This window comes from Mycobacterium sp. (genome assembly GCF_047975165.1).
GTDB lineage: Bacteria > Actinomycetota > Actinomycetes > Mycobacteriales > Mycobacteriaceae > Mycobacterium.
Map to the genome: position 1 here is coordinate 1 of NZ_JBKECZ010000032.1, position 57,671 is coordinate 57,671.

Here is a 57,671-nt window from a genome sequence, read left to right on the forward strand (position 1 = left end):
CCCGGCGGCGACGGCGGCGCCGGGTGTGGTGCCGCCGACGGCGGCACCACCACCACGGGGGGCGCCGGAGGCTCCGGTGGGGCTGGCGCCCGGAGCCGCTCTACCGTCGGCCCCGGCGGCTCCGGCGGCGCCGGCGGCCCCGGCGGCACCCGTGGTGCTCCCGATGCCACCGGCCCCACCGAGGGCGGCGCGGGCGGCAACGGCAACAACGGCGGTAACGCCGGGCCAGGCGGTAAAGCCGGCAACGGCGGCAACGGCGGCAACGGCGGCAATGCCGCCAACGGCGGCATAACGAACACCGGCGGCGCCGGAGGTCGCGGCGGCGCCGGCCGCGGGATCCAGGGATCTACAACGGTAGGCGACGGCGGTAACGGCGGCGACGGCGGCGACGGTGGCAACAGCGGGGTCGCCGCGGGCGCCGGCACCAGCACCGGCGGCCCCGGCGGCAGCGGCGGCAACGGCGGTCCAGGCAAGACCAATGGCTTGAGCGGCGACGGCGGTGACGGCGGCGGTGGCGGTAGCAGCGGAGGCGGCGGTACGGCCAACGGCGGCAACGGCGGCAAAGGCGGCAACGGCGGGGCCGGCGGCACCGGTGGCGACGGCGGCACCGGTGGCGGCGGTGGAGGAGCCGGCAGCGGCAGTACCGCCGGGAGCGCCAGCGTTACACCCGGTGAGGGTGGAAACGGCGGCAACGGCGGCAGTACCGCTGGCACCGGCGGCGACGGCGGCAAAGGCGGCAACGGCGGCAACCGCTCCGGCAGCCACCCCAGCGGCGACGGGGGCGCCGGGGGCGGTGGCGGCGGCGGCGGACTCTCCAGTGCGGGCGGCGCCGGAGGCATAGGCGGCAACGGCGGCACGGCCGGGCCGGCTGGCGCCGGTGGCGACGGCGGTGGCGGCGGAGGCGGCGGCGGTACCAGCACCGCTGGCAGCGGTGGTACCGGGGGGACGCCCACCGGCGGTGGTATTGGCGGCACGGCCGGTACCGGCGGCACGGGTGCCACCTCCGGCGGCAACGGCGGTACGCACACTGGCACGGGTGGCGGTGCCAGCGGCACCGCCGGCATGGCCGGGGCCTGATATTGCAGTGCGTCCTTGGGGCGAAGGGCGCCCCAGCGCAGGGAGCACCGGAATGCCGGTGAACAAAACGCCTCGGTGCGCAAACATTTACCGCACCGCGCTGTGAAAGTGACACTGGTTGAGCACAGTTGTCCCGATGACGGCGCGGAGGCTGACCCTGAGGTGTGCGGCCATGGTGGCCGGAGTGTTCGGCATGTCGTCCACGCTGGTGTCGCCACCCGCCCACGCCGACATGATGGGCAACGCTTTCCTCAACGCCCTCAACGACGTCGGTATCCAATTCGGGCAGCCCGAAACGACGATGGCAACCGGCCGGTCGATCTGCCCCGAGGTGCTCTCACCGGGCGGCACCCTCGATGCCGTCGTCGCCGAGGTTGCCGAACTCAATGGTTTCTCCACCGACATGGCAGCCGCCTTCGCCATCGTCGCGATCTCGACGTACTGTCCGTCGCTGTTGTCGCCGCTGTTTCCCAGACGATTGCAGGCGTAGTTCCCACCCACCGCACCTGGCAACCCCGCCGCGGGTGCCCGTAACCTCTACCGAGTGGTCGACGACAGCAGGGGGCGCAGCACCCGTGGGCACAGTCGGCGCCGGACGCCCAGCGGCGACCGCGGGCGCGCACCTGACGACGGTCCCCGGATTCCCGACGATATCGACGCCCGGCAACTGGCCCCGGAGGTCCGCCGCGAATTGAGCACCCTGGACCGGGCCAGCGCGGACAGGGTGGCGCGCCACCTGGTAGCGGCGGGCGGCCTGCTCGACGACGATCCCGAAGCCGCGCTGAGTCACGCACGGGCGGCTCGCGCCCGGGCCAGCCGGATTGCCGCCGTTCGCGAGGCCGTCGGAATCGCCGCCTACCACTGCGGCGACTGGGCTCAGGCGCTGGCCGAATTGCGGGCCGCGCGCAGAATGGGCAGCAAATCCGCTCTGCTGGCATTGATCGCCGATTGTGAACGCGGCCTGGGGCGCCCGCAGAAGGCGATCGACCTGGCCCGCGGCCCGGAGGCGGCCCAGCTCACCGGTGACGACGCCGACGAGTTGCGGATCGTGGCCGCCGGCGCTCGCGCCGACCTGAGCCAGTTCGAGCAGGCCCTGACTGTGCTGTCCAACCCGCCGCTGGACCCGAAGCGCACCGGCACCACGGCCGCGCGGCTGTTCTACGCCTACGCCGAGACGCTGCTGGCGCTGGAACGCACCGACGAGGCGTTGCAGTGGTTCCTGCGTTCGGCGGCGGCCGATATCGACGGCGCGACCGATGCCGAAGAACGGGTCGGCGAACTTGGCTGAGTTCAGATCGCTTGCGCAGCAATACGACTGCCTGCTGCTGGATTTGGATGGAACCGTGTTCCGCGGCCACTCGGCCACCGAGGGAGCCGTCGAGTCGCTGGCCAGGGTCGAGGCCCGCACCTTGTTCGTCACCAACAACGCCTCGCGCAGCGCCTCCGAAGTCGCCACGCATCTGGGCGATCTCGGCTTCACCGCCGGCCCCGACGACGTCGTCACCAGTGCCCAATCCGCAGCCCGCCTGTTGGCCGGCCAGCTCCCCGCCGGGACGAAAGTGCTGGTCATCGGCACCGATGCGCTGGCGGGCGAAATCACCTCAGCCGGCTTGGTGCCGGTCCGGCGATTCGAGGACCGACCCGGGGCCGTCGTGCAGGGCCTGTCGATGGTGGTCGGCTGGCCCGAGCTCGCCGAGGCGGCGCTGGCCATCCGGGCCGGCGCGGTGTGGGTGGCCACCAACATCGATGCGACGCTGCCCACCGAGCGGGGCCTGTTGCCGGGCAACGGCGCCCTGGTCGCGCTGCTGTGCACCGCGACCGGCGCGGCGCCCCAGGTGGCGGGCAAGCCCGGGCCGCAGCTGCTCAACGATGCCGTGGCGCGGGGCAGGTCGCGCTCCCCGCTGGTGGTCGGGGATCGGCTGGACACCGACATCGAGGGGGCCAGCGCCGCCGGCCTGCCCAGCCTGATGGTGCTCACCGGGGTGAACTCCGCGCGCGACGCCGTGTACGCCGAACCCGCCCGCCGGCCCACCTTCATCGGCCACGACCTGCGTTCGCTGCATCGGGACCCGGCCGGCCTAGCCGTGGGCCCGCAGCCGGGCTGGCGGGTCGAGGTCGCAGGGCAACGGGCAATGGTCTGGGCAACCGGCGACGAACAGGGGGACGATCTGGCGGTCGTTCGCGCCGTCGCCGCCGCCGTCTGGAGCCTGGACGCCCCGGTAGCCATCGAAGCCGGCGACCAGCGTGCCCGCGACGCCCTGGCTCGCTGGTCACTGCTGCAGGCCGGCTGATCATCACCGAGCAGGTGGGCGCCGTGTCCGCCGAGCGGTTCCGGCGGTACGCGCCCGAACTCGCCCTTTCCCGCGAGGGACTCGGCGAAGTGCGGCGGGTCCTGGCCCACATGCTGAGCATGTAGGCATTCACACACAAGGATTCGATGTGCCCGCACATCGACCGACCGCTCAGCGCGCCGGCGCCGAACCCCACCCGCAGCCTCTCGGCCGGCGACAACCGACCAGCGACTAGCGTGAGAACGCAATGACTATCGACCCCGACCAGATTCGCGCAGATATCGAAGCCCTGGTAGCGCAGCTGCCCGACACTGCCGATGCCGAGGACGCCCCATCGCTGGCGGAGCTCGAGGACATCGCACGCCGCCTGTCCGAGGCGCACGACGTGCTGCTGCGGGCCCTGGAGTCGGCGGAGAAGGGCTGAGTGCCCGCATGCCACGGCGTGCCCGCGTCGACGCCGAGCTGGTCCGCCGCGGGCTGGCCCGCTCCCGGGCACAGGCCGCCGAATTGATCGAAGCCGGACGGGTCCGCCTCGACGGCCTGCCGGTGGTCAAACCCGCCACCGGGATGACCCTCACCGCGGCACTGACGGTGACCGGGGACGGCGAACGCGGCTGGGTATCGCGCGGGGCGCACAAGCTCATCGGCGCGCTGGACGCCTTCGGGATCGTTGCGGCGGGCCGCCGCTGCCTGGACGCGGGCGCCTCGACCGGCGGGTTCACCGAGGTCCTGCTGGACCGGGGCGCAGCCGAAGTCGTTGCCGCCGACGTCGGTTACGGCCAGCTGGCCTGGCCGCTGCGCAACGATCCCCGGGTGCGGGTACTCGAACGCACCAACGTCCGCGAACTCACACCGGAGATGATCGGCGGGCCGGTCGAGCGGGTGGTGGCCGACCTCTCCTTCATCTCGCTGGCGACGGTGTTGCCCGCGCTGGTTGGGTGCGCGGGTCCGGGCGCCGATATCGTTCCCATGGTGAAGCCGCAATTCGAGGTGGGCAGGGGCCGGGTCGGACCCGGCGGGGTGGTCGCCGATTCGCGGTTGCGCGTGGACTCGGTGCTTGCCGTCGCGCACCGCGCGGCCGAGCTGGGCTGGCACCCGGTCGGCGCGGCGGCCAGTCCGTTGCCGGGCCCGGCGGGCAACGTCGAGTACTTTCTGTGGCTGCGGAGGCAGTCAGATCGCGCGCTGGCCGGTGACGCCCTAGTGTCGGCGGTGCACCGCGCTGTCGATGACGGCCCGGCGACACCGGTGGCACGGGTTACCCAAGGCGACCCCGGACAGTCTGCGGGAGACCGCAGGTGACCGCACAGCGAACCGTACTGCTGGTGGTCCACACCGGACGCGATGAGGCCGAGGAAACCGCCCGGTACGTCGAAAAAATATTGGGCGACAACGGTATTGAGCTTCATGCCTTGTCCGCCGAGGCGGTCGATCGAGGATCATTGCCGGTAGCGCCCGGTGATGTGCGCGCCGTCGGCGTCGGCATCGAAGTGGCCGACCCCGACCCGATGGTGGCCCGGGGCTGCGAACTGGTGTTGGTGCTGGGCGGCGACGGCACCTTCCTGCGCGCGGCCGAACTGGCGCGCAACGCCGGCATTCCGGTGCTGGGCGTCAATCTGGGCCGGATCGGTTTCCTGGCCGAAGCCGAAGCCGAAGCCATCGACGCGGTGCTGCGACACATCGTCGCCAGGGACTACCGGGTGGAAGATCGCCTCACCCTCGATGTGACCGTGCGCCACCGCGGCCAGATCATCCAGCGGGGCTGGGCGCTCAACGAAGCGAGCCTGGAGAAGGGGCCGCGGCTGGGCGTGCTCGGTGTCGTCGTCGAAATCGACGGCCGCCCGGTGTCGACATTCGGTTGTGACGGCGTGCTGGTCTCCACACCGACCGGCTCCACCGCGTACGCCTTCTCCGCCGGCGGACCGCTGCTGTGGCCGGACCTCGAAGCGATCCTGGTGGTGCCCAACAACGCTCACGCACTGTTCGGCCGGCCGATGGTCACCAGCCCGGACGCCGCGATCGCCGTCGAGATCGAGGCCGATGGTCACGACGCACTGGTGTTCTGCGACGGCCGCAGGGAAATGCTGGTGCCGGCCGGCGGGCGCCTTGAGGTGAGCCGCGCCGTCACGCCGGTCAAATGGGCGCGGCTGGACAGCGCGCCGTTCACCGACCGGCTGGTGACCAAGTTCCGGTTGCCGGTGACGGGTTGGCGCGGGCGGTAGCCGATGCTGACCGAGTTGCGAATCGAGTCGCTGGGCGCGATCACCGTCGCTACCGCGGAATTCGGCAGCGGGCTGACCGTGCTGACCGGCGAGACCGGAGCCGGCAAGACCATGGTGGTCACTGGCCTGCACCTACTCAGCGGCGCCCGCGCCGACCCGGCCCGCATCCGGTCCGGATGCGACCGTGCTGTCGCCGAAGGCCGTTTCACCACAGCCGATGTCGATGACACCGTGACCGCCGACCTGGAGGAGATTCTCGACGCCTCGGGTGCCGAGCGCGACGAAGACGGCAGTGTGATCGCGCTGCGCCGGGTCAGCCGGGACGGCCCGTCGCGCGCCTGGCTCGGGGGTCGCAGCGTGCCGGCGAAGTCGCTCACCGGCTTCACTGCCCGGCTGCTGGCGCTGCACGGCCAGAACGACCAGCTGCGCCTGATGCGCGCCGACGAGCAGCGGGCCGCGCTGGACCGGTTCGCCGCCACGGGTCCGACACTGCGCCGCTACCGCACATTGCGCGACGAGTGGTTGTCTGCCCGGCGCGATCTCACCGAGCGCCGCGACCGGGCCCGGGACCTGGCCCAGGAGGTCGACCGGCTCACCTTCGCGCTGACCGAGATCGCCGCGGTAGACCCGCAGCCGGGGGAGGACGACGCACTGGTCGCCGATATCGTGCGGCTTTCCGAATTGGACATGCTGCGGGAAGCCGCCGCCTCGGCGCGGTCGGCGCTAACGGGCAGCTCCGAGGAGTCACTCGGCGCTGCCGAAGCCCTGGGCCGGGCACGCGCGACGCTGGAGTCCACCGGCGATCCCGGGCTGGCCGCGCTGGCCGATCAGATCGGTTCGGCGCTGACGCTGGCCGTCGACGCCTCCGGTGAACTGGGCGACTATCTGGAAGGCTTACCCGCCGACGCGAGTGCACTGGACGCCAAGTTGGCACGCCAGGCCCAGCTGCGCACCCTGACCCGCAAATACGCTGCCGACATCGACGCGGTGTTGGGGTGGGCGCGGGAATCCGGCGAACGGCTGGCTCAACTCGATGTCTCCGAAGAGGGCCTGGCCGTACTCGAACGCCGGGTCGAGGAACTCCGGCTGCACCTGACCGAGGCCGCCGTCGACCTCAGCGGGATCCGCCGCACAGCGGCCGCCAAGCTGGCCGCCGAGGTGACCGCCGAGCTGTCCGCACTGGCCATGGCCGACGCGCAGTTCACCATCGGCGTCCGCGCCGATGACCTGAAACCTCATGACCCCGGCGCACTGACGCTGCCGTCCGGAGAATTCGTGCGGGCCGGAGTCGACGGCATCGACGTCGTCGAGTTCGGCTTCGCCGCGCACCGGGGCATGCCGGTGTCACCACTGGCCAAGACAGCATCCGGCGGCGAGCTGTCCAGGGTGATGCTGGCGCTGGAGGTGGTGCTGGCCACCTCGCGTAAGGAGGCGGCCGGCACCACCATGGTCTTCGACGAAGTCGACGCCGGCGTCGGTGGCCGGGCGGCGGTGCAGATCGGCCGCCGCCTGGCGCGGCTGGCCCAGAGCTGCCAGGTCATCGTCGTCACCCATTTGCCGCAGGTCGCGGCATACGCCGACGTCCACCTGGTGGTGCACAGCCAGAGCGCAGAGGGAGCGGGCGCCAGTGGCGTGCGGCGGCTCACCAGCGACGAACGGGTGGCCGAGCTGGCACGGATGCTGGCCGGGCTGGGCGAATCCGACAGTGCACGCGCCCACGCCCGGGAGTTGCTCGACACCGCGCAGAACGAACTCCGATAGGAGCGTGGGTCGGTAGCACGCCTGGTGGGGTGGTTTGACCCTGCACTGAGGGCGCCCTCCACTCGCACTTTTGCGCCACCGCCGCAGAGTGAACGCTCAGGGAGGCCGATACCCACCGCCGACCTGTTACAGATGTGATTATTTATAACTGCTGTTACAGATGTGACGGCGCGCCTCCACCCTCCAACGGTGCTTCGCAGTCAGAATCACCCTCCATGAGGATGTCAGCGCTCCTGTCCCGAAACACCGAACGCCCAGGCCTGATCGGCACCGCCCGAGTGGACCGCAATATCGATCGCCTGCTGCGCAGGGTCTGCCCGGGCGACATCGTCGTACTCGACATTTTGGACCTCGACCGCATCACCGCCGACGCTCTGGTCGAAGCGGACATCGCCGCCGTTGTCAACGCCTCGCCCTCGGTGTCGGGCCGCTATCCCAACCTCGGCCCCGAGGTGCTGGTCAACAACGGGGTCACCCTGATCGACGAGACCGGTCCGGAAATTTTCAAGAAGGTCAAGGACGGCTCAAAGATCCGTCTCCACGAAGGAGGCGTCTACGCCGGCGACCGGCGGCTCAGTCACGGCACCGAGCGCACCGACCACGACATCGCCGACCTGATGCGCGAGGCCAAGAGTGGCCTGGCCGCACACCTGGAGGCCTTCGCAGGCAACACGATCGAGTTCATCCGCAGCGAAAGCCCGCTGCTGATCGACGGCATCGGCATCCCCAACATCGACGTGGACATGCGCCGGCGGCACGTGGTGGTCGTCGCCGAGGAACCCAGCGCCGCCGACGACCTCAAGGCGCTCAAGCCGTTCGTCAAGGAATACCAGCCGGTGCTCGTCGGCGTCGGCCAGGGCGCCGACGTGCTGCGCAAGGCGGGGTATCGCCCACAGCTGATCGTCGGCGACCCCAGCCGGATCAGCACCGAGGTCCTCAAATGCGGCGCTCAGGTGGTGCTGCCGGCCGACGCCGACGGCCACGCACCGGGCCTGGAACGCATCCAGGATCTCGGTGTCGGGGCGATGACGTTCCCGGCAGCCGGTTCCGCGACCGACCTGGCCTTGCTGCTGGCCGATCACCACGGCGCCGCTCTGCTGGTCACCGCCGGCCACACCGCGAACATCGAGACGTTCTTCGACCGGACACGCTCGCAGAGCAACCCGTCGACATTCCTCACCAGGTTGCGGGTGGGGGAGAAGCTGGTGGACGCCAAGGCCGTCGCCACGCTCTACCGCAACCACATCTCCGCCGGGGCCATCGCACTGCTGGCCTTAACGATGCTCATCGCGATCATCGTGGTCCTGTGGGTGTCGCGCACCGACGGCATCGTGCTGAACTGGGTCACCGACTACTGGAACCAATTCACCCGGTGGATCCAGAACCTCCTGTCCTGAAAGCCGGCTCATGATTACTTTGCGGCAGCATGCCATCTCACTGGCCGCGGTCTTTTTGGCCCTGGCTTTCGGAGTCGTGCTGGGGTCCGGCTTCTTCTCCGACACCGTGCTGTCGGGCCTGCGCAGCGACAAGCACGGCTTGGCCTCCCAGATCAACGCGCTCAACGACGAGCGCACCGTACTCAACGAAAAACTTAGTGCGGCAAATGATTTCGACACCCAGATGCTGGGACGGATCGTGCACGACGCACTGGCAGGCAAGACCGTCGTCGTCTTCCGCACCCCCGACGCCGACAACGACGACGTCGCCGCGGCGGCCGATGTCGTCGCACAGGCCGGCGGGTCGATCACCGCAACGGTGTCGCTGACGCCCGAGTTCGTCGAAGCCAACTCGGGGGAAAAACTGCGGTCGGTGGTCAGTTCTTCGATCCTGCCCGCCGGCGCCCAGTTGAGCACCACCCTGATCGACCAGGGTTCGCAGGCCGGCGACCTGCTGGGGATAGCCATGCTCACCAACGGCAAACCTGATCTACCCGAAGTCGACGACACACAACGCGAAACCGTCCTGAGCGCCCTGCGCGAGACCGGCTTCATCACCTTCGACCCCGCCGACAGTATCGGTGCGGCCGACACGGCACTTGTGATCACCGGCGCGGGACTGCCCACCGATGCCGGCAACCAGGGAGTCACCGTGGCCAGGTTCGCCACCGCGCTGGCTCCCCACGGTTCGGGGATCGTGCTCGCCGGACGTGACGGCTCGGCGGGCGGCACCGCCGCAGTCGGGGTGACCCGCGCCGACCCCGGGATGGCGGGTGCTATCAGCACCGTCGACGACGTCGATACCGAGCAGGGCAGGATCACCGCCATCCTGGCCCTGCAGGATCTGCTCGCAGGCGCGCATCCCGGCCAATACGGCATAGGACATGCGGCGACCTCGGTGACCGTCGCCCAGTAAAAGCGGTGTCCGGGTACGGCAGGGCGTGTTTCCGGCGCAGGCCCGATACGGGTGTTAGGGTTAATTTCCGTGGTCCGGCAGGCCCATATCAGCCCTGCTCGTCTTCACGGAGGTCGCCTAGTTGCGTAAGCACTCGCATACCGCCACCAAGCACCTCTTCGTCAGCGGGGGCGTCGCCTCGTCGCTGGGCAAGGGCCTGACCGCCAGCAGCCTCGGCCAATTGCTGACCGCCCGCGGACTCTACGTGACGATGCAGAAGCTCGACCCGTATCTCAACGTCGACCCGGGCACCATGAACCCGTTCCAGCACGGCGAGGTATTCGTCACCGAGGACGGCGCGGAAACCGACCTCGACGTCGGCCACTACGAGCGCTTCCTGGACCGCGACCTGTCCGGGTCGGCGAACGTCACGACCGGACAGGTGTATTCGACCGTCATCGCCAAGGAGCGCCGCGGGGAATACCTCGGCGACACCGTCCAGGTGATCCCGCACATCACCGACGAGATCAAAAGGCGCATCCTGGCCATGGCCGAACCCGACGCCCTAGGCCACCGACCCGACGTCGTCATCACCGAAATCGGCGGCACCGTGGGCGACATCGAGTCGCAGCCGTTCCTGGAGGCCGCGCGGCAGGTGCGCCACGACGTGGGCCGCGACGACGTCTTCTTCCTGCACGTGTCGCTGGTGCCGTATCTGGCGCCCTCGGGTGAACTCAAGACCAAGCCCACCCAGCATTCGGTGGCCGCCCTGCGCAGTATCGGTATCAGCCCGGACGCATTGATTCTGCGCTGCGACCGCGATGTCCCCGAAGCGCTGAAAAACAAGATCGCCCTGATGTGCGACGTCGACATCGACGGTGTCATCTCCACCCCCGACGCACCCTCGATCTACGACATCCCCAAGGTGCTGCACCGCGAGGAACTCGACGCCTACGTGGTCCGCAGGCTCAACCTACCTTTCCGCGACGTCGACTGGACCGAATGGAACAACCTGCTGCGCCGGGTGCACGAGCCGCAGGACACCGTGCGAGTTGCCCTGGTGGGCAAGTACGTCGACCTATCAGATGCCTACCTGTCGGTATCCGAGGCGCTGCGTGCCGGCGGGTTCTCTCACCGCTCGCGCGTCGAAATCCATTGGGTGGCCTCCGACGACTGCGAGACACCCGGCGGGGCGGCCGCCGCGCTGGGCGACGTGCACGGGATCCTGATTCCCGGTGGGTTCGGCATCCGGGGCATCGAGGGGAAGGTCGGCGCCATCCGCTACGCACGAGAGCGCGGCGTGCCCGTGCTGGGACTGTGCCTGGGACTGCAGTGCATCGTGATCGAAGCCGCGCGGTCGGTCGGCATCACCCAGGCGAACTCGGCCGAATTCGAGCCGCAGACACCCGATCCGGTCATCTCGACCATGGCCGATCAGGAGCACATCGTCGCCGGCGGGGCGGATCTGGGCGGTACCATGCGCCTCGGCGCCTACCCCGCGACGTTGACGCCGGATTCGATTGTGGCACAGGCCTATGGGACGTCCACGGTTTCCGAACGTCACCGCCACCGCTACGAGGTGAACAACGCATACCGTGACCGCATCGCCGCCAGCGGGCTGCGATTCTGCGGAACCTCACCAGACGGCAACCTGGTGGAGTTCGTCGAATACCCCCCCGATCAGCACCCGTTCCTGGTCGGCACACAGGCGCACCCGGAACTGAAGAGCCGGCCCACCCGGCCGCATCCGCTGTTCGCCGCCTTCGTCAAGGCGGCCATCGACTACAAGGCGGGTGAACTGCTGCCGGTGGAGATGCCCGAAATCCCCGAGCGGCAGGAACCCGACGATGACGAGAGTCCCGGCGGCGTCGAGAGTCCCGACGGCGTCGAACAACCGCTGCCCGAACCCGCCACCAGTGCCTGAGCACGAATTCGAGACGCTGTCGTCGGAAAGTCTCTACCGGGGAGCTATTTTCGCACTCCGACGGGACGAAGTGCGAATGCCCGGCGGCAACGTCGCGATGCGTGAAGTAGTCGAGCACTACGGCGCGGTCGCGGTGGTGGCCATAGACGACGGCAACAACATCGCGATGCTCTACCAGTACCGACACAGCAGCGGCCGCCGGCTATGGGAACTGCCGGCCGGCCTGCTCGACGTCGCGGGCGAACCGCCGCACCTCACCGCCGCCCGGGAACTGGCCGAAGAGGCCGGCTTGCAGGCCGGCCGCTGGAGGCTGCTCGTCGACATCCAGACAGCACCCGGCTACAGCGACGAGGCGGTACGGATCTTCCTGGCCACCGACCTGACCCCGATCGCCCGCCCCGAGGCGCACGACGAAGAGGCCGACATGTCGATGCGGTGGTACGGCATCGATGACGCCGTCCAGCGGGTGTTGAGCGGTGAGTTCACCAATTCCATTGCCGTAGCAGGCATTCTGGCCGCGCATGCCGTCACCGAAGGCCTGGCGCAAACGCGTCCGGCGGACAGTCCCTGGATCGGCCGGCCCACCGCATTCGTAGACGGAATCGCCGACGGGGCACCGCGGTGACAACCGGGACCCTCGATTTCCAGATGCGCGGCTACCTGGACCACCTGACGATCGAGCGCGGCGTTGCGGCCAACACGCTCAGTTCCTACCGTCGTGATCTGCGCCGGTACTCCCAACACCTGGAGGAGCGGGGGATCCACGATCTGGCCAAGGTCGCCGAAGACGACGTCAGCGACTTCCTGGTGGCCCTGCGGCGCGGGGATCCCGAATCCGGGACGGCGGCGCTGTCGGCGGTGTCCGCGGCGCGGGCCCTGATCGCGGTGCGCGGCCTGCACCGGTTCGCCGCCGCCGAAGGCCTGGCCGAACTGGATGTGGCGCGCGCGGTGCGGCCGCCGACGCCGGGGCGGCGGCTGCCCAAGAGCCTCACCGTCGACCAGGTGCTGGCCCTGCTGGAAGCCGCCGGCGGCGAGGACGCCGCCGACGGCCCGTTGACGTTACGCAACCGGGCGCTGCTGGAACTGCTGTACTCCACGGGCTCACGGATCTCCGAGGCCGTCGGCCTGGACGTCGACGACATCGACACCCATGCCCGATCGGTGTTGTTGCGCGGCAAGGGCGGCAAGCAGCGACTGGTTCCCGTCGGACGCCCGGCGGTACGGGCGCTGGACGCCTATCTGGTGCGGGGACGCCCGGATCTGGCGCGGCGCGGGCGCGGAACCCCGGCGATCTTCCTCAACGCCCGGGGCGGCCGGCTGTCCCGGCAGAGTGCCTGGCAGGTCCTGCAGGACGCCGCCGGGCGGGCCGGGATCACCACGGGCGTGTCACCGCACATGCTGCGCCACTCGTTCGCCACCCATCTGCTCGAAGGCGGCGCGGATGTGCGCGTGGTGCAGGAACTGCTCGGCCACGCCTCGGTGACGACGACGCAGATCTACACCCTGGTCACCGTCCACGCACTGCGCGAGGTGTGGGCCGGCGCGCATCCGCGGGCGAATTAGCCCTGTGCGCATCCGCGCACCATCTGGCCCCGTGCGCATCCGCGCACCATCTAGCCCCGTGCGCATCCGCGCACCATCTAGCCCAGGTACTGCGACTCCAGCACCAGGTCGCGGAGCAGAGTCTGGTATTCCACGTGCGTCTTGTGTTCCACGGTCTGCCAGCTGACACCCTGCTGCTTGCGCATGTAGGCCCGGTATTTCGGTGCCCCCGGGATTCCGACGTTGTCGGCCACCACGATCGAGCCCGGGTGCAGCCAGCCGCAGTCCAGGATGCTCCGCAGATCCCGCAGGTAGGCCGTCTTGTCGTGGTCGATGAATACGAAATCCAGTGCACCGGAAGCGAATCCGTGAGCTTCGGCCAGCGTGTCCAGGGTGCGGCCGCCGTCGCCGAGGGTGCCGACGACACACGTCACCCGGTCCGCGACGCCGGCGTGTTCCCAGATCTGCCGGGCGTTGGCGGCGTTGGCCTCGGAAATTTCGACGGAATAGACCCTCGCGGCGGGAGCGGCACGCGCGATCCGCAGCGCGCCGTAGCCGCAGTAGGTTCCCAATTCGAGCGCCAGCGTCGGTTCGGCGCGGCGCACCGCGGTATCGAGGATGGCGCCCTTCTCGTCGCCGACGTTGATCAGCAGCGACTTCTCGTAGGCAAAGGTGTCGATGGCGGCCAGCACGTCGTCGGCGTCCCCGGCGGTCGCGTTCTGCAGCACGTAGCGGACGGCCGCGGCCTCTCGGCCGTCGCCGATCTGACCGGTCCGGGAGATGTTGAGCAGTCCAGGCACCATCCGCCAGACCGACCAGCGCAGGGCCGGAAACCGGGATTTCAGGCTCATCGCAGCCACCTTACGCGGGGATTCCGCCTAGCCGACGGGCCAGCACGCCGTGCATCGGCCGGGGCGGGCGAGCGCAGCCGTTAGACTTTCCAGCGATGTCCACCCAGACCCACGTCATCGCCGCGGCGGACGGTCAACACCGGCCATGACCCTCCCGCCCGGCAGCGGCCCGGAGATCGGCCTGACCGGCCGGCCGTCGCAAGTGCTGCCCGACCCCCAGCCGCTGAGCACCCACGGCCCGGCCAAGGTCGTCGCGATGTGCAATCAGAAGGGCGGAGTCGGCAAGACCACGTCGACGATCAACCTGGGTGCGGCGCTGGCCGAGTACGGACGCCGGGTCCTGCTGGTGGACCTGGACCCGCAGGGTGCCCTGTCGGCCGGTCTGGGCGTGCCGCACTACGAACTGGACAAGACCATCCACAACGTGCTGGTGGAGCCCCGGGTCGCCATCGACGACGTGCTGATTCACACCCGGGTGAAGAACCTGGACCTGGTCCCCAGCAATATCGACCTCTCCGCGGCGGAGATCCAGCTGGTCAACGAGGTGGGCCGGGAACAAACCCTGGGCCGGGCACTGTATCCGGTGCTGGACCGCTACGACTACGTGCTGATCGACTGCCAGCCGTCGCTGGGGCTGCTCACCGTCAACGGATTGGCCTGCGCAGAGGGAGTGGTGATCCCGACGGAGTGCGAGTTCTTCTCACTGCGCGGGCTGGCGCTGCTCACCGACACCGTCGACAAGGTGCGCGACCGGCTCAACCCCAAACTGACCGTCAGCGGCATTCTGATCACCCGGTACGACCCGCGGACCATCAACTCACGAGAGGTGATGGCCCGGGTGGTGGAGCGCTTCGGTGACCTGGTGTTTCACACCGTGATCACCCGAACCGTCCGTTTTCCGGAGACCTCAGTCGCCGGCGAACCCATCACCAGTTGGGCCCCCAAATCCAGCGGCGCCCTCGCATACCGTGCGCTGGCGCGCGAGTTCATCGACCGCTTCGGCGGGTGAACGCCATCTCGAGCAGCCCCGAAACCGGCGAGGCGGCGCCCGAGGACGGCTCCCCGGACGGTTTCCGGGTCAGGCTGACCAACTTCGAGGGCCCGTTCGACCTGCTGCTGCAACTCATCTTCGCCCATCGGCTCGACGTCACCGAGGTGGCGCTACACCAGGTCACCGACGAATTCATCGCCTACACCAAAGCCATCGGCAGCCGGCTGGACCTGGACGAGACCACCGCCTTCCTGGTGGTTGCGGCGACCCTGCTCGACCTCAAGGCCGCGCGGCTGCTGCCGTCGGGCCAGGTCGACGACGAAGAGGATCTGGCGCTGCTGGAGGTGCGCGACCTGCTGTTCGCCCGGTTGTTGCAGTATCGGGCGTTCAAGCACGTCGCGCAGATGTTCGCCGAGTTGGAGTCCGCCGCGCTGCGCAGCTATCCCCGGGCGGTGTCGCTGGAGGAGCGATACCTCAACCTGCTCCCGGAAGTGATGCTCGGCGTCGACCCCGCACGGTTCGCCGAGATCGCGGCCATCGCCTTCACCCCGCAGCCCGCACCCAGTGTGGACACCGGGCATCTGCACGCGCCGACGGTGTCGGTGGCAGAGCAGGCCGACAAACTCCTGGCCCGGCTGGAAACCTACGGCAGTGGGAAGTGGGCGACATTTTCGCAGTTGATCGCCGACTGCACGGTGGCGGCCGAGGTCGTAGGGAGATTCCTCGCGGTGCTCGAACTCTATCGATCCGGCACGGTAGCATTCGACCAGTCCGAGCCCCTTGGCGTTCTTCAGGTTTCGTGGACCGGAGAGCGGCCGTCCAGCACCGACGACGATGCAGAGCGAGTAGCAGAGCGAAGCGATGACTGACCAGCCTCAGGAGCCCCCGGCCGGCGTCTCCGACGTCCCCTGCGTCCCCGACATCCTCGACAGCCCCGGCCTCCCCGACATCGCCGAGCCCGCCGAGATGGAGCCCGGCGAATTGGCCCGGGTGCTCGAAGCGCTGCTGCTGGTGGTGGACACGCCGGTGCCGTCGGAGGCACTGGCCACCGCGACCGGGCAGCCCGTCTACCGGGTGGTTGCCCAGCTGGGGCAGCTGGCCGAGGCGCTCGCCGACCGGGACAGCGGGATCGACCTTCGGCAGAATAGCGACGGCTGGCGGCTCTACACCCGCGCTCGGTTCGCCCCGTACGTCGAGAAGCTGCTGCTCGACGGTGCCCGCAGCAAGCTGACCCGGGCCGCCCTGGAGACGCTAGCCGTGGTGGCCTACCGGCAGCCGGTGACCCGGGCGCGAGTCAGCGCCGTGCGAGGTGTCAACGTCGATGCGGTGATGCGCACGTTGCTGGTGCGCGGCCTGGTCACCGAAGTGGGAACCGACGAAAACTCCGGCGCAACCCTGTTCGCAACCACCGAATTGTTCTTGGAGCGTTTAGGATTGACCTCGCTTTCCGACCTCCCCGACATCGCGCCGCTGCTTCCCGACGTTGACACCATCGACGAACTCAGCGAATCCCTGGACAGCGAGCCGCGTTTCGCCAAACTTCAGCACGGCGCGACACCGCGGCAGCCGCTCGCCTTCGACGTGGATCGTGACTGATGGCCGAATCCGACGAGCCACAGGGTATTCGCCTGCAGAAAGTGTTGTCCCGAGCGGGAATTGCCTCCCGGCGGACCGCGGAGAAGATGATCGTCGATGGACGTATCGAGGTCGACGGTCAGGTGGTGACCGAGCTTGGCACCCGGGTGGATCCGGACACGGCCGTGATCCGCGTCGACGGAGTCAAGGTGGTACTCGATGACACGCTGGTCTACCTGGCGCTGAACAAGCCCCGCGGGATGCACTCGACGATGTCGGATGACCGGGGCCGGCCCTGCATCGGCGACCTGATCGAACGAAAGGTCCGCGGCAACAAGAACCTGTTCCATGTGGGGCGCCTGGATGCCGACACCGAGGGGCTGATCCTGCTGACCAATGACGGCGAGTTGGCGCACCGGCTGATGCATCCCTCCCACGAGGTGCGCAAGACCTACCTTGCGACGGTGACCGGTGCGGTGCCGCGCGGGCTGGGCAAACGGTTGCGTGCGGGCGTCGAGCTGGACGACGGTCCGGTGCGGGTCGACGATTTCGCACTGGTCGATTCGATCCCGGGAAAGACCCTGCTGCGAGTGACCCTGCACGAGGGTCGAAACCGCATTGTGCGGCGGATGCTGGCGGAGGTCGGTTTTCCGGTGGAGGCGCTGGTGCGCGTCGACATCGGCGGGGTCGCGCTCGCCGAGCAGCGCCCGGGGTCGGTTCGTGCACTGCGCCGCGACGAAATCGGCACGCTATTCAAGGCGGTCGGGCTGTGAGCCGATCCGAACACCTCGCCCCGAGCACGAAGGGCGCAGCGGGCGGGCTCGTCATCACCATCGACGGCCCGGCGGGCACCGGAAAGTCCTCGGTCTCACGCGGTCTGGCGCGGGCACTGGGGGCACGCTTTCTCGACACCGGGGCGATGTACCGGATGGTGACATTGGCGGTGCTGCGGGCCGGAGTCGACCCCGAAGATGCTGCCGCAGTTGCCGAGTGCGCCTCAACCGTAGAGTTGTCGATCGGTCATGATCCAGATTCGAGCCTCTTTCACCTTGCCGGAGAGGATGTTTCGACTCAGATCCGCACCGACGATGTCACTCGGGCGGTGTCGGCGGTGTCGGCGGTGCCGACGGTGCGCAGCCGGCTGGTCGGTATTCAGCGGGACATGGCCGCGGGCCCGGACAGTATCGTGGTGGAGGGCCGCGACATCGGAACCGTGGTATTCCCCGATGCACCGGTGAAGGTTTTCCTGACCGCTTCGGCGGAGACCCGTGCGCGCCGGCGCAACACCCAGAATGTGCGGGCGGGCCTGGCCGACGACTACGACGCGGTACTGGCCGATGTGCGCCGCCGGGACCATCGCGACTCCACCCGCGTGGTGTCACCCTTGCAGGCGGCAACCGATGCGATCGTAGTCGACACCGGCGACATGACCCAGTCCGAGGTGATCGAACATCTGCGGGCTCTCGTCACCCAGCGAAGCGAGGCCCCATGTTGACTCAGGACGGCACCTGGTCGGACGAAAGCGACTGGGATTTAACGGATTCGGGATCCGAGGAGCCGGCCGGACCCGGGCCGGCGCCGGTCGTGGCCATCGTGGGCCGGCCCAATGTCGGAAAGTCGACGCTGGTGAACCGGATCATCGGCCGGCGTGAGGCCGTCGTGCAGGATGTGCCCGGCGTGAGCCGGGATCGGGTGTCCTACGACGCATTGTGGACCGGGCGCCGGTTCGTGGTGCAGGACACCGGGGGATGGGAGCCCGACGCCAAGGGCCTGCAGCAATTGGTCGCCGAACAGGCCTCGGTGGCCATGCGCACCGCCGACGCGGTGATCCTGGTGGTTGACGCCACCGTCGGCGCCACCGCCGCCGACGAGGCCGCGGCCCGGATCCTGCTGCGCTCGGGCAAGCCGGTGTTCCTGGCGGCCAACAAGGTTGACTCCGAGCGGGCCGAGGCCGACGCTGCCGCGTTGTGGTCGCTGGGCATGGGCGAACCCCATACAATCAGCGCGATGCACGGCCGCGGGGTGGCCGATCTGCTCGATGTGCTGCTGACCGCACTGCCCGAAGTCGCCGAAGCCGCAGCGGCCGGTGGCGGACCTCGCCGGGTGGCACTCGTCGGCAAACCCAACGTCGGAAAGAGCTCGCTGCTGAACAAGCTCGCCGGCGATCAGCGCTCGGTGGTGCACGACACCGCCGGCACCACCGTCGACCCGGTGGACTCGCTGATCGACCTCGACGGCCGGACGTGGCGGTTCGTCGACACTGCGGGTTTGCGGCGCAAGGTCGGCCAGGCCAGCGGGCACGAGTTCTACGCCTCAGTGCGCACCCGCGGGGCCATCGACGCCGCCGAGGTGGCGATCGTGCTCATCGACGCCTCCCAGTCGCTCACCGAACAGGATCTGCGGGTGCTGTCGATGGTGATCGAAGCCGGCCGCGCCCTGGTGCTGGCCTACAACAAGTGGGATCTGGTCGACGAAGACCGCCGCGATCTGCTGGAACGCGAGATCGACCGCGAGCTGGTACAGGTGCGCTGGGCGCAGCGGGTCAACATTTCCGCCAAGACCGGCCGGGCAACCCAGAAGCTGGTGCCGGCCATGGAGAGTGCGCTGGCATCCTGGGACACCAGGATCGCGACCGGCCCGCTGAACACTTGGATCAAGGAGATCGTCGCCGCCACCCCGCCGCCGGTGCGGGGCGGCAAGCAGCCCCGCATCCTGTTCGCCACCCAGGCCACCGCCCGCCCGCCGACGTTCGTGCTGTTCACCACCGGTTTCCTGGAGGCCGGGTACCGGCGGTTCCTGGAGCGGCGGCTCCGTGAATCGTTCGGGTTCGAGGGCTCGCCGATCCGGATCAACGTGCGGGTCCGGGAGAAACGCTCGGCCAAACGGCGCTGAGCGCAGCGACGGCCGCGCGCCCAGGATTGCCCTGCGGTAGGCTTTCGACCTGCTGCCGGTTCGCCGACGGCGGCAACGGGCTGTGGCGCAGTTTGGTAGCGCACTTGACTGGGGGTCAAGTGGTCGCAGGTTCAAATCCTGTCAGCCCGACCAAGAAAAAGCAGGCTTTGACCTCGGTCGGAGCGGGTTTGTCGTTTCCGAACTCCTGGTCGGTTCAGGGCCAGTGCCCCAAGAGTGTCCCCAGCGATATTCGGTGGGCCACGCGTCAGCCGAACAGTGCGGCGCCGCCAGCCCGTAGATCCTCGAGTTGGGCATCGGAGTAGATCGATAGTGAGACTGACGGATCATGGCCGTGCCACACGGCGACCACGTGCACTGGCAAACCGCCGGCAAGCATCAGGCTGACGCTGGTGTTGCGAATCCCCTTTGGCGGCACGATCAACCCGATTCCTCGCGAGCGTAACGCCACGGCGAAATGCGGAGCGCAAAATCGCAGCCCCGTTACGCTCGCGAACGACTCGCGGATCAGGTGGGCTACTCGATCCCGCGCGCCCTTTGACTTCCGGCCCCCTGGCCGATCACGTCGGAATGGCACGCCGGGTAACGACCACCCGTCCGGCGATGGCGTTGGAATCATGACCGGACTTGGCCGCTACGTGAAGCTCTGGTGCACAGTGCATCACGCGACCGTGTCGGCATTCGTGATCGCGCTCACCGGTCTCGGCCTCGCCCCGGCGGCGCACGCCGCCGCGCCCGCCGCGACCCTGTGGGTTTCCTCTGCGTGGCAGACCGGTTTCATCGCGCACTTCACGATTTCCAACATGAGCTTGACCGAACTCAACGGCTGGCGGCTCGAATTCGACCTGTCCCCAGGTGAATCCATCCAGCACACCTTCTGATTCCACCCGACGCCGCGGTTTCGCCCGACACCGATCTCCCCACCGATCTCCCCACCGATCGCCCCACGATTGACCCATGATTGACCCACGATTGACCCACGATTAACCCACCCCGGTTGCAGGTCTAACGTCGGAACGAAGTCGGATGTCGCATCGATTGGAGCCGGGGGAGTCGCTTAACCGTGGGCAGTAGTCGGCGAGCCAACGTGATCGCCAAACTCTGGCTGCCCATCGTCGTCCTAGTGACCGCGACGGTTGTCGCATACGGCATCAAGGAAATTCGCCGCCAGACGGAAGAGATCAGCCTTCCGCCCGTGATCGAATCCATTCCCCCGACGGTGGTCGAGATCCATCAAAAAACGTCGTCTACGAAGTCTTCGGGGACCTCGGCGGGGGAGGCCGCGTCGCCTATGCGAACCTCGACAGCCGACCCGTCGAGGTGACGCTGACCTCGCTGCCGTGGTCTCATTCCGAAACGACGATGTCGCCAGCGGCCAGTTTGAGCCTCGTCACCCAAGTCCAGGGCAGTTCAGTCGGATGCCGAATCATCGTCAACGGCAAGGTCCGAGACGAGCAGGTGGTCAACCACACCGGCGCCGCCGCCGCCTGCACGGTGGTCGCCGCGGGACCGCCGTCGCAGAGGACGAGCCCGCTCAAACCGACAGCAAGATTCCGCCAAAGCGGCCCCGAATCGCGAAACTCCTGCGTGTCCTCACGATTCCGATCATTCTCTTCTGGATCGCCGTCGCGGTCGGCACCAGTGTCCTCGTGCCGTCTCTGGAGGATTCCACCAAGGCCAATGCCGGCGCGATGGTGCCCACCGACGCGCCATCGTCCCGTGCCGCGGTCCGGATCGGCAAGGCATTCACGGAAACCCACTACACCAGCGTTGCGGTTGTCCTTCTTGAAACCCACGGCCGCAAGCTCGGCGAGCAGGATCACCGCTACTACGACGAGGTAGTGCACAAACTGCGGGAAAACCACAAGCACGTGCAGGCGGTGATCGACCTGTGGGGCGACCCGGTGACCATGTCGGGCCAGCAGAGCGCCGACGGCGACGCCGCCACCGTGAACGTGAGTCCCACCGGCGACCAGGCCGACGCGAACGCGAACGCGTCGATCGAAGCGATTCGAGACACGGTCAACGAAGTTCCCAAACCGAGCGGCCTGAACGTCTACATCACCGGGCCTGCACCCCTGGCCGCCGATTCGCTCGAAGCGTCCGACAAGAGCATGTTCAAGCTGACGATCGTGACCATCGCCTTGATCATCGTCATGCTGGTCCTGGCCTATCGTTCGCTGACGATCGCGCTGATTCCGTTGTTCGGTGTGCTGATCATCCTCACCTGCGCCCGGGGCATCGTTTCGCTGCTCGTCCAGCATCATGTCATCGGCATCTCGTCGTTCGCCGCCAATATGCTGGTGTCGCTGGTGCTCGGCGCCTCCACCGACTACGGCATCTTCTTCCTGGGGCGATATCAGGAAGCACGCCAATCGGGGCAGAACCGGGAAGACTCCTACTTCAAGCACGTGCCGCACGTGATCACCGGCTCCGGCCTGGCAATCTCGGGCGCCTGCCCGTGCCTGACGCTCACCCGTTTGGACTACTTCCGCACCCTCGACCCGGCGCTGTTCGTATCGATGATCGTCGCGGTCGTCGGCGCCCTCACCCTCGGCCCGGCGCTGCTCACCGCAGGCAGCAGCATCAAACGGCTGGATCTGACCGCACCCAAACATCAGCAGGCCAACCCGATCTGGCAGAAATTCGGCACCTGCATCGCGCGCTGGCCGATTGCGATGATCGCCGTCGCCGCGTTGATCATCGCACTGTGCATTCTCAACCTGACGAACTACACCGTCAGCTACAACGACCGGGATTTCACTCCCCAGAATGTTGAATCCATCGCCGGCTACGCCGCGGCCGACAGGCATTTCCCCAAGAGTCATCTCTCGGTCGACACGATCTACGTCGAGGCCGACCACGACATGCGCAACACCACCGACATGATTTCGCTGGACCGGATCGCCAAGAAGGTGTTCCATGTTCCAGGAATTGCCATGGTGCAGAGCATCACCCGCCCGAACGGCCGGCCCCTGGAACACGCCTCGCTGCCGTTCGCCATGGGCTCGATGGGAACGAAGATCGGTGAGCACATCGGCTTCCTCAGCGACCGCATCGCCGACATCGACACGTTGGCGTCCAAAATGGGCACGATCGTCGAGCTGACCACACAGATGGAGTCACTCACCGACCAGATGTCGGTGGGCACCCACATATCCCGCGACGCCGCCGATCAACTAAAAGTCGCGTCCGACCTGGCGCGCGACAATCTGGCAAATCTGGATGACTTCCTGCGGCCCATACGAAGCTACTTCTACTGGGAAAAACACTGCTTCGACATCCCGCTCTGCTGGGCGCTGCGGTCCTTCAACGAGACCATCGACAATACCGACCAGATGGCCGAGCAACTCGGCTACATGCTGGACGGCATCACCATCATCGACGAGGTCACCCCGCAGATGGCCGCTCAACTACACGACACCGCGCAGAACATGCGCACGATGCAGTCCCTGACACTCACCGTCCAAAGCCTGCTGCACGCCACGATTCCGCAGCTGGATTCGATGGTCAACCCGATGGTCGACATGGCTACGGCCTTCGACAACGCCAAGAACGATGACTTTTTCTTCATGCCGCCGGAATCCTTCGAGACCGACGACTTCAAGGCCGGAGTCCGGTTCTTCATGACCGCCGACGGCCGAGGCGCGCGCATGATGGTCTACCACACCGGTGAGGCCATGAGCGTCGCCGGCATCAACCAGATCGAGGACGCCACCGGCGCCGCCCGGGAAGCCATCAAGGGCACCTCACTGTCGAATACCCAGATCTATGTGGCGGGGGCCTCGTCGAACTATCGCGACGTCCAGGAGTTCTCGCACAAAGACATTGCGATCATGATGCTCGCGACGTTCGCACTGGTGTTCCTGATTGTGCTACTGGTGACCAGGGCACTGGTCGGCGCCATCATCGTGCTGTTAACGGTGATCCTGTCCTTCGCCGGCGCATTCGGTCTGTCGGTGTTCGTCTGGGAAACACTGCTGGGCGTGCAACTGCACTGGCTGACGCTACCCATCGGATTCATCGTGCTGGTCGCCGTCGGCTGCGACTACAACCTACTGCTGCTCTCCCGGTACAAGGAAGAGTTGGGCGCCGGTATTCAAACCGGCGTCATCAGAACGATGCGCAGTTCCGGCAGCGTGGTGGTGACCGCCGGATTCGTTTTCGCGTTCACCATGCTGGCGCTGTTGTCCAGCGACGTCATCAACATCGGCCAATCCGGTGTGACCATCTGCATCGGACTGATCTTCGACATGCTGATCGTCCGGTTGTTCTTGGTCATGCCGCTCGCGCGGCTGCTGGGACCGTGGTTCTGGTGGCCCCAGCGGATCACACGATCAGTGCGGCGTTGACAGCCGCGTCGCACTACTTCTTCTTGACCCACTTTGTCACCGCATCCTGCAGCGCGGCGGCGACACTGATCCCGGCGGCGTCGGCAGCCTTTTCGAAGCGCTCCAGCAAGTCCGTCGGGATCGAGGCGCTGAGCTTGGAGTTCTCCGGCTTCGGCTTCGGGGGCGGAACCGACGCCAGAATTTCATCACGATTTCGGTTGGGAAACCAAACGGCCGCATTGGCCCGACACGCCGGGCGGCTACCACCGGTGCGGCGATAGTGTCGGTAACCATGACCGGACGCAACCGCTACGTGAAGCCCTGGCGCACAGTACTTCACGCAGTCGTGTCGGCATTCGTGATCGCGCTCACCGGCCTCGGTGTCGCCCCGGTGGCGCATGCCGCCGCGCCTGCTGCGACGCTGTGGGTGTCATCGGCGTGGCAGACCGGTTTCATCGCGCACTTCACAATCACCAACATGAGCTTGACCGAACTCAACGGCTGGCGGCTCGAATTCGACTTGCCCCCAGGCGAATCCATCCAGCACACCTGGAGTAGCAACTTTGCGCAATACGGCACGCACTTCGTGATCACCCCGGTGAGTTGGACTCAAATGATTGCACCGGGCGGTTCAGCGACCGGCGGCATCAGGGGAGTGCTGACGGGTTCCTACTCGCCACCGGTGAACTGCCGGATCAACGGACAGCCCTGCACGTCGATGTGATTCTTCGCGACACAACGGTTGCCCCCCGACACCGACGGAACCGGCGCGGCGGCGGGTCCGGACTCGGAACGAGATCGGCCGCTACATCCGTTGTAGCCGTGGTACCGCTGGGGCGTGGGTGACGATCGATCACACACCCTGATCGTCAAACTCTGGCTACCCCTTGTCGCCCTGGTGACCGCGACGGCCGTCGGCTACGGCATCAATGAAATTCAGCGCCAGACGGCGGAGATCGGTCTTCCGCCCGTCGTCGAATCCATTCCCCCGGCAGTGGTTGAGATCCATCCCAAAAACGCCGTCTGCGAGGTGTTCGAGGATCTGGGCGGGGGCGGCCGGGTCGTATATGCCAGCCTCGACAGTCAACCCATCGATCTCATTCCGAGACGACGATATCGCCGGCAGCCGGCGACTGCGGGGGCGACCTGGGCGTCGAGGGTGAGCCGGCGGCATCGAGAGTGAAACCTGGGCGTCGACTGTGAAGCCACGGCGTCCACTGTGAACACATGGCGTTGACTGTGAATCGTTGGCGTTGAGAGTGAGCCTGCGGCGGGATTTTCGCCGAAACTCCGCCCTGACCTCACAGTGAAAGCCGTGGCTTCACAGTCAACGCCAACGATTCACACTCGACGCTCCGGCTTCACAGCCGACGGGGGCCGCGGTGACTTCACGCCCTCGGACGCCAGCAGAACCGGCTCGTGATCGTTGAGGGTGCAGAGGGGATCGGTGTGCCGCACCCGCAGCCGCAGCCGCAGCCGCAGCCGAGGGCTCCTCCCCGCCCCGCCGCGCGGGGCGCATCGTCGCCACGCCCGACCCGATGGGCGGCCTCCTCCCCGCCCCGCCGCGCGGGGCGCATCGTCGCCACGCCTAAAGTCACAGGCATGCAGTCGTGGCCGTCAGCATCCGTTCCGGTGCTGCCGGGACGCGGCCCCGAGCTTCGCCTCTACGACACCGCCGATCGCCAGGTGCGGCCGGTCACACCGGGGGCAAGGGCGACAATGTACGTCTGCGGCATCACCCCCTATGACGCGACTCACCTGGGTCACGCCGCCACCTATCTGGCCTTCGACCTGATCCACCGGCTGTGGCTCGACCTCGGCCACGACGTGCACTACGTGCAGAACGTCACCGACGTCGACGATCCGCTGTTCGAACGTGCCGACCGCGACGGCCTCGACTGGCGCGACCTCGCCGACCGCGAGATCGCCCTGTTCCGCGAGGACATGACCGCCCTGCGGATCCTGGCTCCGCACGACTATGTCGCGGCCACCGAGGCCGTCGCCGAAGTGGTCGAGTTCGTCGAGAAGATGCTGGCCGCCGGCGCGGCGTACGTGGTCGACCCCGAAATCGGGGAGTATCCGGACGTCTACTACCGGGCAGCCGCCACCGTGCAGTTCGGCTACGAGTCCGGCTACGACCGCGATACCATGCTGACTCTGTTCGAACAGCGCGGCGGCGACCCGCGCCGCAGTGGCAAGACCGATGAACTCGATGCGCTGCTGTGGCGGGTGCACCGGCCGGGCGAACCCAGTTGGCCATCCCCGTTCGGCCCCGGCCGGCCCGGGTGGCACGTCGAATGCGCGGCCATAGCCCACAGCCGCATCGGCAGCGAACTCGACATCCAGGGTGGCGGCAGCGACCTGATCTTCCCCCATCATGAATTCACCGCGGCCCATGCCGAATGCGTTTGTTCCCAACGTCGATTCGCCCGCCACTACGTGCACGCGGGAATGATCGGCTGGGATGGGCACAAAATGTCGAAGAGTCGTGGCAATCTCGTACTCGTCTCGCAACTACGGGCTCGGGGGGTCGACCCATCGGCGGTGCGACTCGGCCTGCTCGCCGGGCACTACCGTGCGGATCGCTCGTGGAGCACGCAGGTGCTAGACGACGCCGTGAAACGCCTGCACCGCTGGCGCACCGCGACGTCACTTCCCGCCGGACCGGATGCATACGACGTTCTCACCCGCGTTCGCCGCTATCTTGCCGACGATCTGGACACACCCAAAGCGGTTGCCGCACTGGATGGCTGGACTACAGACGCAATGGAATACGGCGGCCACGACGAAACGGCGCCTGCGACGGTGGCGTCGGCGATCGACGCACTCCTGGGGGTGGCGCTCTAGCCGGCGGTGGTACGTTTCCGGCTATGGCATCGCTTCAGGACAAGGTGGTCTTCATCACGGGCGCCGGTCGCGGAATCGGCGCCGAGGTCGCCCGCCGACTGCACGGCAAAGGCGCCAAACTGGTGTTGACCGACCTCGGTGAGGCCGAGCTGAAGTCGATCGCCGCCGAACTCGGCGGTGACGGCCGCGTGTTGACCGCGGTAGCCGACGTGCGGGACCTGTCTGCAATGCAGGCCGCCGCCGACCAGGCGGTGGCAATATTCGGTGGGATCGACGTCGTCGTGGCCAACGCCGGTATCGCCAGCTACGGGTCGGTGCTCAACATCGACCCGGAGGTGTTCACCCGGGTCATCGACGTCAACCTGCTCGGTGTTTTCCACACCGTGCGCGCGACGTTGCCGGCGATCGTCGAACGCCGCGGTTATGTGCTGATCGTCTCGTCACTGGCCGCGTTCGCGGCGGCACCCGGCATGGCCAACTACGACATTTCGAAAGCGGGCAACGAGCACCTGGCCAACTCGCTGCGCCTGGAGGTGGCTCACCTCGGCGTCGACGTCGGATCTGCCCACATGTCCTGGATCGACACCGCATTGGTCCGCGACACCAAGGGAGACATGCCGGCATTCGCCGACATGGTGGCGAGCATGCCGTGGCCGCTCAACAGGACGACCTCGGTCGACAAATGTGCCGATGCGTTCGTCAAGGGCATCGAGGGCCGCAAGGACCACGTGTACTGCCCGCGCTGGGTCGGCCTCTTCCGCTGGATCAAGCCGGTGCTGTCGACCCGCATCGGCGAGGCCCCGATCCGCAAGATCGCGGTGGACATGGTGCCGCGGATGGACGCCGACGTGGCCGCACTCGGTCGCGCCACCAGCGCCTACAACGAGTCGATGGAGAGCCCGCCGAACTCGTGACGAGCCGGGTACCGGCCGGAGGATCAGCGCCCCAAGCCGCGACGGCGGCGCAGATGGCGTTCGAACTCGGCGGCCAGCGCATCTCCGTCGATCTTGCCGAGTGCGTCTTTGACCTGATTTCGGACACGGTCTCCGAGATTCTGCTTCGTTAGGTCTTTGACCTGTGGGTTTGCTTGGTCGGGTGGCCGGTTTGGGGTACTAGGCGGGTAGGTTCGCGCGGTGGCGTACGTGCGGGAGGCGCGCACGACCTCGGGCGCGCCGCGCTGGCCGAGCCCGCTTGCTCGCGAGCGTAACGCCAGGGCGAAATCCGGAGCGCAAAATCGCAACCACGTTACGCTCGCGAACGACTCACACTCACGCCTGGGTACTAGGCAAAATGTCCGAACTCAGGCGCCTACAACGAGTCGATGGAGAGCCCGCCGAACTCGTGACGAGCCGGGTACCGGCCGGAGGATCAGCGCCCCAAGCCGCGACGGCGGCGCAGATAGCGTTCGAACTCGGCGGCCAGCGCATCCCCGTCGATCTTGCCGAGTGCGTCTTTGACGTCGACCGCGGAGTCCCCGTGCTGTTCGAGGGCCTGGACGTATTCGGCGAGCTCGGGGTCGTCGGAGGCCAACTCGCTGATCTCCTGTTCCCAGGTAGCGGCCAGTTGCGGAAGTTCACCCAACGGCACTTCGACGTCGAGCACCTCTTCGACGCGATGCAGCAGCGCCATGGTCGCTTTCGGATTGGGCGGGTGCGACACATAGTGGGGAACCGCCGCCCAGAACGACACCGCCGGCAATCCGGCGGCGACACAGACGTACTGGAACACGCCCGCGATTCCGGTCGGGCCCTCGTAGCGGGTTTCCTCCAGTCCGAAGACGTTGGCCGACTCGGTCGAGTAGGCCGCGCCCGAAACCGGAACCGGACGGGTGTGCGGCGTATCGGCCAGCAGCGCACCGAGGATCACGACGGTATCGACGTTCAGCTTGTCGACCACGGCCAGCAACTCGTCGCAGAACGTGCGCCATTGCATGTTCGGCTCGACTCCCGACATCAACACGATGTCGCGGTCGTCCTTGGGCGGGCGGCAACGCGAAATTCGCATAGCCGGCCATTCCAGCTCCCGGGTGACGCCGTCGATCTGGCGGATGACGGGACGATTGACCTGGTAGTCGTAGTAGGCCTCGTTGTCGATTTCCACTATCGGACGGGCATCCCAGATGTCGTAGAGATGTGCCACCGCATTGGACGCGGCGTCGCCGGCGTCGTTCCAGCCTTCGAACGCGGCCACCGCGACCGCGTTCCGCAGCCGGGGAAGCGAGCCCGGATCGCCTGGCAATATCACCAGATCAGCCTACGGCGTAGGGGCCGGCGTCCGGTGAACCGGCGCGGGGTCCCCTCCGGGGCGACTATCCTGGGTGGGTGACACCCCTGTTGAAGCCCCGGTACGACACCGACCTCCTGGACGTATTGGCCCAGCGTGTCCTGGTCGGAGACGGCGCGATGGGCACCCAGCTGCAAGCCGCTGACCTCACGTTGGACGACTTCAACAACCTTGAAGGCTGCAACGAGATCCTCAACGAGACCCGGCCCGACGTGCTGGAGACCATCCACCGCCACTACTTCGAGGCCGGAGCGGACGCGGTGGAGACCAACACCTTCGGCTGCAACCTGTCCAACCTGGGCGACTACGACATCGCCGACCGGATTCGGGAACTCTCGGAGAAGGGCACCGCGATCGCGCGCCGGGTTGCCGACGAAACGGCCGGTTCGGACCCCGTTCGCCGGCGCTACGTATTCGGGTCGATGGGGCCGGGCACCAAGTTGCCGACCCTGGGGCACATCGAGTACGGCGTCATCCGCGACGCCTACACCGAGGCCGCCCTGGGCATGCTCGACGGGGGTGCGGACGCGATCCTCGTCGAGACCTGCCAGGATCTGCTGCAGCTCAAGGCCGCGGTACTGGGATCGCGGCGGGCGATGACCCGCGCCGGCCGTCACATCCCGGTGATCGCCCACGTCACCGTCGAGACCACCGGCACGATGCTGCTCGGCAGCGAGATCGGCGCCGCGCTGACAGCGGTCGAACCCCTCGGGGTGGACATGATCGGCCTGAACTGTGCCACCGGACCGGCCGAAATGAGCGAACACCTGCGCTACCTGTCGCGCCACTCGCGAATTCCGGTGTCGGTGATGCCCAACGCCGGCCTGCCGGTCCTGGGACCCAACGGCGCGGAATACCCGCTGTCGCCCGACGAGTTGGGTGAGGCGCTGGCCGGTTTCATCGCCGAATTCGGCCTCTCGCTGGTGGGCGGCTGCTGCGGCACCACACCGGAGCACATCAGTGCAGTGGCCGCGGCGGTTGCCGATTTCAACGGCGGGACCAAACAGCGCGGACAGCGCGAGGTGACCTACGAGCCCGCTGTTTCCTCGCTCTACTCCGCGGTCCCGTTCGCCCAGGAGGCTTCGGTCCTGGTCATCGGTGAGCGCACCAATGCCAACGGCTCCAAGGCTTTCCGTGAGGCGATGATCGCCGAGGACTACCAGAAATGCCTGGACATCGCCAAGGACCAGACCCGTGACGGCGCGCACCTGCTGGACCTGTGCGTCGACTACGTCGGTCGCGACGGTGCGGCCGATATGACGGCCCTGGCCAGCCGGCTGGCGACGTCCTCGACACTGCCGATCATGCTGGACTCCACCGAAACCCCGGTCCTGAAGGCGGGTTTGGAGCACCTCGGCGGCCGCTGCGCGGTCAACTCGGTGAACTACGAGGACGGCGACGGGCCCGAATCGCGATTCGCCAAGACCATGGAACTGGTCGCCGAGCACGGCGCCGCCGTGGTGGCGCTGACCATCGACGAAGACGGCCAGGCCCGCTCCGCCGAAAAGAAGGTGGAGATCGCCGAGCGGCTGATCACCGACATCACCGGCAACTGGGGTGTCGACGAATCCTCCATCCTCATCGACACCCTGACCTTCACCATTGCCACCGGCCAGGAGGAGTCCCGCAAAGACGGTGTGGAGACCATCGAGGCTATCCGCGAACTGAAGAAGCGCCACCCCGAGGTGCAGACCACACTCGGGTTGTCCAATATCTCGTTCGGCCTCAACCCCGCCGCCCGCCAGGTGCTGAACTCGGTGTTCCTGCACGAATGCCAGGAGGCCGGGCTGGACTCGGCGATCGTGCATGCCTCCAAGATCCTGCCGATGAACCGGATACCCGACGAGCAACGCGAGGTGGCACTCGATCTGGTCTATGACCGTCGTCGTGAGGACTACGACCCGCTGCAGGAGCTGATGCGGCTGTTCGAGGGCGTGTCGGCGGCGTCGTCGAAGGAATCCCGTGCGGCCGAATTGGCGAAGCTGCCGTTGTTCGAGCGGCTGGCGCGGCGCATCGTCGACGGTGAACGCAACGGCCTGGAAGCCGATCTCGACGAAGCGATGACGCAAAAACCCCCGCTGGGGATCATCAACGAGGACCTGCTGGCCGGCATGAAGACCGTCGGTGAGCTCTTCGGCTCCGGCCAGATGCAGTTGCCGTTCGTGCTGCAATCCGCTGAGGTTATGAAAACCGCTGTCGCACACCTCGAGCCGCACATGGAGAAAAGCGACGACGACACGGGCAAGGGCCGCATCGTGCTGGCCACCGTCAAGGGCGACGTGCACGACATCGGCAAGAATCTCGTCGACATCATCTTGAGCAACAACGGCTACGAGGTGGTCAACATCGGCATCAAGCAGCCGATAGCGACCATTCTCGAAGTCGCCCAGGACAAGACGGCCGACGTGGTGGGAATGTCGGGCCTGCTGGTGAAATCGACTGTGGTGATGAAAGAAAACCTCCAGGAGATGAACACCCGCGGCGTCGCCGAGTCGTATCCGGTGCTCCTCGGCGGGGCGGCCCTGACCCGCAGTTACGTGGAGAACGATCTCGCCGACGTCTATCAGGGCGAAGTGCATTACGCACGCGACGCATTCGAGGGTCTGCGGCTGATGGACGACATCATGAGCGTCAAGCGGGGTGAGGCGCCGGACCCCGACAGTCCGGAGGCGATCGCCGCCCGGGAGAAGGAGGCCGAACGCAAAGCCCGCCATGAACGTTCCAAACGCATTGCGGCGCAGCGCAAAGCAACCGAAGTACCGGTGGTGGTTCCCGAGCGGTCCGACGTCGCCGCCGATGTCGAGGTGCCGACACCGCCGTTCTGGGGTTCGCGGATCGTCAAGGGTCTGGCAGTGGCCGACTATGCCGGGCTGCTCGATGAGCGCGCACTGTTCCTGGGGCAGTGGGGATTGCGCGGTCAACGCGGGGGCGAAGGACCGTCGTATGAAGATCTCGTGGAAGCCGAGGGTCGTCCGCGCCTGCGGTACTGGCTGGACCGACTGTCCACCGAAGGTATCCTGGCCCATGCCGCCGTGGTGTACGGCTACTTTCCGGCGGTGTCGGAGGGCGACGACGTCGTCGTGCTGGCCGAGCCTTCCGCCGACGCCCCGACACGATTCCGTTTCACCTTCCCGCGCCAGCAGCGGGGCCGCTTCCTGTGCATCGCCGACTTCATTCGCTCGCGGGAGTCGGCCACCGCCCGCGGCGAAGTCGACGTGTGGCCGTTCCAGCTGGTGACCATGGGCACGCCCATCGCCGACATGGCCAACGAGCTGTTCAAGTCGGACTCCTACCGCGACTACCTGGAGGTGCACGGCATCAGCGTGCAGCTCACCGAGGCGCTCGCGGAGTACTGGCACCGCCGCATCCGCGAGGAGCTCACCTTCGCGGGGAACCGGGCGATGTCGGCCGAGGATCCCGAGGCGGTCGAAGAGTACTTCAAGCTCGGCTACCGGGGCGCCCGGTTCGCGTTCGGCTACGGGGCCTGCCCGAACCTCGAGGACCGCGCCAAGACGATGCAACTGCTGGAGCCCGGACGCATAGGTGTGACGCTGTCGGAGGAATTGCAACTGCACCCCGAGCAGTCGACCGACGCGTTCGTGCTGCACCACCCCGAGGCCAAGTACTTCAACGTCTGATCCCTGCCGGATTGCCCGTCCGCGCTGAAACAGAGGTGACTTTGCCGGTCGCCACATGGAACAATCGCTGGCCGTGAAGACCTTCGAGGAACTGTTCGCCGAACTCGGCGAACGAGCGCGCACCCGCCCGGCCGGCAGCGCCACCGTCGCCGCGCTGGATGCCGGGGTGCACGCGCTTGGCAAGAAGATCCTCGAGGAGGCCGGCGAAGTGTGGCTGGCCGCCGAGTATCAAAGCGATGACGAGCTGGCCGCCGAGATCAGCCAGTTGCTGTACTGGGCGCAGGTGCTGATGATCTCGCGTGGGCTGTCCCTCGACGACGTCTACCGGAAGCTGTGAGCATGCTGCGCGTTGCCGTTCCCAACAAGGGGGCCTTGAGCGAACCGGCCGCCGAGATCCTCTCCGAGGCCGGCTACCGGCGTCGCACCGATCCCAAGGATCTCACCGTCATCGACCCGGTCAACAACGTCGAGTTCTTCTTTCTGCGGCCCAAGGACATCGCCATCTATGTCGGTTCGGGGGAGCTGGACTTCGGTATCACCGGCCGCGACCTCGCACTGGATTCCGATGCGCCGGTTCGTGAACGCCTGGGGCTGGGTTTCGGATCGTCGCGGTTCCGCTATGCCGGGCCGGCGCGACCCGCCGGGCCGGACTGGACTATCGCCGACCTGGCCGGAAAGCGAATCGCCACCGCATACCCGAACCTGGTGCGAAAAGACCTGGCCGACCGGGGGATCGCGGCCACGGTGATCAGACTCGATGGCGCCGTAGAGATTTCGGTGCAGCTCGGCGTCGCCGACGCCATTGCCGACGTCGTGGGTTCGGGCCGCACCCTGCGCCTGCACAATCTTGTCGCCATCGGTGAACCGCTGTGCGATTCGGAGGCGGTGCTGATCGAACGGGACGAACCCGGCAGCCGGTCCGGTGCGGCAGGCGACCAGCTGGTCGCCCGGGTTCAGGGTGTGGTGTTCGGCCAGCAGTATCTGATGCTCGACTACGACTGTCCGCGTTCGGTATTGGATCGGGCCACCGCGATCACGCCGGGCCTGGAGTCGCCGACCATCGCTCCGCTGGCCGACGCACAGTGGGTCGCGGTTCGTGCCCTGGTGCCGCGCCGGGAGGTCAACGACATCATGGATCGGCTCGCCGGGATCGGCGCGAAGGCGATCCTGGCATCGGATGTCAGGTTTTGCAGATTCTGATCGGCTATCGGTGCGGCTGCTGTGTTAGCGTCCGGCTGGGACGCGTGCACGCCCCGGCGCACTTCCGCCGCGGCCGCCAGGCAGTGCGTCTGTCCCAGGAGGGAATGCCGTGACGCAGGTACTTGTCCTGTTCCTGGCCCTGCTCATCGGTACGGTCGCGGGTTTGCGGTCGATGGCGGCGCCGGCCGCGGTCTGCTGGGCGGCCTATCTCGGTTGGCTGAACATTCAGGGAACGTGGGCTTGGTGGGTGGGAAGCATTGTGCCGGTGGCGATCCTGAGTGTGCTGGCCTTCGCCGAGGTGGTCTTAGACAAATTCCCCGGCGCCCCCACCCGTCTGACGCCGGTGGTGTTCGCGGTCCGGCTCATCCTCGGCGGGCTGGCCGGTGCTGTCATCGGCACCGCGTGGGGCTACCGGATCGGCGGGCTGGGGGCTGGCTTGATGGGAGCCGTGCTGGGCACCGTGGGCGGCTACCGCGCCCGCCGGCAACTGGTTGTGCAGAACGGCGGCCATGAGCTGCCCGTCGCACTGCTGGAAGATTCGTTGGCGGTGCTGGGCGGGTTCGCCACCGTTGCGCTCGCGGGCGCAATGGTCCCCGATGCACTGTGACCCGGGGTCGCCAACCCACCGGTCAAGAACACCTAGCGCCGCTGAATCAGCAAAGTCTGCGCCGAGGTGCCGACGAATCCGATGCTGTCGAAGACCTCGGCCGTCGTCACCCCGGCCCCGTCCGGACCGACCGACGCGCGGGCGCGCAAGGCGAAATCGTTGCCGACCGGTAGCCGGTGCAGGTGCACGACGGTGTCGGTGTTCATGAACGCGACGCGCCTGGGGTCGAGGATCTTGCCGACGCCGTTGGCGCAGTCCACCACCGCTGTCAGCCGTTGCAGTGCCGTGGTGTCGTCGGTATCGACGATGTGGGCTCTGGTGCTGAACCAGGACACGGCGGCCGCACCGCCCTCGACACGCTGGGGACGCCAGCTGATCGTGTCGAAATAGCCGCCCGCGCCGGCGAAGACGTCCGGCACCGGCTGGGACGACCCCTCTCGCAACGGCGGATACCGGTCGCTCGCCAGGTCGCCGGTGTCGGAGGCCTTGACCAGCCACGCTGTGACCCGCGCGACCGCGCGGGAGGTTCCGTCGCCGCTGCCGGCGCGCATTTCCGCGGCCATCATCGCGACCCTGGAACCCGGGCGCTCCACCCAGGCCCGGGCCCGGACCGGCGCCACCGGGAGTGCTCCGAGGATGTCGAGGCTGAGTCTGGCGATCCGCAGGCCCGACCCCGCCGAACGCTCCTCGATGAGTTTGGTCAGCAGCGCCAACGGGGGCGAGCCGTGCTGAAGGTCGGGACCCCAGTTGCTGCGGGTGCACTCCGTCGAGTCGAATGCGGCCCCCAACTCCGCATGCGCCCCGGGTTCTTCGCTGGTACCCGGGCCGGTACTCGGGCCGTTGCCGGGGCCGTCGCCGGGGCCGTTGCCGGGTAGGCGGCGATAGTAGCTGCAGTTCATGCCGACGACCGGTCCGTCATACCGGCAGTTTAGGGCTCGGCCGCGGGCTGCCCCGGCAAACCCGGGCGCCTGCAAACCCGGGCGCCGGGATCGCCGGGTCGCCTGGCACGCTGGACCCGTGTCGGCGACCGGGGTGTTCACCGCCGGTGAGCGAGTTCAGCTCACCGACGCCAAGGGACGTCACTACACGCTGAGGCTAACCCCGGGCGCGGAGTTCCACACCCATCGTGGGCGCGTCGCCCACGATGCGATCATCGGCCTTGAGCAGGGCAGCGTGGTCAAATCCAGCAATGGCGCGCTGTTTCTGGTGCTGCGCCACCTGCTGGTCGACTACGTCATGTCGATGCCGCGGGGGCCGCAGGTTATCTATCCCAAGGATGCCGCCCAGATCGTGCACGAGGGCGACATCTTTCCCGGCGCCCGGGTGCTGGAGGCCGGGGCGGGGTCGGGTGCACTGACCCTTTCGCTGTTGCGCGCGGTCGGGCCGCGGGGTCGGGTGACGTCGTATGAACTGCGTGCCGATCACGCCGAGCACGCCCGCGGCAACGTCGACACCTTCTACGGCCGGCCGCCGGAGAACTGGCGACTGATCATCGGCGACCTTGCCGACTCGGAGCTGTCCGACGGTGTTTTCGACCGTGCCGTGCTGGACATGCTGGCGCCATGGGAGGTCCTGGACTCGGTGTCACGGCTGGTGGTCGCCGGCGGTGTGCTGCTGATCTACGTGGCCACCGTCACCCAGCTATCCCAGGTCGTCGAGGCGGTGCGTGCCCAGCAGTGCTGGACCGAACCGCGATCGTGGGAGACGATGCAGCGCGGCTGGAACGTCGTCGGGCTGGCCGTGCGTCCGCAGCACACGATGCGCGGGCACACCGCGTTCCTGGTGGCCACCCGCCGGCTGGCGCCCGGCGCAGTCGCCCCGGCGCCGCTGGGACGCAAGCGCCCTGGACGCGACGGGTAGTGGAATGTGCGCATCCGGATGCGTTGGGGCGCAGGATGTCGCCTGGCATGGGACGTGATCGGCTAGCGCATCAGTCATCGCTGCGCTGAAACCCGCGGTGAACAGACAGTAGTTCAAACTCCGGATGCGCGGCCACCAGCCGCTCGGCCCGGTCGAGAACCTCCACGGCGTGCGCGCGGTCACCCGAGACCGTCGCCACCCCGATGCCGGCCCGCCGGTGCAGATCCTGGTGGTCGGTCTCGGCGGCTGAGACGCTGAACTTGCGCCGCAACTCGGCCAGTACCGGACGGATCACCGAGCGCTTCTGTTTGAGCGACCGCACGTCGCCCAGCAGGACATCGAACTCGAGCCAGCCGATCCACATCCGGTGAAGTCAGCCTGGGGGAGACGGGCCGGCGGGGGGACCGGGCTCGGCGGGGAGACCGGGCTCGGCGGGGGGAGCGGGATTCGACGGTGGTGCCGGCTCTGGTGAAGCCGGCGGTACCGTTCCGGAACTCTGCATGGCCAGCAGCATGTCGGCGGTCTTGCGGGACAGCTGCCAACCGTCGCCGGCCGCGGTGAACTCCATCGGGAAGGTGAACTCGCGATGATCCTCATTGGCGGTGGTGACGACGACGGTGGCGGCCACGTTGGACGGGTCGGTGCTCGATCGGGCGATGTCGTTGGCCTCGAACGCCATCGGCAGGTAGCCGCTGTCGCGGGCGGCGGCGATGAACCTGTCCAGGGCGCCGGCGGTATCGGGGCCGGAGCCGTCGACCAGATCCAGCTTTTCACCGCCCGGCACCGCCGGGTCGGCGAGCCGGGCCAGCACTCCGGTGAGGGCCTCCGGCGCGGGCAGTTCCGTGGCGGGCGGGACGGTCGCGGTGGCTACGGTGGAAACAGTGGTCAGCGGGGTTTCAGCCGTCGCCGCCGGCGTAGGTGGGGGAAGGGAGTCCCCGGCCGAGTCCGATTCGCTGTCCGAGCCACGCGAGCAGCCGAGGAGCCCCGCTACGGCCACCGCCACGCCGGCGGTCAGGGTGATCCACAGGTGGCGGGACATACCTGCGGCAGACCGGCTACCGGCGGCCGGCAGGTGCGGGTGCGGCGACCACAGCGCCGCTCGCTACGGATTTCACGATCACAGATACCCTTTCGCGCGGCAGGATGGCCTGAGAATACCAGCGCGACCCGACTTGTTACTTTTCATGAACGTTCAATGCGTTTGACTGCGCACATGGAGTGCCCGCGGCCGGTAGCGTTGGGGTATCCGCCACGCGATTCCTGGTGTGGGAAAGGAGCGCAGCATGGGTGACCTAGAGCGTTCTGGCGCATTCGACAACCCTGGCGATAGCCGCCTGTCCAGCGACGATTCCGCGGAGTTGGAACAACTTCGGCGCGAGGCCGCGGCGCTTCGCGAGCGGCTCGACAACGCCGTCGCCCAGCAGGGCCCGGCGCGCTCACCCCGCGACGTGCAGCAACTCGAAGCCCGCATCGACTCGCTGGCCGCCCGCAATTCCAAATTAATGGAAACTCTTAAAGATGCCCGCCAGCAGCTGCTGGCGCTGCGCGAGGAGGTCGATCGGCTGGGACAGCCGCCCAGCGGCTACGGGGTTCTGCTGGGCGCCCACGAAGACGAAACCGTGGACGTGTTCACCTCGGGCCGCAAGATGCGGCTGACCTGCTCGCCGAACATCGAGGCGGCCTCGTTGCGCAAAGGTCAGACGGTTCGGCTCAACGAGGCCCTGACCGTCGTCGAGGCCGGCACCTTCGAATCGGTCGGCGAAATTTCCACCTTGCGCGAGGTCCTCTCCGATGGTCACCGGGCACTGGTGGTCGGCCATGCCGACGAGGAGCGCATCGTGTGGCTGGCCGAGCCGCTGATCGCCGAGGATCTGCCCGACGGCGGCTCCGGGGAACTCAACGACGACAGCCGCCCCCGCAAGCTGCGCCCCGGCGACTCGCTGCTGGTCGACGCCAAAGCCGGCTACGCCTTCGAGCGAATTCCCAAAGCCGAGGTCGAGGACCTGGTGCTCGAAGAGGTGCCCGACGTCAGCTACGAGGACATCGGCGGGCTTACCCGCCAGATCGAACAGATACGCGATGCCGTCGAGCTGCCGTTCCTGCACAAGGAGCTCTACCGCGAGTACGCGCTGCGCCCACCCAAAGGGGTGCTGCTCTACGGGCCACCCGGCTGCGGAAAGACACTGATCGCCAAGGCGGTGGCCAACTCGCTGGCCAAGAAGATGGCCGAGGTGCGCGGCGACGATTCCCGCGAGGCCAAGTCCTATTTTCTCAACATCAAGGGCCCCGAGCTGCTGAACAAGTTCGTCGGCGAAACCGAGCGTCACATCCGGCTGATCTTCCAGCGCGCCCGCGAGAAGGCCTCCGAAGGCACCCCGGTAATCGTCTTCTTCGACGAGATGGACTCCATCTTCCGCACCCGCGGCACCGGGGTCTCCTCCGATGTCGAGACGACGGTGGTGCCGCAGCTGCTCAGCGAGATCGACGGCGTGGAAGGGCTGGAGAACGTCATCGTGATCGGCGCGTCCAACCGGGAGGACATGATCGACCCGGCCATCCTGCGGCCGGGACGCCTCGACGTGAAGATCAAGATCGAACGTCCCGATGCCGAAGCGGCCCAGGACATCTATTCGAAGTACCTGACCGCGGCGCTGCCGGTGCACGCCGACGACCTTGCCGAGTTCGGCGACGACCGCACCGCCTGCATCAGGGCGATGATCGCGCAGGTTGTCGAGCGGATGTACGCCGAAATCGACGACAACAGGTTCCTCGAGGTCACCTACGCCAACGGCGACAAAGAAGTCATGTATTTCAAGGACTTCAACTCCGGCGCCATGATCCAGAACGTCGTCGACCGCGCGAAGAAGAACGCGATCAAGTCGGTGCTGGAAACCGGGCAACCCGGCCTCCGGATCCAGCACCTGCTCGACTCGATCGTCGACGAGTTCGCCGAGAACGAGGACCTGCCCAACACCACCAACCCCGACGACTGGGCGCGGATCTCGGGCAAGAAGGGGGAGCGCATCGTCTACATCCGCACCCTGGTCACCGGCAAGAGTTCCAGTGCGAGCCGTGCCATCGACACCGAGTCGAACCTGGGGCAGTACCTCTAAGGGGTTGTCGGTGCCCCGGATTACCGTGGGCCGCATGCAGATGGATTTTGAGCCCCGCGCTTCTGACCACGGTGAATTTGAGCTTTTCGACGACGACCTGTCTGACGACGACCCGTGTGACGACGACCCCTATTTCTACGATCCCGATTACGACGAGTACGCCGAGGAAGGCGACGAGGACGACGAACTTCCTGCCGAAATGTTCGACGGCGTCGAGGACGCTTGGGGTCCTTACCTGAAAGCGAGGGATCCAGTCCTCGAATTGGCTGAGGCACTGCTGGATGGCGTGGATCTAGCCAATATGTCCGACGATCAGGTGCAGGCCGCACTGTTGGCCCGGATTGAGGAGTTCGACGCGCTGCCATCCGGGAAACGGAAGGCGCGCGCCGATAGGTTTGCCCCGGCACCGCCGGAGGCGGAGTCCCATGAGCTGCCGTTCCTCTACGTTGCGTCACCGCCCGAGGAGGTCGAGGCCGCCGCGGCCGCGGCGCCGCTGGCCGTCAAGGTGCAGGGGCTGCGTGATTTTCTCGGCCCGGACGGAAAGACGTTGACCGCCAAGGGAAATCTCAAACTCGCCGACGGCCGTGCGTTGGTCGGGCTGCTCGACACCGGTGACGACATAAACCCCCGGATCGGCAACGCAAGGTGGTATGCCGTCTCCACCGCGGAACTGCCGGGACTGGGCCTCATCCTCGACGTCGCCATGGCGGCCGGTGCGGTTCGGGTGTACAAGGGCCGGCTGGTCCCGGTGAAAGCCTGGACGGCCCGCTCCCGGGCGCAGCAGGGAGCGGAACTGTTTGCGGCGATCATCGACCTGGGGCCATTGCGGTCGCGCTTCTCCGGGCGGGTTTGGTACCTGACCGAACTGCACCGTCTGCTCGACGAGGGGATCGTGTACTGGCTGACGCCGTTGCTTGGGCTGGATGCCGCGCTCCCGATGGACGATATCGAGGGGTGGGCGCTAGCGGTGGTTGAGCACTCCGCACCGGCTGTGGACCACCTGAGCGCACAGCGGTGGGAGCGGTTGGTCAGGCGCAATCTGCGCCGCCTCTTCGATGTCCTCGACACCGCCGGCGTGGTGTGCTGGACCGACCGCGTCGAGGTGCCCGAGCCGTACGGCCCCAGTTCGTGGACCGGCGGCACCGTGACCATCACCGCACTCGGGCGTCAGGTCCTGCCGGACCTCCTCGAGGAAGCCGGATGGGCACTGCGCCGCGCTGAGGACATCGCCGGCGGCGACGGAGCCGCGCTTCTCGATGCGATGGCCCGGGTGCCCGACAGCCGGCTGGCGGCTCTGGTGGCGGGCTGGCAGCCCGATCGTTCCACTGTCGAGCGGGTGAAACTGATTGTCGAGGCCATTGCGGTGGCGGGCAGCGCCGATACGCGGATGACCGGCTTCATCGCCCTGGAGCAATTCGATATCGAGGTGGTGGAACCACTGGTGCGTGAGTTGCTGGACACGCCCGCCGCCGGGTATACGGCACTCTGGTTGATAGCGCTCGGCCGGGCCGGTGCGGACACGCTCGGCAGTTTCGTCGATCTGGGCTCGATCGTCGATGGTTTATGGGCGCTGAGCGTCGCCGACCCCGAACAGCTCTGCGACTTCTTCGTCCAGTACCTGGATCCGCCAGCGGTACTCGAGGGCATGTGGCGGCATCGCGCACCCGAGACGGCGATCGTGCTCGACACGCTGGGGCGCCATCTGCCCGACAAGGCAATTGCCAAGGCTGCCCGGAAGGCGGCCATGCGGCATCGCGGCTGGATGGCGAACCCCAGAGGTTAGGTCGCCGGCGCCCAGACCGTAGTGTCTGGGCCATGCAACGGATTATCGGGACGGAGGTCGAGTACGGTATCTCCTCGCCGTCGGACCCGGCTGCCAATCCGATCCTGACCTCGACTCAGGCGGTACTGGCGTACGCCGCCGCCGCCGGTATCCAACGGGCGAAGCGCACCCGCTGGGACTACGAAGTGGAGTCCCCGCTGCGCGACGCCCGCGGTTTCGACCTGGGTCGTGCGGCCAGCCCGCCACCGATCGTCGATGCCGACGAGGTCGGCGCGGCCAACATGATCCTGACCAACGGCGCCCGGCTGTACGTGGACCACGCGCATCCGGAGTACTCGGCACCCGAATGCACCGATCCGCTCGACGCGGTGATCTGGGACAAGGCCGGGGAGCGGGTGATGGAGGCGGCGGCCCGCCATGTCGCGAGCGTGCCCGGGGCCGCCAGGTTGCAGCTCTACAAGAACAATGTGGACGGCAAAGGCGCCTCGTACGGGTCGCACGAGAACTACCTGATGTCGCGCCAGACGCCCTTCTCGGCGATCATCGCCGGCCTGACCCCGTTCCTGGTCTCCCGGCAGGTGGTGACCGGCTCGGGTCGTGTCGGCATCGGTGCGTCGGGTGACGAATCGGGCTTCCAGCTGGCACAGCGCGCCGACTACATCGAGGTCGAGGTCGGGCTGGAGACAACCCTCAAGCGCGGCATCATCAACACCCGCGACGAACCGCACGCCGACGCCGACCGGTACCGCCGCCTGCACGTCATCATCGGCGACGCCAACCTCGCCGAGACGTCGACCTACCTGAAGCTCGGCGCCACCGCGCTGGTGCTCGACCTGATCGAGGAAGGCGTCGAACTCGAGGATCTGGCACTGGCCCGGCCGGTGCACGCGGTGCATGCGATCAGCCGCGATCCTTCGCTGCGCCAAACCGTGGCCCTGGCCGATGGCCGCGAGTTGACCGGCCTGGCGCTGCAACGGATCTACCTCGACCGGGCAGCCGCATTGGTCGGCCGCCGCGATCCCGACCCGCGCGCCTCCCACGTCATCGAGACCTGGGCACACGTGCTCGACCTGCTCGAACGCGACCCGATGGAATGCGCCGAACTGCTGGACTGGCCGGCCAAGCTGCGCCTGATGGAAGGCTTCCGGCAGCGCGAGAACCTCAGCTGGTCGGCGCCGCGGCTGCACCTGGTCGACCTGCAGTACTCCGATGTGCGGCTGGACAAAGGCCTGTACAACCGCCTGGTTGCCAGGGGATCGATGAAGCGGCTGATCACCGAACACCAGGTGATCGACGCGGTGGACAACCCACCGATCGACACCCGCGCCTACTTCCGCGGTGAGTGCCTGCGCCGGTTCGGCGCCGACATCGCCGCGGCCAGCTGGGACTCGGTGATCTTCGACCTGGGCGGGGAGTCGCTGGTGCGGATCCCGACACTGGAACCGCTGCGCGGCAGCAAAGCCCATGTCGGTGAGCTGCTGGATTCGGTGGACAGTGCCGTCGAACTGGTGGAGCAGCTCACCGGCTGACACACCGGCCGGCACACCTGCGGCCCGGGGGCCCGGGTCCCGCGGATGGGCCTGCTCACGGCGGCGACCGGCCTGAGCGGACCGGTAGGGTAGAGACATGCCGGCGGGCGGATGCACATCTCCCGCCGGCCGATGACGAAGCAGGAGGCGGGGATGGCCCAGGAGCAGACCAAACGCGGTGGCGGCGGCGGAGACGAAGACGATCTCGCCGCAGGCGCCGCGGCCGGCCAGGAGCGTCGCGAAAAACTCACCGAGGACACCGACGACCTGCTCGACGAGATCGACGACGTTCTTGAAGAGAACGCCGAGGACTTCGTGCGCGCATACGTCCAAAAGGGCGGCCAGTGACCTGGCCCCTGCCTGATCGCCTGTCCGTCAACCCGTCAACGTCCGGAGTTCCCGCGATAGGCGCTATCGGTCTGTCGTCTTTCGCCGAGTTCCTGCGCCACCGGGCGCCGGAATTGCTCCCGACGAGCTTCGGCGGAGCTCGGGCCGGTGAGCAACTGCCGCACGGAACCACCATCGTCGCGCTCAAATACCCCGGCGGCGTCCTGATCGCCGGCGACCGCCGCTCGACGCAGGGCAACATGATCGCCGGACGTGATGTGCGCAAGGTGTACATCACAGACGACTACACCGCCACCGGCATCGCCGGCACCGCTGCCATCGCCGTGGAGTTCGCCCGCCTGTACGCCGTCGAACTCGAGCACTACGAGAAACTCGAAGGTGTGCCGCTGACGTTCGCCGGCAAGGTCAACCGGCTGGCAATCATGGTGCGCGGCAATCTGCCCGCCGCGATGCAGGGGCTGGTGGCCGTGCCGCTGCTGATCGGCTACGACATCGACGCCGCGGACCCGCAGGACGCGGGCCGCATCGTCTCCTTCGACGCGGCCGGCGGGTGGAACATCGAGGAGGAGGGTTACCAGTCGGTGGGCTCGGGCTCGATCTTCGCCAAGTCATCGATGAAGAAGCTGTATTCCCGGGTCGCCGACGCCGATTCGGCGCTGCGGGTAGCCGTGGAAGGGCTCTACGACGCCGCCGACGACGACTCCGCGACAGGAGGGCCGGATCTGGTCCGCGGTATCTACCCCACCGCCGTCGCCATCGACGCACACGGTGCGGCCGAGATCGCCGAGGCGCGGATCGCCGACATCGCGCGTGAGGTCGTACAGCGCCGGTCCCGTCCGGACACTTCGGGCACCGAGGGCGGTGAGAGGTGAGCTTCCCGTACTTCATCTCGCCCGAGCAGGCGATGCGCGAGCGCAGCGAGCTCGCACGAAAGGGCATCGCCCGCGGCCGCAGTGTGGTCGCCCTGACCTACGCCGACGGGGTGCTGTTCGTCGCGGAGAACCCGTCGCGATCGCTGCAGAAGATCAGCGAACTCTACGATCGGGTGGGATTCGCCGCCGCCGGCAAATTCAACGAATTCGACAATCTGCGGCGGGGCGGAATCCAATTCGCCGACACCCGGGGCTACGCCTACGACCGCCGCGACGTCACCGGCCGCCAGCTGGCCAACGTCTACGCGCAGACTCTCGGCAGCATCTTCACCGAGCAGGCCAAGCCCTACGAAGTCGAGCTGTGCGTGGCCGAGGTCGCCCACTACGGCGAATCGAAAGCCCCCGAGCTCTACCGGATCACCTACGACGGTTCGATAGCCGACGAGCCGCATTTCGTGGTGATGGGCGGCACCACCGAACCCATCGTCACCGCGCTCAAGGAGTCCTACACCGAGAACGCCGGCCTGGCCGAGGCGCTGCGAATCGCCGTGGAGGCGTTGCGATCCGAATCCGCCGGCACCGCCGGGACCGCCGCCGCTGCCGCCGCTGCCGCCGCCGGCGGCCAGACCGGCGCGGAGGCGGAGAGCCTGGAAGTGGCCATCCTCGACGCCGGCCGGCCGCGGCGGGCGTTCAAGCGGATCGGCCGCCCGGCGCTGGAGTCGCTGCTGGAGCAGACCGAACCCGCGGGGTCGGGCCGGGAGCCCGACGCCGAAGAATCCCCGGACCCGTGATTCGGGCGCGGCTGCGCACCGCCGCCCGAAGCCAACCAGTACCCTCGAATGGGTGCAGCGTCGAATCATGGGCATCGAGACCGAATTCGGTGTCACCTGCACCTTTCACGGGCATCGGCGGCTGAGCCCGGATGAGGTGGCCCGCTACCTGTTCCGCCGGGTGGTGTCCTGGGGGCGCAGCTCCAACGTGTTCCTGCGCAACGGCGCCCGGCTCTATCTCGACGTGGGCAGCCATCCCGAATACGCCACCGCCGAATGCGACAACCTGACCCAGCTGGTCACCCATGACCGGGCCGGGGAATGGGTGCTGGAGGATCTGCTGGTCGACGCCGAGCAGCGACTCTCCGACGAGGGCATCGGCGGCGACATCTACCTGTTCAAGAACAACACCGACTCCGCGGGCAACTCCTACGGCTGCCACGAGAACTATCTGATCGTGCGCGCCGGGGAGTTCTCCCGGATCTCCGATGTCCTGCTGCCGTTCCTGGTGACCCGGCAGCTGATCTGCGGCGCCGGCAAGGTATTGCAGACCCCCAAGGCCGCGACGTTCTGCCTTTCCCAACGTGCCGAACACATCTGGGAAGGCGTTTCCTCGGCGACCACCCGCAGCCGCCCCATCATCAACACACGCGACGAACCACACGCCGACGCCGAGAAATACCGGCGGCTGCACGTCATCGTCGGCGACTCGAACATGTCCGAGACCACCACGATGCTCAAGGTCGGTGCCGCCGCCCTGGTGTTGGAGATGATCGAAGCCGGCGTGGCGTTCCGCGACTTTTCGCTGGACAACCCGATCCGTGCCATCCGCGAGGTCAGCCACGACGTCACCGGCCGGCGGCCGGTGCGGTTGGCCGGCGGCAGGCAGGCCGGAGCGCTGGATATCCAGCGGGAGTACTACAGCCGCGCCGTGGAGTACCTGCAGACCCGGGAGCCGAACGCGCAGCTCGAGCAGGTCGTCGACCTGTGGGGGCGTCAGCTCGACGCCGTGGAAAGCCAGGATTTCGCGAAGGTGGACACCGAGATCGACTGGGTGATCAAGCGAAAGCTGTTCCAGCGCTACCAGGATCGCTACGGCATGGAGTTGTCCGACCCGAAGATCGCGCAGCTGGATCTGGCCTATCACGACATCAAGCGTGGACGAGGAGTGTTCGACCTGTTGCAGCGCAAGGGTCTGGCGGCCCGGGTGACCACCGACGAGGACATTGCCGAGGCCGTCGACAATCCGCCCCAGACCACTCGGGCCAGGCTCCGCGGTGAGTTCATCAGTGCAGCTCAGGCCGCCGGCCGGGACTTCACCGTCGACTGGGTGCACCTCAAGCTCAACGATCAGGCGCAGCGCACGGTGCTGTGCAAAGATCCGTTCCGTGCCGTCGACGAGCGAGTCAAGCGGCTGATCGCGAGCATGTAGCACCTATCTTGAACCGCATGGCCATATCGAAAGTCGAACGGCTGGTCAACCTGGTCATCGCACTGCTGTCGACCCGGGGCTACATCACCGCGGAGAAGATCAGGTCCAACGTCGCCGGATACGCCGACAGCCCCAGCTCCGACGCGTTCTCGCGCATGTTCGAACGCGACAAGAACGAGCTGCGCGACCTGGGCATCCCCCTGGAAGTGGGCCGGGTGTCCAACCTGGATCCCACCGAGGGCTACCGGATCAACCGGGACGCCTATGCCCTGCCGCCGGTTGAGCTCAACGCCGACGAGGCGGCGGCGGTGGCGGTGGCCACCCAACTGTGGGAATCGCCGGAATTGATCACCGCCACCCAGGGTGCGCTGCTCAAGCTGCGGGCGGCCGGCGTGGAGGTCGACTCCGCCGACGGCGGGTCCGCGGTGGCGATCGCCGCCCCTGCCGGTTTCCCGGGGTTGCGCGGGTCCGAGGATGTGCTGGGACCGCTGCTGTCGGCCATCGAATCCGGTCGGGTCGTGCAGTTCGCGCATCGCCCGACGCGGGCCGAACCGTTTGCCACCCGCACCGTGGAACCGTGGGGTGTGGTCACCGAGCAGGGCCGCTGGTATCTCGTCGGCCACGACCGGGACCGCAACGCCACCCGCGTCTTCCGGCTGTCGCGAATGGGCGCGAGCGTCACACCCGTCGGGGAACGCGGAGTGGTCACCGTGCCCGCAGGCGCCGACCTGTCCGGGATCGTCGCCAAGGCGGTCGCGCGGACGCCTACCGGTGCCCGGGCGTCGGTCTGGGTCGCCCGGGGCCGGGCCACCGCGTTGCGCCGGGGTGCAACGCCGCTGGGGCCCCGGCGCCTGGCAGGCCGCGATGGCGATGTGATCGAGATCGAGATCGTATTCGCCGACCGGCTGGCCCGCGATATCGCCGGTTACGGCGCCGACGCGATCGCCTTGGAGCCGCCATCGCTACGCGAGGACGTGCTGACCCGGCTGCGTGCCGCGGCCGGTGGCGCGGAGGCGCCGGCATGACCGCCATCACCGTCCGGCTGGTACGCCTGCTCAACATGGTGCCGTACCTGCTGGCCAACCCGCGGATCACCAAAGCCGATGCGGCCAATGAACTCGGTGTGACCGAAAAGCAACTCGAGGCCGACCTCAATCAGTTGTGGATGTGCGGGCTACCCGGTTACCTGCCCGGCGACCTGATCGACTTCGAATTCTCCGGCGACACCGTCAAGGTGACCTTCGCCGCGGGCATCGACCGGCCATTGAAGTTGACCTCGCCGGAGGCCACCGGCCTGCTGGTGGCGCTGCGCGCATTGGCCGACATTCCCGGTGTGGTCGATCCGCGAGCGGCGCGCAGCGCGATCGTCAAGATCGCCGCGGTTGCCGGCGTCGCAACGACCGGACACGAACACGTCGCGACCGCCGTCGATCAACCGGCGCGGCTGGAGAGCCGCGCGGCAGCCCACGTCCGGGCGGCCGTGCGCGACCGGCGCGCGCTGACCCTGGACTACTACGCCGCCTCGCACGACTCACTGACCACGCGGACCGTCAACCCCATCCGGGTCGTGTTGATCGGCGGCCACAGTTACCTCGAAGCCTGGTCCCGCGAAGCCGAAGGGGTCCGGCTTTTCCGGTTCGACCGCATCGTCGACGCCACCGAGCTGGGGCAGCCGGCGGTACTGCCCGACCCGGTGCGCCGGTCACCGACGGACACCTCGCTGTTCGACGGCGACCCGGCCCTGCCCTCGGCGACGCTGCGGGTGGCACCGTCGGCATCCTGGATGCTGGAGTACTACCCGATGCGTGACGTTCGGGAGCTCCCCGGCGGCTGGTGCGAGGCGACCATGACCTACGCCTCCGACGACTGGATGACGCGGCTGCTGCTGGGTTTCGGATCGGAGGTGGCGGTGCTGGCGCCCGAATCGCTGGCGCACCGGGTACGCGCCGCCGCCGAGGGGGCGCTTGGGGCCTATCGGGCGGCCGAGCTGCGGTAGCATCGGGGCCGAACGTCTGGAGGTGATCGAAGTGGGCGGTCTTCAACCGTGGCACTGGCTGATTCTGGCGATCGTGGTGATCGTGCTGTTCGGTTCCAAGCGGCTCCCCGACGCGGCGCGCTCGCTCGGTAAATCGTTGCGGATCTTCAAATCCGAGGTCCGCGAGATGCAGAGCGAGAACCGCCCCGACACGCCCCCGCAACCCCCGGCGCCTCCCGCCGTCGCCCCAACGCCGGTGCAAGCCCAGCGTGTCGACCCGGCGGAGGGCGCCGAGCAGGGGCAGGACCAGGCCCGTCGGGCTTAGCCCGGCGGCGCGCTGACCGAGTGTGGTGAAAGGTTCCGGGGTCTCGGCGCGCACCCTTGGTTCTCTCAAACGGCTCAACCTGCGCAACCGGCGCAGTCGCGTCAACCCCGACGCGACCATGTCGCTGGTCGATCACCTGACCGAACTGCGCGCCCGGTTGCTCGTCTCGCTGGCCGTGATCGTGGTGACCACGATTTTCGGCTTCATCTGGTATTCGCATCCGATTTTCGGGCTGGACAGCCTCGGGGAGTGGCTGCGCCACCCCTACTGTGCGCTGCCCCCGTCCGCACGGGCCAGTATCAGCGCCGACGGGCAGTGCCGGCTGTTGGCCACCGCGCCGTTCGACCAGTTCATGCTGCGTCTGAAGGTTGGCATGACCGCGGGGGTGGTGCTGGCCTGTCCGGTGTGGTTCTACGAACTCTGGGCGTTCATCACCCCTGGGCTCTACAAGAAGGAGCGCCGGTTCGCCGTTGCTTTCGTGGTCCCCGCCGCGGTGCTGTTCCTCGCCGGTTCGGTGCTGGCCTACCTGGTGCTGTCGAAAGCTCTGGGTTTCCTGTTGACCGTCGGCAGCGACGTTCAGGTGACCGCGTTGTCCGGCGACCGGTATTTCGGTTTCCTGATCAATCTGCTGGTGGTGTTCGGGGTCAGCTTCGAGTTTCCGCTGCTGATCGTGATGCTCAACTTCGTGGGCATGCTGACCTACCAGCGGCTCAAGGAGTGGCGGCGGGGCCTGATCTTTGCGATGTTCCTGTTCGCGGCGGTGTTCACCCCCGGATCCGATCCGTTCTCGATGACTGCGCTGGGGCTGGCGCTGACGGTTCTGCTGGAGTTCGCCATCCAGATCGCCCGGCTGCACGACAAGCGCAAAGCCAAACGGGATGCAGCCGTCGAAATCCCCGATGATCAGGCGTCGGTCATCGAGCCGGCAGCACCCATACCGACGCCGTCGGCGATCAGCGGAACCCATGACGACGTCACCTGAGCCCGAGCTGCCCGAGCTGGACCGGTTCACCGGCGAGCTCTCCTTCACACTCGACGGGTTCCAGCGGCGGGCCTGTGCCGCGCTGGAACACGGCCACGGCGTGCTGGTCTGCGCACCCACCGGCGCCGGCAAGACGGTGGTCGGCGAATTCGCCGTGCACCTGGCGCTGGCCGGTGGCGGCAAGTGTTTCTACACCACACCGCTGAAGGCCCTGAGCAACCAGAAGCACACCGACCTGACCGCCCGCTACGGCAAGGAACGCATCGGGCTGCTGACCGGCGACCTGTCGGTCAACTCAGATGCGCCGGTGGTGGTGATGACCACCGAGGTGCTGCGCAACATGCTGTACGCGGATTCTCCTGCGTTGCAAGGACTTTCCCACGTCGTCATGGACGAGGTGCATTTCCTGGCGGACCGGATGCGTGGCGCCGTCTGGGAAGAGGTCATCCTCCATCTGCCCGAGGAGGTGCGCCTGGTCAGCCTGTCGGCGACAGTGAGCAACGCCGAAGAATTCGGCGGCTGGATCCAAACGGTGCGCGGTGACACCACGGTGGTCGTCGACGAGCACCGGCCGGTGCCGCTGTGGCAGCACGTGCTGGTGGGCAAGAGGCTGTTCGACCTGTTCGACTACCGCGACGGGGCCGGAGCGGGGACCGGGAAACCGGCCGATGCGGTACCGCACGTCAATACCGACCTGGTGCGCCACATCGCCCACCGCCGGGAAGCCGACCGGCTGTCGGACTGGCGCGGGCCCCGTCGGCACGGGGGGCGCGGAGGTGCCGGACGATCCGGCGGACGGCCCCGCTTCTACCGCATGCCCGCGCGGCCCGATGTGATCGCCACGCTCGATGCCGCCGGATTGCTGCCGGCGATCACGTTCGTGTTCTCCCGGGTCGGCTGCGATGCAGCCGTGCAGCAGTGCCTGCGTTCACCGCTGCAGCTGACCACCGACACCGAGCGCGCCCAGATCGCCGAGGTGATCGAGCACCGCTGCGGCGACCTGGCCGAGGTGGATCTGGCGGTACTGGGCTACTACGAGTGGCGCGAAGGCCTGCTGCGGGGGCTGGCCGCCCACCACGCCGGGATGCTGCCCGTGTTTCGCCACACGGTCGAAGAACTGTTCACCGCCGGCCTGGTGAAGGCCGTCTTCGCCACCGAGACCCTGGCGCTGGGTATCAACATGCCGGCCCGCACAGTGGTGCTGGAGAAGCTGGTGAAGTTCAACGGCGAACAGCACATGCCGCTGACACCGGGGGAGTACACCCAGCTGACCGGCCGGGCCGGTCGGCGCGGTATCGACGTCGAAGGTCATGCCGTGGTGCTCTGGCACCCCGGCGAGGCCACCGCGGAGCCGTCGGAAATCGCGAGCCTGGCCTCCACCCGCACGTTCGGGCTGCGAAGTTCCTTTGCACCGTCGTACAACATGACGATCAACCTTGTGCAGCAGCTGGGGCCCGAGCAGGCCCACCGGCTACTTGAGCAGTCGTTTGCCCAATACCAGGCCGACAGGTCGGTCAGCGGCCTGGTCCGCGGTGTCGAACGCGGAAAAAAGATGCTCGACGAGATCGCCGGCGACCTCGGCGGACATCGGGCGCCCGTCCTCGAATACACCCGGCTGCGCGCCCGGATCTCCGAGCGCGAACGCTCCCAGGCGCGCGCCTCGCGGCTGCAGCGCCGCCAGGCGGCCAGCGACGCACTGGCCGCGCTGCGCCGCGGCGACATCATCACCATCAGCCACGGACGGCGCGGCGGGCTCGCTGTCGTCCTGGAATCCGCTCGCGACGCCGCCGATCCGCGACCGCTGGTGCTGACCGAACACCGCTGGGCGGGGCGGATCTCCTGCGCCGACTATTCCGGAGCGACACCGCCGGTCGGGTCGATGTCGCTACCCAAGCGCGTCGAACACCGCCAGCCGCGGGTGCGCCGCGACCTGGCTTCGGCGCTGCGGTCGGCCACCGAAGGGCTGACGATCCCCAAGGTGCGGCGCGACGAGGAGGACGCCCACTACGACCCCGAATTGTCCGCACTGCGCGAGCAACTGCGACGCCATCCCTGCCACGGCGAGGCCGGCGTGCAGGAACGCGTGCGCCAGGCCGAGCGCTACCTGCGCATCGAGCGAGACAACGCGCAACTCGACGCCAAGGTGGCCGCCGCCACCAACTCCCTGGCGCGCACCTTCGACCGGATCGTCGGGCTGCTCACCGAGCGCGAGTTCATCCGGGGCTCGGCGACCGACCCTCGGGTCACCGATGACGGCCGGCTGCTGGCGCGCATCTACAGCGAGAGCGACCTGCTGGTGGCCGAGTGCCTGCGCACCGGTGCGTGGTCGGGCCTGAAACCGGCCGAGCTGGCGGCGGTGGTGTCCACGGTGCTCTACGAGACGCGCGGCGGCGACGGCCATGGCTCCGGCGCGCCGTTCGGCTCGGAAAGCCCCACGCCAGCGTTGCGCAGGGCGCTGGTCGCGACACTGCGGATGTCGTCGGCGTTGCGTGCCGACGAGCAGACGCACCGGATCGCCCTCAGTCGCGAACCCGACGACGGCTTCGTCCGGGCTGTCTACCGGTGGGCCCGCACCGGCGACCTGGCGGCGGCCCTGGCGGCAGCCGATTCCGGGAGCGCCGGAACGGCGCGGTCGCCGGCACGGTCAGCAGGATTATCCGCGGGGGATTTCGTCCGCTGGTGCCGCCAAGCGCTCGACCTGCTTGATCAGGTGCGTATCGCCGCACCCGACCCCGAGGTGCGGGCCGCCGCCAAGCGCGCGATCAATGACGTCCGGCGCGGCGTCGTCGCGGTTGACGCCGGGTAGGCTTGGCCGAGGTTACGGTGGCATTCGGAATGTGCCCGAACGTGCGGGAACGTTGCGGCAGGCGATGGCCGCGGGACTGCACTGCCGTTGGGCGGCCAGGACGATTTCGACTGAGGAGTGACGATGAGTGGACCGCAGGGGTCAGACCCGAGGTGGCAGCAGCCCGAGCAGGGTTCCTCGGACGCAACGGCGGTGGGGTCCGCCTGGCAGCCGCAGGCGGGGCAGGACGCGACCTGGCAGGCGCAGTCCTATCCGGCGGCGGAATATCCTGCCGGCTACCAGCCGCCGGCCGACCCCGCGTATCCGCAGAACTACCAGCAGCCGGGCTACGGATCGGACCTGGGCTCTCAGGAAACCCAGTTCGGCGCCGCGCCGCAGTCCGGCCAACCGGGCCAGTACGGCCAACCGCCGCAGTACGGCCAACCGGGCCAGTACGGCCAACCGCCGCAGTACGGCCAGCCGAGCCAGTACGGCCAACCGCCGCAGTACGGCCAGCCGAGCCAGTACGGCCAACCGCCGCAGTACGGCCAGCCGAGCCAGTACGGCCAGCCGGGCCAGTACGGCCAGCCCGACCAGCCGGGTCAGCCGGGTCAGCCGGATGGGTCACCGACACGCTCCAGGGGAACGCTGGTTGCGGTGGCGAGCGGGATCGCCGTGCTGTTCCTTCTCGCCGTGGGGATTCTCGGGTTCCTGGTTCCCGGGTTCTTCGTCACCACGCAGTTGGACGTCAGCAAGGCCAACGACGGGGTGCAACAGATCCTCACCGACGACACCAACGGCTACGGCGCCAAGAACGTCAAGGACGTCGAATGCAACGGCGGCTCGAACCCGACCGTGAAGAAGGGCGGCACCTTCGACTGCACGGTCAGCATCGATGGTGCGGCCAAGCACGTCACGGTGACCTTCCAGGACGACAAGGGCACCTACGAGGTCGGCCGGCCCCAGTAGCTTCCCCCGGCAGCCGTCAGGAGAGCCCGTCGAGCGCCGTGCGCAGGCGGGCGATCGACGAGCCGACTCCGTAGCGGGCCGCCAGTTCGGCGGTGCGATCCGGGTCGACGGGGCGCGAGGGCACGTTGTCGGTGGAGGTCGACAGTGTGACGGGGGCGTCGGTGGCGACCCGCACCACGGTGCCGGCGGCCTCGATGTAGCCGGCGGCGGCACGTAGTTTCGCTCGCACACCCTTGGCCATGGCGGATTCCGGATTCTCGGCGGCGGCCAGGATATCGGCCAGCGAGTGGTGTTGCGTCAGCAGCGCGGCCGCGGTCTTCTCGCCGATGCCGGGCACCCCGGGCAGGCCGTCGGACGGGTCGCCGCGCAGCAACGCCAGTTCGGCGTAGGCGTCTCCGGCGCGATCCACCGGGACCCCGTACTTTTCCGCCACCTCGGCCGGCCCGAACAGGGTGGCCCGGGCCAGCCCCCGGCCCAGGTAGAGGACGCGAACCGGGACCGGATCGTCGGCCACCACCTGCAGCAGGTCGCGGTCCCCGCTGACCACGACGACGGGGTTGCGGCGTTCCCGTGCGGCCAGCGTCCCCAGGACGTCGTCGGCCTCGAAACCCCGCGCGCCCGCCGTCGCGATCCCGACGGCGTCCAGCAGTTCGGTGATCATCTCGACCTGCGGTGTCAGGTCGTCGGGTATTTCTTCGGGGTCGGCCTGCCCGGCCGGCCCGGGCTCCGGCTCGCGCTCGAGCTCGGCAACCCGGTGCGCCTTGTACGACGGGATCAGGTCGACCCGGAATTGCGGGCGCCAGTCCAGGTCGAGGCACACCGCCAGCCGGGAGGGGCGCTGCCGGGTGATCACCACCGCCATCGAGTCGATGAAGCCGCGAACCGCATTGACCGGGCGGCCGTCGGGCGCCGTGATCACCGACGGCACGCCGAAGTAGGAGCGGAACCACATGCTGGCGCCATCGAGCAGCAGTAGCGGGGCGGGCATGCCGCCCATCCTGCCAGGGCGCCCGGTTAGCCTGGCTGCCATGGATTCTCACCGGTTCGAAACCTCGGTGTATGCCCGGCGGCTGGCCGCCGCGGCCGGCTTGGCCGCCCGGGCGGGCCTGGCCGGGCTGGTGATCACACCCGGCTACGACCTGCGGTATCTGCTCGGGTCGCGCGCGGAGACATTCGAGCGGCTTTCGGCACTGGTGGTGCCCGCTTCCGGTGCCCCGGCGATGGTGCTGCCGCGCCTGGAGATGGCCTCCCTGAAAGCCTCGGCCGCGACGGACCTGGGACTGGCCGTCCTGGACTGGGCCGACGGCGACGACCCCTACCGTCTGGTGCGCGATGCCCTCGGTGGCGCCTCCGGTTCGGTGGCTGTCGCGGATTCCATGCCGGCGCTACATCTGTTGCCGCTGGCGGCCGAACTGGGTGCGATGCCGGCGCTGGCCACCGGCGTGCTGCGGGAATTGCGAATGGTCAAGGAGCAGGCTGAGATCGACGCGTTGCGGGAGGCGGGGGCGGCGATCGACCGGGTGCACGCCCGGGTGCCCAGCCTTCTGCTACCGGGCCGCAGCGAAGCCGACGTTGCCGCCGACATATCCGAGGCCATCGTCGAAGAGGGGCATTCCGAAGTGGCGTTCGTCATCGTCGGATCCGGCCCGCACGGAGCTGACCCGCACCACGGCTACTCCGACCGCCGGCTGGCCCGGGGGGACATCGTCGTCGTCGACATCGGCGGAAGCTACCGGCCCGGGTACCACTCCGACTCGACCCGCACCTACAGCATAGGTGAGCCGGATAGTACTGTCGCGCAGCAATATTCGATTCTGCAGCGGGCGCAGCGGGCAGCATTCGAGGCGGTGCGCCCGGGGGTGACGGCATCGCGGGTCGACGCCGCCGCCCGCGACACGCTTGTCGCCGCCGGACTCGCCGAGTACTTCGTGCACCGCACCGGGCACGGTATCGGGCTGAGCGTGCACGAGGAGCCCTACATCGTGGCCGGCAACGATACGGAGCTGGCCGCCGGCATGGCATTTTCCATCGAGCCCGGAATCTATTTCGCCGGGCGCTGGGGCGCGCGCATCGAGGACATCGTGATCGTGACCGACGACGGGGCGGTATCGGTCAACAACCGGCCGCGGGAGCTGACGGTGGTGCCGGTGTAGTCAGGTGCGGTGGGGCTGGGGCCGCCGGCTCGGCGGGGCTCACGGAACAAGGGCGAAGGCCTCGGCGCGGCATGGTCGGACAACGGTGAAGTGACGACGGTCGACAGTCGCAATCTCCGCGATCCCCAATCGCTCCGCAGTGACCACCACGGAGGCATCGACGGGGTCAAGCGGCAGGCTTCGGTACCTCGCGACCAGTTCCGCGATCCGCAGCCAATCCCCGGCTGCCAGCGGTTCGACGGTGAAAGCGCCATCGGCCAAGTCGCCGAGGAACCGCACCTCGGGCTCGTAACCCAGTCGAGTACTCAGTAGGTAGACCACCTCGGTGACCACGAGTGTCGGGACGATCAACGGACCCGGATGGCTTTGCAGCAGCTCCAGCGATGACGCGTGGTGCGCGTCGTCGGCGTCGACGTAGGCGTATAGCGGACCCGCATCGACGACGATTGCCGCTATGGTCCGACCTCGGCAGTCAGGATCTCCTCGATGCGCTCGGAGACATCGCTACGGCCGCTTCGGCCGGCGGCTGCCGCGTTCAACTGCCGACGGCCACCGGTCGCGCCGAGGTGATTCGCTTGCTGTCGCCGGAGCGGGTCGGCGGAGCGGGTCGGCGGCGTGATCGGAACCGCGACGCCGTCATCGCCCGCGACGACTCCCGGCCAGGAACCAGGCGAGGTGGTAGTTGGCGGCGGTTTCGTCGCCATCGATCAGTGCCTCAAGGCCGGCAAGTAGCTGCCAGTTCCCGACATCATGGGCGTCGACGTCATCGGGGTAACTGTCCAACACGGTGGTGCCGACGGTTTCGATGTGCCCGCGCAGCAGCCGCAACTCGGAATCGAGCACACCGGTGCCCGTGGCGGCGGCCTTGGCGAGCGTATGGGCGAGCCGAGGCAGGCCATCGCGCCACCGGGTGGCCTGGGTGAGCTCCCAGCCGAGATCGCCGACGGCGGCGGCGAGTCGCGGGCTCGGCGAGGTGGCGGGCGGTTCGTCCCCGTCGGGCGTGTCCTGGGTCGGTGTGTACCTGGCGACGGCGGTGATGTCGCCCAGCAGGGATTCCAGGCTGCCGTCTCGGTGTGCGGGGTGCGGCAGTGTCACCGCGGAAGGCAGATCGATGCCCGGCGGAATCCATCCGCCGGCCAGATCGGTCGACAGGATCGTGGTGTCGTCGGCCCGGTCACCGGCCAGCCATGCCAGCCGCGGTTGTTGGCGGGCGACGGCGTTGACCAAGCGCCGCAATCGATTTTCGGCAGCGCCGTTCGCCGAAGCCGCATCGGCACAGACCGCTACCGCTCGGGCCGCGACTGCCGCCCCCGGCGGCGGGGCCGGGACGGCCGGCGGACGCCGACGCAGCACCGTGGGATGACCCGCGCCGCTGTGGCCGGCCGCGGACGTCACCGGCGCCGAACTCGGCGCGGCGGGTGCCGGTGGTGAGGCAGGGGCCGGCGCCGACGATGCGAGCGATGTCGAGGCCGGGGACTGGGCCTGGGCCGGGGCCTGGGGTCTGAGGTCGGCGGCGTAGCCCGGCAGTGGGCCGGCGACCGGCATTGGCGCGGGCGGCGCGACAGCGGCGACCGCGGGCGCGACTGCGATTGCCGGTGGTGGCGACGGCTCCGAGGTTGGCCCGCGGTGTGGCGGTGCGGGTGAATCGAATGCCGGCGCCGGCGCGTGGCCGGATGACACAGCGGGGGGAGGTGCGGCGGCGGCGGGCTCCCCGGGCTGCTCCGCCGGTGCGATCGGTGGCGATGGCACGGCGTAAGCGGCTGCCGAGAGGGGCGCGCCGGCTTCGAGGCCCTTGGAGAAGCTCCGTGCGAGTTCGCGGGGGCTGAGGGAGGGGGCGGTAGGCGCGGGGGGCAGCGGGGGCGCAATGGGTGCACGGGGCGCCGCCGGTGATGGCAGGCCGGGGGCCGGCGCCGGTGCCGGCGGTGCGAGTACGGGTGTCGACACCGCAGCGGGGGCGATCTCCGACGCCGGCGGTGCGTCGCCGACGCTCACGCTTGACCGCGGACGGCTGCCGGGGTGCGGCTGGGGCGCCGGGCCGCCCGGGCCTACCGGTTCCCCGGTCGAGTCCGCCCGCGCGCCTGGGCAATCGAGCATTTCTCGGATGCGAGTCCCGGAAGGGTGGTTGTCCCGGGGTTGGCGAAACATTTCCGAGGTGTCGAGGCCATGGACATCGGCGAACTGTCGGGCCGATTGCCCGGTTCCTTGTTCATCGAGGATTCGCTGCAGCGCGTCGAGTACGTTGCCGCCGCATTTTGCCGAGGCGACGTTGGCGAGCAATCGGTACCGCTGGATTACCTCGAGAGTCTGGGCGATCTTGGCTTCGGTCGGCTCCGGGGTTTGCTGAATGCTGTCGATCTCTTCGTTTCCGCTCCCGGCCAGGTTCGCGAGATCCTGGCG

General features: G+C 68.0%; 54 protein-coding genes, 1 tRNA gene and 3 pseudogenes (1 of these 58 running past the window's edge). 47 read left to right on the forward strand and 11 right to left on the reverse strand.

Annotated features, from left to right (window positions below; translation table 11 throughout):
- The 13 genes and pseudogenes from ACK5M9_RS02615 to xerD all read left to right on the forward strand — a co-directional run.
- Window positions 1-1,077, forward strand: a pseudogene (locus ACK5M9_RS02615) (PE family protein); the annotation flags it as partial.
- Window positions 1,078-1,213: 136 nt separating this feature from the next.
- Window positions 1,214-1,567, forward strand: coding sequence for a DUF732 domain-containing protein (locus ACK5M9_RS02620; protein ID WP_416891649.1), 354 nt, complete (start codon window positions 1,214-1,216; stop codon window positions 1,565-1,567).
- Between the two features lie 54 nt (window positions 1,568-1,621).
- The gene (locus ACK5M9_RS02625) at window positions 1,622-2,365 is read left to right on the forward strand and encodes a hypothetical protein (protein WP_416891650.1); all 744 of its coding nucleotides are present in this window, start codon (window positions 1,622-1,624) and stop codon (window positions 2,363-2,365) included.
- A complete protein-coding gene (locus ACK5M9_RS02630) occupies window positions 2,358-3,368 on the forward strand; it encodes an HAD-IIA family hydrolase (RefSeq protein ID WP_416891651.1) in 1,011 nt (336 codons plus the stop codon). The genes ACK5M9_RS02625 and ACK5M9_RS02630 overlap by 8 nt, the downstream gene beginning before the upstream one ends.
- 247 nt (window positions 3,369-3,615) lie before the next feature.
- On the forward strand, window positions 3,616-3,792 hold the full coding sequence (locus ACK5M9_RS02635) for a hypothetical protein (protein WP_416891652.1): 177 nt from the start codon (window positions 3,616-3,618) through the stop codon (window positions 3,790-3,792).
- An 8-nt stretch (window positions 3,793-3,800) separates the two neighbouring features.
- Window positions 3,801-4,667, forward strand: coding sequence for a TlyA family RNA methyltransferase (locus ACK5M9_RS02640; protein ID WP_416891653.1), 867 nt, complete (start codon window positions 3,801-3,803; stop codon window positions 4,665-4,667).
- Entirely contained in the window at window positions 4,664-5,587 is a 924-nt protein-coding gene (locus ACK5M9_RS02645) for an NAD kinase (protein WP_416891654.1), read from the forward strand. The genes ACK5M9_RS02640 and ACK5M9_RS02645 overlap by 4 nt, the downstream gene beginning before the upstream one ends.
- Window positions 5,588-5,590: 3 nt before the next feature.
- On the forward strand, window positions 5,591-7,348 hold the full coding sequence (gene recN / locus ACK5M9_RS02650) for a DNA repair protein RecN (RefSeq protein ID WP_416891655.1): 1,758 nt from the start codon (window positions 5,591-5,593) through the stop codon (window positions 7,346-7,348).
- Between the two features lie 215 nt (window positions 7,349-7,563).
- A complete protein-coding gene (gene steA / locus ACK5M9_RS02655) occupies window positions 7,564-8,745 on the forward strand; it encodes a putative cytokinetic ring protein SteA (RefSeq protein WP_416891656.1) in 1,182 nt (393 codons plus the stop codon).
- Between the two features lie 10 nt (window positions 8,746-8,755).
- The gene (locus ACK5M9_RS02660; RefSeq protein WP_416891657.1) at window positions 8,756-9,700 is read left to right on the forward strand and encodes a copper transporter; all 945 of its coding nucleotides are present in this window, start codon (window positions 8,756-8,758) and stop codon (window positions 9,698-9,700) included.
- A 121-nt stretch (window positions 9,701-9,821) separates the two neighbouring features.
- Complete coding sequence (locus ACK5M9_RS02665) at window positions 9,822-11,603, forward strand: CTP synthase (RefSeq protein ID WP_416891658.1); 1,782 nt, start codon at window positions 9,822-9,824, stop codon at window positions 11,601-11,603.
- Window positions 11,596-12,228, forward strand: coding sequence for an NUDIX domain-containing protein (locus tag ACK5M9_RS02670; protein WP_416891659.1), 633 nt, complete (start codon window positions 11,596-11,598; stop codon window positions 12,226-12,228). Before ACK5M9_RS02665 ends, ACK5M9_RS02670 begins: the two co-directional genes overlap by 8 nt.
- A gap of 23 nt (window positions 12,229-12,251) precedes the next feature.
- Window positions 12,252-13,166, forward strand: coding sequence for a site-specific tyrosine recombinase XerD (gene xerD, locus ACK5M9_RS02675; protein WP_416891706.1), 915 nt, complete (start codon window positions 12,252-12,254; stop codon window positions 13,164-13,166).
- Window positions 13,167-13,243: 77 nt separating this feature from the next.
- Here xerD and ACK5M9_RS02680 read toward each other — a convergent pair whose 3' ends face one another.
- Complete coding sequence (locus tag ACK5M9_RS02680) at window positions 13,244-13,996, reverse strand: O-methyltransferase (protein WP_416891660.1); 753 nt, start codon at window positions 13,994-13,996, stop codon at window positions 13,244-13,246.
- A gap of 145 nt (window positions 13,997-14,141) precedes the next feature.
- Here ACK5M9_RS02680 and ACK5M9_RS02685 point away from each other — a divergent pair, with 145 nt between their 5' ends.
- From ACK5M9_RS02685 to ACK5M9_RS02715, 7 genes are all read left to right on the forward strand, one after another.
- Complete coding sequence (locus ACK5M9_RS02685; protein ID WP_416891661.1) at window positions 14,142-15,005, forward strand: ParA family protein; 864 nt, start codon at window positions 14,142-14,144, stop codon at window positions 15,003-15,005.
- On the forward strand, window positions 15,002-15,856 hold the full coding sequence (locus tag ACK5M9_RS02690; RefSeq protein WP_416891662.1) for a segregation/condensation protein A: 855 nt from the start codon (window positions 15,002-15,004) through the stop codon (window positions 15,854-15,856). The genes ACK5M9_RS02685 and ACK5M9_RS02690 overlap by 4 nt, the downstream gene beginning before the upstream one ends.
- 97 nt (window positions 15,857-15,953) lie before the next feature.
- Window positions 15,954-16,583, forward strand: coding sequence for an SMC-Scp complex subunit ScpB (gene scpB, locus ACK5M9_RS02695; protein WP_416891707.1), 630 nt, complete (start codon window positions 15,954-15,956; stop codon window positions 16,581-16,583).
- On the forward strand, window positions 16,583-17,335 hold the full coding sequence (locus ACK5M9_RS02700; RefSeq protein ID WP_416891663.1) for a pseudouridine synthase: 753 nt from the start codon (window positions 16,583-16,585) through the stop codon (window positions 17,333-17,335). Before scpB ends, ACK5M9_RS02700 begins: the two co-directional genes overlap by 1 nt.
- Window positions 17,332-18,057, forward strand: coding sequence for a (d)CMP kinase (cmk, locus tag ACK5M9_RS02705; RefSeq protein WP_416891664.1), 726 nt, complete (start codon window positions 17,332-17,334; stop codon window positions 18,055-18,057). The genes ACK5M9_RS02700 and cmk overlap by 4 nt, the downstream gene beginning before the upstream one ends.
- A complete protein-coding gene (gene der / locus ACK5M9_RS02710; protein ID WP_416891708.1) occupies window positions 18,054-19,454 on the forward strand; it encodes a ribosome biogenesis GTPase Der in 1,401 nt (466 codons plus the stop codon). Before cmk ends, der begins: the two co-directional genes overlap by 4 nt.
- A 76-nt stretch (window positions 19,455-19,530) precedes the next feature.
- A tRNA-Pro gene (locus tag ACK5M9_RS02715) sits at window positions 19,531-19,607 on the forward strand.
- 112 nt (window positions 19,608-19,719) lie between these two features.
- Here ACK5M9_RS02715 and ACK5M9_RS02720 read toward each other — a convergent pair.
- Window positions 19,720-19,896: a hypothetical protein gene (locus ACK5M9_RS02720; RefSeq protein ID WP_416891665.1), complete on the reverse strand. Its 177-nt coding sequence runs from the start codon at window positions 19,894-19,896 to the stop codon at window positions 19,720-19,722.
- A 193-nt stretch (window positions 19,897-20,089) separates the two neighbouring features.
- Here ACK5M9_RS02720 and ACK5M9_RS02725 point away from each other — a divergent pair, with 193 nt between their 5' ends.
- The 3 genes and pseudogenes from ACK5M9_RS02725 (at window position 20,090) to ACK5M9_RS02735 (ending at window position 23,824) form a co-directional block, all read left to right on the forward strand.
- Window positions 20,090-20,353, forward strand: a complete 264-nt coding sequence (locus tag ACK5M9_RS02725; protein ID WP_416891666.1) for a cellulose binding domain-containing protein — start codon at window positions 20,090-20,092, stop codon at window positions 20,351-20,353.
- Between the two features lie 224 nt (window positions 20,354-20,577).
- Window positions 20,578-20,978 (forward strand): annotated as a pseudogene (locus ACK5M9_RS02730) (MmpS family transport accessory protein); the annotation flags it as partial.
- Entirely contained in the window at window positions 20,960-23,824 is a 2,865-nt protein-coding gene (locus ACK5M9_RS02735) for an RND family transporter (RefSeq protein ID WP_416891709.1), read from the forward strand. The pseudogene ACK5M9_RS02730 and the gene ACK5M9_RS02735, both read left to right, overlap by 19 nt.
- 13 nt (window positions 23,825-23,837) lie before the next feature.
- Here the strand turns inward: ACK5M9_RS02735 and ACK5M9_RS02740 are convergent, their stop codons facing one another.
- A complete protein-coding gene (locus ACK5M9_RS02740) occupies window positions 23,838-24,203 on the reverse strand; it encodes a ribbon-helix-helix protein, CopG family (protein ID WP_416891667.1) in 366 nt (121 codons plus the stop codon).
- On the opposite strand from ACK5M9_RS02740, the gene ACK5M9_RS02745 reads away from it, so the two are divergent.
- From ACK5M9_RS02745 to ACK5M9_RS02760, 4 genes are all read left to right on the forward strand, one after another.
- A complete protein-coding gene (locus ACK5M9_RS02745; RefSeq protein ID WP_416891668.1) occupies window positions 24,096-24,527 on the forward strand; it encodes a cellulose binding domain-containing protein in 432 nt (143 codons plus the stop codon). The genes ACK5M9_RS02740 and ACK5M9_RS02745 overlap by 108 nt on opposite strands.
- 114 nt (window positions 24,528-24,641) lie before the next feature.
- On the forward strand, window positions 24,642-24,986 hold the full coding sequence (locus ACK5M9_RS02750; protein WP_416891669.1) for a hypothetical protein: 345 nt from the start codon (window positions 24,642-24,644) through the stop codon (window positions 24,984-24,986).
- A 419-nt stretch (window positions 24,987-25,405) separates the two neighbouring features.
- Entirely contained in the window at window positions 25,406-26,650 is a 1,245-nt protein-coding gene (gene mshC, locus ACK5M9_RS02755; protein ID WP_416891670.1) for a cysteine--1-D-myo-inosityl 2-amino-2-deoxy-alpha-D-glucopyranoside ligase, read from the forward strand.
- Window positions 26,651-26,673: 23 nt separating this feature from the next.
- Complete coding sequence (locus ACK5M9_RS02760; protein WP_416891671.1) at window positions 26,674-27,564, forward strand: SDR family oxidoreductase; 891 nt, start codon at window positions 26,674-26,676, stop codon at window positions 27,562-27,564.
- 23 nt (window positions 27,565-27,587) lie between these two features.
- On the opposite strand, the pseudogene ACK5M9_RS02765 reads toward ACK5M9_RS02760, so the two are convergent.
- Both ACK5M9_RS02765 and ACK5M9_RS02770 read right to left on the reverse strand, forming a co-directional pair.
- A pseudogene (locus ACK5M9_RS02765) lies at window positions 27,588-27,677 on the reverse strand (PAC2 family protein); the annotation flags it as partial.
- 341 nt (window positions 27,678-28,018) lie between these two features.
- Window positions 28,019-28,894: a PAC2 family protein gene (locus ACK5M9_RS02770; protein ID WP_416891672.1), complete on the reverse strand. Its 876-nt coding sequence runs from the start codon at window positions 28,892-28,894 to the stop codon at window positions 28,019-28,021.
- A 77-nt stretch (window positions 28,895-28,971) separates the two neighbouring features.
- On the opposite strand from ACK5M9_RS02770, the gene metH reads away from it, so the two are divergent.
- The 4 genes from metH to ACK5M9_RS02790 all read left to right on the forward strand — a co-directional run bounded on the left by metH (window position 28,972) and on the right by ACK5M9_RS02790 (window position 34,378).
- Complete coding sequence (gene metH / locus ACK5M9_RS02775) at window positions 28,972-32,571, forward strand: methionine synthase (RefSeq protein ID WP_416891673.1); 3,600 nt, start codon at window positions 28,972-28,974, stop codon at window positions 32,569-32,571.
- A 55-nt stretch (window positions 32,572-32,626) separates the two neighbouring features.
- Window positions 32,627-32,908 carry a phosphoribosyl-ATP diphosphatase gene (locus ACK5M9_RS02780; RefSeq protein WP_416891674.1) on the forward strand — a complete coding sequence of 94 codons (282 nt, stop codon included), beginning with the start codon at window positions 32,627-32,629 and terminating at the stop codon, window positions 32,906-32,908.
- A gap of 2 nt (window positions 32,909-32,910) precedes the next feature.
- Window positions 32,911-33,771, forward strand: a complete 861-nt coding sequence (hisG, locus tag ACK5M9_RS02785) for an ATP phosphoribosyltransferase (protein ID WP_416891675.1) — start codon at window positions 32,911-32,913, stop codon at window positions 33,769-33,771.
- A gap of 109 nt (window positions 33,772-33,880) precedes the next feature.
- On the forward strand, window positions 33,881-34,378 hold the full coding sequence (locus ACK5M9_RS02790) for a DUF4126 domain-containing protein (protein ID WP_416891676.1): 498 nt from the start codon (window positions 33,881-33,883) through the stop codon (window positions 34,376-34,378).
- Between the two features lie 32 nt (window positions 34,379-34,410).
- Here ACK5M9_RS02790 and ACK5M9_RS02795 read toward each other — a convergent pair whose 3' ends face one another.
- Complete coding sequence (locus ACK5M9_RS02795; protein WP_416891677.1) at window positions 34,411-35,277, reverse strand: thioesterase family protein; 867 nt, start codon at window positions 35,275-35,277, stop codon at window positions 34,411-34,413.
- 118 nt (window positions 35,278-35,395) lie between these two features.
- Between ACK5M9_RS02795 and trmI the strand changes: the two genes are divergently transcribed.
- Complete coding sequence (trmI, locus tag ACK5M9_RS02800) at window positions 35,396-36,238, forward strand: tRNA (adenine(58)-N(1))-methyltransferase TrmI (RefSeq protein ID WP_416891678.1); 843 nt, start codon at window positions 35,396-35,398, stop codon at window positions 36,236-36,238.
- 70 nt (window positions 36,239-36,308) lie between these two features.
- Here the strand turns inward: trmI and ACK5M9_RS02805 are convergent, their stop codons facing one another.
- Window positions 36,309-36,602: a DUF503 domain-containing protein gene (locus tag ACK5M9_RS02805; protein WP_416891679.1), complete on the reverse strand. Its 294-nt coding sequence runs from the start codon at window positions 36,600-36,602 to the stop codon at window positions 36,309-36,311.
- A 9-nt stretch (window positions 36,603-36,611) separates the two neighbouring features.
- On the reverse strand, window positions 36,612-37,277 hold the full coding sequence (locus ACK5M9_RS02810; protein WP_416891680.1) for a hypothetical protein: 666 nt from the start codon (window positions 37,275-37,277) through the stop codon (window positions 36,612-36,614).
- Between the two features lie 244 nt (window positions 37,278-37,521).
- Here ACK5M9_RS02810 and arc point away from each other — a divergent pair, with 244 nt between their 5' ends.
- From arc to ACK5M9_RS02875, 13 genes are all read left to right on the forward strand, one after another.
- Window positions 37,522-39,351, forward strand: a complete 1,830-nt coding sequence (gene arc, locus ACK5M9_RS02815; protein ID WP_416891681.1) for a proteasome ATPase — start codon at window positions 37,522-37,524, stop codon at window positions 39,349-39,351.
- 34 nt (window positions 39,352-39,385) lie between these two features.
- Complete coding sequence (locus ACK5M9_RS02820) at window positions 39,386-41,134, forward strand: hypothetical protein (RefSeq protein ID WP_416891682.1); 1,749 nt, start codon at window positions 39,386-39,388, stop codon at window positions 41,132-41,134.
- Window positions 41,135-41,166: 32 nt separating this feature from the next.
- Window positions 41,167-42,663 carry a depupylase/deamidase Dop gene (dop, locus tag ACK5M9_RS02825; protein WP_416891683.1) on the forward strand — a complete coding sequence of 499 codons (1,497 nt, stop codon included), beginning with the start codon at window positions 41,167-41,169 and terminating at the stop codon, window positions 42,661-42,663.
- Between the two features lie 153 nt (window positions 42,664-42,816).
- Window positions 42,817-43,011: a ubiquitin-like protein Pup gene (locus ACK5M9_RS02830; RefSeq protein ID WP_416891710.1), complete on the forward strand. Its 195-nt coding sequence runs from the start codon at window positions 42,817-42,819 to the stop codon at window positions 43,009-43,011.
- Window positions 43,008-43,883 carry a proteasome subunit beta gene (prcB, locus tag ACK5M9_RS02835; RefSeq protein WP_416891684.1) on the forward strand — a complete coding sequence of 292 codons (876 nt, stop codon included), beginning with the start codon at window positions 43,008-43,010 and terminating at the stop codon, window positions 43,881-43,883. Before ACK5M9_RS02830 ends, prcB begins: the two co-directional genes overlap by 4 nt.
- Window positions 43,880-44,674, forward strand: a complete 795-nt coding sequence (gene prcA, locus ACK5M9_RS02840; protein WP_416891685.1) for a proteasome subunit alpha — start codon at window positions 43,880-43,882, stop codon at window positions 44,672-44,674. Before prcB ends, prcA begins: the two co-directional genes overlap by 4 nt.
- Window positions 44,675-44,726: 52 nt before the next feature.
- Complete coding sequence (pafA, locus tag ACK5M9_RS02845; protein WP_416891686.1) at window positions 44,727-46,085, forward strand: Pup--protein ligase; 1,359 nt, start codon at window positions 44,727-44,729, stop codon at window positions 46,083-46,085.
- A 17-nt stretch (window positions 46,086-46,102) separates the two neighbouring features.
- A complete protein-coding gene (locus ACK5M9_RS02850; RefSeq protein WP_416891687.1) occupies window positions 46,103-47,110 on the forward strand; it encodes a helix-turn-helix transcriptional regulator in 1,008 nt (335 codons plus the stop codon).
- Window positions 47,107-48,081 (forward strand): helix-turn-helix transcriptional regulator, encoded by a 975-nt coding sequence (locus ACK5M9_RS02855; RefSeq protein WP_416891688.1) that lies wholly within the window; start codon window positions 47,107-47,109, stop codon window positions 48,079-48,081. The genes ACK5M9_RS02850 and ACK5M9_RS02855 overlap by 4 nt, the downstream gene beginning before the upstream one ends.
- Window positions 48,082-48,112: 31 nt before the next feature.
- Window positions 48,113-48,385 carry a Sec-independent protein translocase subunit TatA gene (tatA, locus tag ACK5M9_RS02860; protein ID WP_416891689.1) on the forward strand — a complete coding sequence of 91 codons (273 nt, stop codon included), beginning with the start codon at window positions 48,113-48,115 and terminating at the stop codon, window positions 48,383-48,385.
- Between the two features lie 25 nt (window positions 48,386-48,410).
- Window positions 48,411-49,367 carry a twin-arginine translocase subunit TatC gene (gene tatC / locus ACK5M9_RS02865; protein WP_416891711.1) on the forward strand — a complete coding sequence of 319 codons (957 nt, stop codon included), beginning with the start codon at window positions 48,411-48,413 and terminating at the stop codon, window positions 49,365-49,367.
- On the forward strand, window positions 49,351-52,173 hold the full coding sequence (locus ACK5M9_RS02870; RefSeq protein WP_416891690.1) for a DEAD/DEAH box helicase: 2,823 nt from the start codon (window positions 49,351-49,353) through the stop codon (window positions 52,171-52,173). The genes tatC and ACK5M9_RS02870 overlap by 17 nt, the downstream gene beginning before the upstream one ends.
- 123 nt (window positions 52,174-52,296) lie before the next feature.
- A complete protein-coding gene (locus ACK5M9_RS02875) occupies window positions 52,297-53,121 on the forward strand; it encodes a DUF4333 domain-containing protein (protein WP_416891691.1) in 825 nt (274 codons plus the stop codon).
- 16 nt (window positions 53,122-53,137) lie between these two features.
- On the opposite strand, the gene ACK5M9_RS02880 is transcribed toward ACK5M9_RS02875, so the two are convergent.
- A complete protein-coding gene (locus tag ACK5M9_RS02880) occupies window positions 53,138-54,109 on the reverse strand; it encodes a 5'-3' exonuclease (RefSeq protein ID WP_416891692.1) in 972 nt (323 codons plus the stop codon).
- Window positions 54,110-54,149: 40 nt separating this feature from the next.
- Between ACK5M9_RS02880 and ACK5M9_RS02885 the strand changes: the two genes are divergently transcribed.
- Complete coding sequence (locus tag ACK5M9_RS02885; protein ID WP_416891693.1) at window positions 54,150-55,274, forward strand: M24 family metallopeptidase; 1,125 nt, start codon at window positions 54,150-54,152, stop codon at window positions 55,272-55,274.
- A gap of 39 nt (window positions 55,275-55,313) precedes the next feature.
- On the opposite strand, the gene ACK5M9_RS02890 is transcribed toward ACK5M9_RS02885, so the two are convergent.
- Both ACK5M9_RS02890 and ACK5M9_RS02895 read right to left on the reverse strand, forming a co-directional pair.
- Window positions 55,314-55,730: a type II toxin-antitoxin system VapC family toxin gene (locus ACK5M9_RS02890; protein ID WP_416891712.1), complete on the reverse strand. Its 417-nt coding sequence runs from the start codon at window positions 55,728-55,730 to the stop codon at window positions 55,314-55,316.
- A gap of 180 nt (window positions 55,731-55,910) precedes the next feature.
- The gene (locus ACK5M9_RS02895; RefSeq protein ID WP_416891694.1) at window positions 55,911-56,669 is read right to left on the reverse strand and encodes a DUF5631 domain-containing protein; all 759 of its coding nucleotides are present in this window, start codon (window positions 56,667-56,669) and stop codon (window positions 55,911-55,913) included.
- Between the two features lie 768 nt (window positions 56,670-57,437).
- On the opposite strand from ACK5M9_RS02895, the gene ACK5M9_RS02900 reads away from it, so the two are divergent.
- Window positions 57,438-57,671, forward strand: partial view of a hypothetical protein gene (locus tag ACK5M9_RS02900; RefSeq protein WP_416891695.1) — the beginning only. Its footprint extends 273 nt past the window's final position; only the first 234 of its 507 coding nucleotides appear in the window; its start codon is at window positions 57,438-57,440; its stop codon lies off the right edge, out of view.

Coding starts and splice junctions, on each gene's coding strand:
- ACK5M9_RS02660 (WP_416891657.1), top strand. CDS start 8,756: ATGATTACTTTGCGGCAGCATGCCATCTCACTGGCCGCGGTCTTTTTG.
- ACK5M9_RS02740 (WP_416891667.1), bottom strand. CDS start 24,203: ATGCGCCACCGGGGCGACACCGAGGCCGGTGAGCGCGATCACGAATGC.
- ACK5M9_RS02620 (WP_416891649.1), top strand. CDS start 1,214: ATGACGGCGCGGAGGCTGACCCTGAGGTGTGCGGCCATGGTGGCCGGA.
- mshC (WP_416891670.1), top strand. CDS start 25,406: ATGCAGTCGTGGCCGTCAGCATCCGTTCCGGTGCTGCCGGGACGCGGC.
- ACK5M9_RS02885 (WP_416891693.1), top strand. CDS start 54,150: ATGGATTCTCACCGGTTCGAAACCTCGGTGTATGCCCGGCGGCTGGCC.
- ACK5M9_RS02640 (WP_416891653.1), top strand. CDS start 3,801: ATGCCACGGCGTGCCCGCGTCGACGCCGAGCTGGTCCGCCGCGGGCTG.
- ACK5M9_RS02830 (WP_416891710.1), top strand. CDS start 42,817: ATGGCCCAGGAGCAGACCAAACGCGGTGGCGGCGGCGGAGACGAAGAC.
- recN (WP_416891655.1), top strand. CDS start 5,591: ATGCTGACCGAGTTGCGAATCGAGTCGCTGGGCGCGATCACCGTCGCT.
- ACK5M9_RS02805 (WP_416891679.1), bottom strand. CDS start 36,602: ATGTGGATCGGCTGGCTCGAGTTCGATGTCCTGCTGGGCGACGTGCGG.
- xerD (WP_416891706.1), top strand. CDS start 12,252: ATGCGCGGCTACCTGGACCACCTGACGATCGAGCGCGGCGTTGCGGCC.
- arc (WP_416891681.1), top strand. CDS start 37,522: ATGGGTGACCTAGAGCGTTCTGGCGCATTCGACAACCCTGGCGATAGC.
- ACK5M9_RS02680 (WP_416891660.1), bottom strand. CDS start 13,996: ATGAGCCTGAAATCCCGGTTTCCGGCCCTGCGCTGGTCGGTCTGGCGG.
- dop (WP_416891683.1), top strand. CDS start 41,167: ATGCAACGGATTATCGGGACGGAGGTCGAGTACGGTATCTCCTCGCCG.
- ACK5M9_RS02875 (WP_416891691.1), top strand. CDS start 52,297: ATGAGTGGACCGCAGGGGTCAGACCCGAGGTGGCAGCAGCCCGAGCAG.
- scpB (WP_416891707.1), top strand. CDS start 15,954: ATGGAGCCCGGCGAATTGGCCCGGGTGCTCGAAGCGCTGCTGCTGGTG.
- ACK5M9_RS02855 (WP_416891688.1), top strand. CDS start 47,107: ATGACCGCCATCACCGTCCGGCTGGTACGCCTGCTCAACATGGTGCCG.
- ACK5M9_RS02820 (WP_416891682.1), top strand. CDS start 39,386: ATGCAGATGGATTTTGAGCCCCGCGCTTCTGACCACGGTGAATTTGAG.
- ACK5M9_RS02810 (WP_416891680.1), bottom strand. CDS start 37,277: ATGTCCCGCCACCTGTGGATCACCCTGACCGCCGGCGTGGCGGTGGCC.
- steA (WP_416891656.1), top strand. CDS start 7,564: ATGAGGATGTCAGCGCTCCTGTCCCGAAACACCGAACGCCCAGGCCTG.
- ACK5M9_RS02725 (WP_416891666.1), top strand. CDS start 20,090: ATGACCGGACTTGGCCGCTACGTGAAGCTCTGGTGCACAGTGCATCAC.
- ACK5M9_RS02850 (WP_416891687.1), top strand. CDS start 46,103: ATGGCCATATCGAAAGTCGAACGGCTGGTCAACCTGGTCATCGCACTG.
- ACK5M9_RS02745 (WP_416891668.1), top strand. CDS start 24,096: ATGACCGGACGCAACCGCTACGTGAAGCCCTGGCGCACAGTACTTCAC.
- ACK5M9_RS02685 (WP_416891661.1), top strand. CDS start 14,142: ATGACCCTCCCGCCCGGCAGCGGCCCGGAGATCGGCCTGACCGGCCGG.
- ACK5M9_RS02870 (WP_416891690.1), top strand. CDS start 49,351: ATGACGACGTCACCTGAGCCCGAGCTGCCCGAGCTGGACCGGTTCACC.
- ACK5M9_RS02700 (WP_416891663.1), top strand. CDS start 16,583: ATGGCCGAATCCGACGAGCCACAGGGTATTCGCCTGCAGAAAGTGTTG.
- ACK5M9_RS02635 (WP_416891652.1), top strand. CDS start 3,616: ATGACTATCGACCCCGACCAGATTCGCGCAGATATCGAAGCCCTGGTA.
- ACK5M9_RS02795 (WP_416891677.1), bottom strand. CDS start 35,277: ATGAACTGCAGCTACTATCGCCGCCTACCCGGCAACGGCCCCGGCGAC.
- ACK5M9_RS02880 (WP_416891692.1), bottom strand. CDS start 54,109: ATGCCCGCCCCGCTACTGCTGCTCGATGGCGCCAGCATGTGGTTCCGC.
- hisG (WP_416891675.1), top strand. CDS start 32,911: ATGCTGCGCGTTGCCGTTCCCAACAAGGGGGCCTTGAGCGAACCGGCC.
- ACK5M9_RS02780 (WP_416891674.1), top strand. CDS start 32,627: ATGGAACAATCGCTGGCCGTGAAGACCTTCGAGGAACTGTTCGCCGAA.
- ACK5M9_RS02760 (WP_416891671.1), top strand. CDS start 26,674: ATGGCATCGCTTCAGGACAAGGTGGTCTTCATCACGGGCGCCGGTCGC.